This is a genomic window from Curtobacterium sp. ODYSSEY 48 V2 (assembly GCF_023712625.1).
Lineage (GTDB): Bacteria > Actinomycetota > Actinomycetes > Actinomycetales > Microbacteriaceae > Curtobacterium.
This window is the reverse complement of sequence record NZ_JAMAXX010000012.1, coordinates 1-56,516: the sequence shown is the minus strand read 5'-3', so window position 1 is coordinate 56,516 and position 56,516 is coordinate 1. Positions and strand designations below refer to the sequence as shown.

The window sequence follows — 56,516 nt, the reverse complement described above, 5'->3', positions numbered from 1 at the left end:
CTGGCCGAGGATCGACACGAACTCGTCGATCTCGGCGTCGGACACGATGAGCGGCGGCGCGATGCGCAGGCTCGACTCGTTCGGGGCGTTGATGATGAGGCCGCGCTCGAGGGCGGCGGCGTTGACGGCGGGGCCGACGGGCGCGGTCAGGCCGACGCCGACGAGCAGGCCCGTGCCCCGGACCTCCTGCACCAGCGGCGAACCGAGGGCCGCGATGCCGGCACGGATGCGCTCGCCCTTGGTGACCGCGCCGGCCACCAGGTCGGCGCGCTCGATCTCCTCGAGCACCGCGTTCGCGACGCGGGTGCCGAGCGGGTTGCCGCCGAAGGTCGAGCCGTGCTGGCCGGCCGAGAACAGCTCGGACGCCCAGCCGAAGGTCACGAGGGCGCCGATCGGGAACCCACCGGCGATGCCCTTCGCGATCGTGACGGCGTCCGGCGTGAACCCGTGGCCCTGGAAGGTGAACCAGTTGCCGGTGCGGCCGACCCCGGTCTGGATCTCGTCGAGGATGAACAGCGCGCCGTGCTCCTCGGTCAGGCGACGCGCGGCCTGCAGGAAGCCCTCGGGCAGGTCGACCACGCCGGCCTCGCCCTTGATCGGCTCGAGGATGAGCGCGGCGACGGTGTCGTCGACGGCCGCCTCGAGCGCCTCGACCGTCGAGTCGATGTGCTCGACGCCGGCGATCATCGGCAGGAAGTCCTCCTGCAGCGCGGGCTTGCCGGTGAGCGCGAGCGCACCCATCGTCCGGCCGTGGAAGCCCTGCTTCAGCGCGAGGATCCGGGTCTTGCGACCGTCCGCACCCTTGTTCAGCCGTGCGAGCTTGAACGCGGCCTCGTTCGCCTCGGCACCGGAGTTGCCGAAGTACACGCGGCCGGCGTCCCCCGCACCGGTGATGCGCTTGAGGCGCTCGGCGAGCTCGAGCTGCGGCGGCGTCGCGAAGTAGTTCGAGACGTGCACGAGCTTCGCCGCCTGGTCGGCGACGGCCTCGAGGAGGGCCGGGTGGGCGTGGCCGAGGGAGTTCACCGCGATGCCGGCCAGGAAGTCGAGGTACTCGTTGCCGTCGACGTCCCACACGCGGCAGCCCTGACCGTGGTCGAGCATGATCTTCGGCGGGGTCAGGGATCGCATGAGCGACGCCCCGAACCGGTCGTTCCAGGTCTGGGTGTGCGTCTCGGTGCTCACTGCTCGTTCCCCTTCTGCGTCGTGGCGGTGTCGGTGACGGTGGTGTCGGTGACGGCGGCGTCGGTCGCCGCGTGTCGGCCCGGGTCCGCTGCGGACTCGGGCACCCGTCGGCCGACTTCGGCGTGGGTGTTCTGGTTCTCGGTGCGACGGCTCGGGTCCGGGATCACCTCGGTGCCCGCACCGCGCAGGGTGAAGACCTCGAGCAGGATCGAGTGCGGGATCCGCCCGTCGATGATCGTCGCGCCGCCGACCCCGCCGACCACGGCGTCGAGGCACGCGGTCATCTTCGGGATCATCCCCGACTCGAGGCTCGGCAGCAGCGCCCGGAGCTCGTCGACCGCGATCAGGTCGATGATCGAGTCGCGGTCCGGCCAGTTGCGGTAGAGGCCGGGGACGTCCGTCAGCATCATGAGCTTGGCGGCACCGAGCGCGATGGCCAGCGCACCGGCCGCGGCATCGGCGTTGACGTTCAGCGCCTGGTCCGGGTGGGCGTCGTCGATCGCGATGCTCGACACGATCGGGATGCGTCCGGCCTCGATCGCCGCGAGGACGCCGGACGGGTCGACGTGCGTGATGTCGCCGACGTGGCCGAGGTCGAAGTACTCGCCGTCGACGACGACGCCCTTCTTCTCACCGGTGAACAGCGAGCCGCCGTCGCCGGAGACGCCGACGGCCAGACCGTCACCGTGCTCGTTGACGAGGTCGACGATCTCGCGGTTGACCTCGCCGGCGAGCACGTCGCGGACGACCGTGATCGCCTCGGTCGTCGTCACGCGGTAGCCACCGCGGAACTCGGACGCGATGCCCTGTTCCTTCAGCGCCGCCGAGATCTGCGGCCCACCGCCGTGCACCACGACCGGGTGGAGTCCCGCGTAGCGCAGGTAGACCATGTCCTCGGCGAACGCCCGCTTGAGGTCGTCGTTCACCATGGCGTTGCCGCCGAACTTCACGACGACGGTCTTGCCCGAGAACCGCTTCAGCCACGGCAGGGACTCGATTAGCGTCGCGGCCTTGACGGCGGCGAGCTCGTGCTCTTCTTCCTTGGTCAGGTCGTCGCTCATCAGCTGGAGTACGCGCTGTTCTCGTGGACGTAGTCGTGCGTCAGGTCGTTCGTCAGGATCGTCGCCGCGTGCACGCCGACCCCGAGCTCGATCAGGACGTGGGTGTCGCGCGGCGTCAGGTCGACCTCGTCGATCGGCCGGTCCGGGGCGCCGGCGTGGCAGACGCGGACGCCGTTCATGCTGACGTCGACCGCGTACGGGTCGAACTCGGCGTCGGTGGTCCCGATCGCCGCCAGCACGCGGCCCCAGTTCGGGTCGTTGCCGAAGACCGCGGCCTTGAACAGGTTGTTCCGGGCGACACTGCGCCCCACCGTGACGGCCTCGTCCTCGGACACCGCGCCGGTGACCTCGATCGTGATGTCGTGGCTCGCGCCCTCGGCGTCCTGCTGGAGCTGCCGGGCGAGGTCCGCGCACACCGCGGTCAGTGCCTCCTGGAAGTCGCCGACCTCGGGGGTCACCCCGCTCGCACCGGAGGACAGCAGCACGACGGTGTCGTTGGTCGACATGCAGCCGTCCGAGTCGACGCGGTCGAAGGTCACGCGGGTCGCCGCGCGGAGCGCCTGGTCGAGCTGCTCCGCGGTCTGCACGGCGTCGGTCGTGATGACGACGAGCATCGTCGCGAGCCCGGGGGCCAGCATGCCGGCGCCCTTGGCCATGCCGCCGACCGTCCAGCCGTCCTCGGTCACGACGGACTGCTTCGGCGTCGTGTCCGTGGTCATGATCGCGACCGCAGCGTCGGGGCCGCCGTCGGCCGCCAGCGCGGCGCTGGCCAGGTCGACACCGCGCAGCACGCCGTCACGGAACGTCTGGTCACCGCGGCCGATCAGGCCCGTCGAGCAGACGACGACGTCGCCGGCGCCGATGCCGAGGGCGGCACCCACCGCCTCCGCCGTCATGTGCGTGGTCTGGAAGCCGAAGGGTCCGGTGAAGCAGTTCGCGCCGCCGGAGTTGAGCACCACGGCCCGGGCGACACCGTCGCCGACGACCTGGCGCGACCAGATCACCGGGTGCGCCTGGGCGCGGTTGCTGGTGAACACGGCGGCCGCGGTCGCGTCGGGGCCGTCGTTCACCACGAGGGCGACGTCGGGCTTCCCGCTCGTCTTGAGTCCGGCGGTGACGCCGGCCGCGCGGAAGCCCGCAGCGGCGGTCACGCCCTGGAGGCCCGTGTCGGGCTGGTCCGTCGAGGTCTCGTCGGTCACGGTGCGACTCCGTCCACGCTGAGGCCGAGGGTCTCGGGGAAGCCCAGGGCGATGTTGGCCGACTGCACGGCCGCGCCGGCGGTGCCCTTGGCCAGGTTGTCGAGGGCGCTCACGGCGACCACCCGGCCCGCGGCCTCGTCCACGGCGATGCCGACGAGCGCGGTGTTCGCGCCGACGGTGTCCGCGGTGCGGGGGAACTCGCCCTCCGGGAGCAGGTGCACGAAGGGCTCGTCGGCGTAGGCCTGTTCCCAGGCGATCCGGACGTCGCGCGCGCTGACTCCGGGCGAGAGCCTGGCGGTCGTGGTCGCGAGGATGCCGCGCGACATCGGCACGAGCACGGGCGTGAACGAGATCCGGACGTCACCGGCCCCCGCTGTCACGAGGTTCTGCTGGATCTCCGGGATGTGCCGGTGGGTGCCGCCGACCGCGTAGGCGCTCGCGGAGCCCATGATCTCCGAGGCGAGGTAGGCCGTCGCGAGCTTCTTGCCGGCACCGCTCGGCCCGACGCTCAGCACCGCGACGAGGTCGTCCGTCTCGACGAGCCCGGCCTGGACACCGGGCTGGATGCCGAGCGTCACCGCCGTCACGTTGCAGCCCGGCACGGCGATCCGCTTCGTCGTCGCGAGCTCGGTGCGCTGCCGCCCGAGGCCCTCGATGTCGTCGACGTCCCGCCACTCCTCCGCCGTCCCGGGCGCCGGCGCGGCGTGCAGCAGCTCCGGCAGGCCGTAGGTCCACGCGCCGTGGTGCTCGCCGCCGTAGAACGCCTCCCACGCAGCCGGGTCCGTGAGCCGGTGGTCCGCGCCGCAGTCGACGACGAGGGTGTCGTCGTCGAGCTCGGCGGTGATCGCCCCGGACTGCCCGTGCGGCAGCGCGAGGAACACCACGTCGTGTCCGCGCAGGGTCGCCGCCGTCGTCTCGACCAGCGTCAGGTGTGCCAGCGACCGCAGGTGCGGCTGCGTCGCGATGAGCGGCTGCCCCGCGTTCGAGAAGGCCGTCACCGTCCTGACGTCGAACTCTGGGTGGGCGGCGAGCACGCGCAGGAGCTCTCCGCCCGCGTAGCCGGAGGCTCCCGCCACGGCGACGGATACGGACATGGGTTCCACCTTTGGTCGGACTGGTCGTCGAGAGAGTCGGAGGCGGCGGCCCCGGGCGGTGCTGATCCGGTGGATCAGTCGCGCAGGGTCGCCCCGAATCGCTCGCCGGCACGTCGGACGGCGCCGTCACGGGCCTCGGAGGCCTCGGCAGCGGTCAGCGTGCGGTCCGTGGCGCGGAAGCGCAGCGCGAACGTCAGGGACTTCTGTCCCTCGTCCACGCCCGTGCCCCGGTAGTCGTCCACGAGCCGAGCATACTCCAGCAGCTCTCCGGCGCCAGAGCGGACGACGTCCAGCACGTCACCCGCCGGGACGTCGACCGCGACCACGAGGGAGAGGTCCTGCGTCGCCGCCGGGTAGGACACGATCGGCGCCACCGACACGAGCTCCGGTGCCGCGGCGACCAGGGCGTCGAGGTCGAGCTCGACGACGGCGACGACGCGCGGCAGCACCGCGGCCTCGGTGAGGACGGGCAGCAGCTCACCGGCGACACCGACGACGGTGTCACCGACGAGCAGCGCGGCCGCACGCCCCGGGTGCAGGGACGGGTGGCTCGTCTGTGCGACCCGGAGCTCCACACCGACCGCCCAGGCGACGGCCCGGGCGACGTCGAGCGCGTCCGCGATGCCGTAGGGCTCCGGCTGCACGCCGGGCTGCTTCACGACGCGGTTGCCGGTCAGCAACGCCGAGACGTGGAACGGCTGCGGCGGGAGCGACGCGTCGAGCACACCGAGGGTGTCGGGGTCGGGCCGCTCGGCGCCGGCGGGCACGGCGTCGGTGCCGAGCTGCACGTCCGTCGTCGGCAGGAACACGCGCGAGGTCTCGTACAGGGCGACGTCGACGAGGCCGCGGGACACGTTGCGGCGGGCGGCGTCGACGAGCGCGGGGAGCCCGCTGCGACGGAGCAGCGACTGCTCGCTGTCCAGCGCGTTCGCGAGCACGACGCTCGGACCACCGTCGCCGTCGATGCCCGGGTAGGCGTCCTGCGTGGTCTGCGAGACGAACGGAGCGGTGACGACCTCGACGAGGCCGTCCGCTGCGAGGGCGGCGGACACGCGCCGACGGGCCTGCTGGTGCCGGGTCAGACCGCGTCCGGGCGGGGCGATCGGCAGCACGCTCGGGATGCGGTCGTAGCCGACGATGCGGGCCACTTCCTCGACCAGGGTGGTGTCGTCGGTCAGGTCCGGTCGCCAGGACGGCGGCGTGACGACGAGCACCTCGCCGTCGACGTCCACCGTCGCACCGATGGCGCGCAGCGTGTCGATGACCTCGGCGTCGGTGTACTCGACACCGACGAGGTCGGCCGGCCGCGACGCCCGCATCGTGATCGTCGGGCGGGGCTCGGCGTCGACGAGCGTGGAGCCGAGGGTGTCCGCCGTGCCGCCCGCGAGCTCGACGAGGAGCTCGACGGCACGGTTCGCAGCGGCCTCGGCCACGAGCGGGTCGACCCCGCGTTCGAAGCGCTTCGAGGCCTCGCTCGGCAGCTTGTGCCGGCGGGCCGTCCGGGCGATCGAGACCTGGTCGAAGCCGGCGGCCTCGATCAGCACGTCGGTCGTCGTGTCCGAGATCTCGGTGCGTGCACCGCCCATCACGCCGGCGAGACCGACGGGGCCGTCGTCGTCGGTGATGACGAGGTCCTCGGCGTCGAGCGTGCGGGTCGTGTCGTCGAGGGTGACGAGGGTCTCCCCCACCGCCGCGCGACGCACGCCGAGGCCACCGCGGACCTTCGCCAGGTCGTAGCCGTGCAGGGGCTGGCCGAGCTCGAACATGACGTAGTTCGTGATGTCGACGGGCAGCGAGATCGAGCGGACGCCGGCCAGCGCCAGGCGGGAGACCATCCACGCCGGGGTCGCCCGGGTCGGGTCGATGCCACGGACGACGCGGGTGACGAAGGTGTGCGCGCCGACACGGCCGCGGACCGGGGCCTGGTCGTCGATCGTGACGCGGAACCCCTCGCCCGAGCGGGGCGTCACACGCGCCGCCGGGTCGCGGAAGCCGGCACCGGTGGCGTGCGCGTACTCGCGGGCGACGCCGCGCATGCTCATCACGTACCCGCGGTCCGGCGTCACGTTGATCTCGACCGCGGCGTCGTCGAGGCCGAGCAGCGCGATCGCGTCGGCCCCGACCTCGGGGTCCATGCCGAGGTCGGCGAAGCGCAGGATGCCGTCGTGCTCGTCGCCGAGGCCGAGCTCACGGGCCGAGGCGATCATGCCGTCGGACACGTGGCCGTACGTCTTGCGCGCGGCGATCGGGAACGGCCCGGGCAGCACGGCGCCGGGCAGCGTCACGACGACGAGGTCGCCCACGTCGAAGTTGTGCGCACCGCAGACGATGCCGCGGGGCTCGGACTCGCCCACGTCGACCTGGCACCAGTTGATCGTCTTGCCGTTCTTCTGCGGCTCGGGCTCGCGCTCGAGCACGCGGCCGACGACGATCGGGCCGGTGAGGTCGTACGTGTGGACGTCCTCTTCCTCGAAGCCCACCGACACGAGGGCCGCGTGGACGTGCTCGAGGGAGACGTCGTCGGGCAGGTCGACGGACTCGCCGAGCCAACGGAGTGGGACGCGCATCAGACCACCGTTCCGAACTGCTGCGAGAAGCGGATGTCGCCCTCGAGGAAGTCACGCATGTCGTTCAGGCCGTTGCGGAACTGCAGGGTCCGCTCGATGCCCATCCCGAACGCGAAGCCCTGGTACTCGTCCGGGTCGATGCCGGCCGCACGCAGGACGTTGGGGTTCACCATGCCGCAGCCGCCCCACTCGACCCACCGCGCGCCGCCCTTGGCGTTCGGCTGCCAGACGTCCATCTCGGCGCTGGGCTCGGTGAACGGGAAGTAGTTCGGACGCAGGCGGATCTGCGCCCCGGCGCCGAAGACCTGGCGCGCGAAGTGCTCGAGCGTGCCGCGGAGGTGCGCCATCGTCAGGCCCTTGTCGATCGCGATGCCCTCGACCTGGGTGAACACCGGCAGGTGCGTGGCGTCGAGCTCGTCCGCGCGGTACACGCGCCCCGGGGCGATCACGTAGAGCGGCAGCTCCCGGGACAGCAGGGAGCGCACCTGCACCGGGGAGGTGTGCGTGCGCATGACCAGGTGCCGGTCGACCGGCTCGACGAAGATCGTGTCGGCCATCGCCCGTGCGGGGTGGTCCGGGTCGAAGTTCAGCGCGTCGAAGTTGAACCACTCGTGCTCGAGCTCGGGGCCCTCCGCCACCTCCCACCCCATGCCGACGAAGATGTCGGCGACGGTCTCGTTGAGGACCGAGAGCGGGTGGCGGGAGCCCGGCGTGCGACGGACCGGCAGTGCGGTGACGTCGACGCGCTCGGCCTCGAGCCGTGCGCGTTCCTCGGCCTCGGCGAGGACGGACTCCTGCTCGGCGACCGCCGCGTTGACCCGGCCGCGTGCCTGGCCGACGAGCTTGCCGGCCTCGGCCTTCTGCTCCTTCGGCACGCTGCGCATCGACGCGTTCATCCGCGCGAGCGTCGACTGCTCGCCGGTGTGCTCCGCCCTGGCCTGCTTCAGCTCGGCCACGGTCGTCGTCGCGCGGACCGCGGCGAGGGCCCGGTCGACCGCGTCGGCGACGGCCGCTTCGCTGATCTCGAGGTGTTCTGACACGAGGCCCAAGCCTACCGGCCCCCGGGATACCGCCGTCCTGCACTGGACGGACGGTGGAGGAGCAGGACGGGTCAGCGCGCTGTGGAGGAGGACGCCACCCGCTGCGCGAACGCCGACTCGTACAGGCAGACCGACGCGGCCGTCGCCAGGTTCATCGACTCGGCCCGACCGTAGATCGGGACCTTCACGGCCCGGTCGACGAGCGCCAGGTCCTCCGCCGTGAGCCCCCGGGCCTCGTTGCCGAAGACCCACGCGGTCGGCCCGTCGAGCATGCCGTCGGCGCGGACGTCCGGCAGGTCGTCGCCGGAGACGTCGGCCGCGAGGACCGTGTACCCGAGGGCCTTCGCGCGTGTGACGGCGTCGGCGAGCGTCACGCCCACCGAGACCGGCACGTGGAACAGCGAGCCCGTGGTGGACCGCACCACCTTCGGGTTGTAGGGGTCGACCGAACGACCGGTCAGCACGACCGCGTCAGCGCCCGCCGCGTCGGCGGCGCGGATGATCGTGCCGGCGTTCCCCGGGTCCCGGACCTGCTCGAGGATCGCGACCAGCCCGGGCAGCGTGCCGTCCGTGGCGGACGCGCCCTGCGCCTCCAGGCCGGGTCCGGCGTCCGGGAAGACGTCCTTCACCGACGTCGGGAACTGCTGGCACACCGCGACGACCCCCTGCGGCGTGACGGTGTCCGCCATCGTGTCGAGCACCTGCTCGGTGACGAACCACGTGTCGACCGGTGCGTCGTCGAGCCCGTACCGTGCGGCGGCGGTCGGCGTCACGTAGAGCTCGCGGAGCAGCTCCGGGCGGTACTCGATCGCCTCGCGCACGGCCTGCGGGCCCTCGAGCAGGAAGAGTCCGGTGTCGGCACGGACGTCCTTCTTGGCGAGTGCCGCGACGGCCTTGACGCGTCCGGACTTCGGGTTCTCGAGGAGATCGCTCACGCGTCAAGTGTCGCAGCATGCACGAAGCCCCCGCTCCGTGGACGGAACGGGGGCTTCGGGAGCTGGCGTGACTACGCGGCCTTGGGGGCCGAGGTGTCGGCCGGCAGGGCCTTCTTGGCGGTCTCGACGAGCGCCGCGAACGTCTCGGGGTTGTTCACCGCGAGGTCCGCGAGGATGCGACGGTCGACCTCGACGCCGGCCAGGGAGAGGCCCTGGATGAGGCGGTTGTAGGTCAGGCCGTTCGCGCGCGACGCGGCGTTGATGCGCTGGATCCACAGGCGACGGAACTCGCCCTTCTTCGCGTGACGGTCACGGTACGCGTAGACGAGGGAGTGGGTGACCTGCTCCTTCGCCTTGCGGTACAGGCGCGAACGCTGGCCGCGGTAGCCCTCGGCGCGCTCGAGGATGACGCGACGCTTCTTGGCGGCGTTGACCGCTCTCTTGACACGTGCCATTGATCTGTTCCTTTACGTTCCGCCGGCTCAGTGGCCGAGAAGCTTCTTGACGTTCTTGGCGTCGGCCTTCGCGAGGACCTGGTCCTCGTTGAGGCGGGCCTTGCGCTTGGCGCTCTTGACCTCGAGGTTGTGACGCATACCGGCCTGCTGCTTCATGATCTTGCCGCTGCCGGTGACCTTGAAGCGCTTCTTCGACCCGGAGTGGGTCTTCTGCTTGGGCATCGTGGTGCCTTTCCGTGGGGTGGGTGGGGAGCCGCGTCGTCGCGGGGTGGTCCGGGGAGGACCTATTCGGCGGGAGCCTCGGCCGGCGCGGACTCGGTGGCCTCGTCGGCCTCCTTGCCCTTCGCCGCGTGCTCCGACGCACGACGCTCGGCCTTCTGCGCAGCACGCTTCGCGTTCTGCTCGCCCTTGACGTCGGACTTGTTCTTGAGGGGGGCGATGATCATCGTCATGTTGCGGCCGTCCTGGGTCGGACGCGACTCGACGACGCCGAACTCGGCGATCTCCTCGGCGAACTTCTGGAGGAGACGGACGCCCTGCTCCGGACGCGACTGCTCGCGCCCACGGAAGAGGATCATCGCCTTCACCTTGTCGCCGCCGAGGAGGAAGCCCTCGGCGCGCTTGCGCTTGGTCTCGTAGTCGTGCACGTCGATCTTCAGGCGGAACCGGACCTCCTTGAGGTCGGTGTTCACCTGGTTGCGGCGCGCTTCCTTGGCCTTCTGCGCTGCCTCGTACTTGAACTTGCCGTAGTCCATGATCTTGGCCACGGGCGGCTTCGAGTTCGGGGCGACCTCGACCAGATCCAGTTCGGCTTCCTGCGCGAGACGCAGAGCCATGGCGATCGGGACAACGCCGACCTGCTCACCCTGGGGGCCGACGAGTCGGACCTCGGGAACGCGGATTCGGTCGTTGGTGCGGGGATCGGTGATGCGGAGCTCCTTCAATCAAGTGGTGGCCGTCCGGCGCTGCTGCGCTGGACGACGGCACGAGAGAGGAGATCTGACGCACGGATCGGAACCCGTTCGGCAGCCGCCCGACACCGGCCCCGCGGGGCTGGCCTGCCGGGACGCGGTGCGGTCTGACGATCGCACTGCTGACCCGACGGAGCGGTTGGGACCCGGTAGCCTGTGGTGCACGGCCGCGGGTGGGAGAGACTCCTCTTCTACGACGCCGTCCGGGGCTCGGTCCGACTCCTGTGGAGACGATCTGGGCACACGGGCAGCATCTGCCGCCGATGAGTCTAGCAGAGGAGCACCGTGCCCGACACCCCCGAGAACGACACCCCGCAGGTCACGCAGGACGAGACCGCAGCCGGCGGCGAGGCCCGCGACATCGCCGAGGTGCCCGCGGTCGAGCTCATCAACACCGTCGCCGTGCACCTGCTCAGCGCAGCCGCCGTGAAGGTGGGGCTCGCCGACGACCCGCAGGAGCAGACCGACCTCGACGAGGCGCGGAAGCTCATCACGGCCCTCGCCGGGCTCGTGACGGCAGCGGCCACCGAGATCGGCGACCACCACGCCCGTCCGCTCCGCGACGGACTGCGCTCGGTCCAGCTCGCGTTCCGCGAGGCGTCGAGCATCCCGGACGCGCCGGGCAAGGGGCCGGGCGAGAAGTACACGGGCCCCGTCAACTGACGACGACGGTCGTCGTCACCACGTGACGGACGGGAGGCGCGGTGTCGGCCGGCACCGCGCCTCCCGTCCGTCAGCGGGTCACGCCGGGGGTCGGAGGATCAGGCCGCGCCGTCCGCCGCCAGCCGCGCGACCGCAGCCAGCGGGATGCCGGCCCAGTCGGGCCGGTTCCGCGTCTCGTAGACCACCTCGTACACGGCCTTGTCGAGCTCGAACGCGTCGAGCAGTGCGCGGTGGTCGGTCAGGTCGTCACCGGTCCCCCGGCGGTACCCGTCGAGGAACGCCTGCCGTGCCGCCTGCGCCCAGGCACCCGCGTCGACGAACTCGGCGTCGTGCGCGAGCGCGCCGGCGACGTAGTCGAAGGACCGGAGCATTCCGGCGACGTCACGGAGCGTCGAGTCGGGCAGCGACCGCTCGGCGAGCGGGCGGAGCGGCTCGCCCTCGAAGTCGAGGAACACCCACCCGCGGGGCGCGGGCGCGGCGAGCACCTGCCCGAGGTGCAGGTCGCCGTGGATGCGCTGCAGGTCCGGCCAGTGCGACGCGGCGGCACGGTCGTACACGGCACGGATCGCGTCGACGTGCGGCTCGACGGTCGGGGCCTCGCGCACGGCGGCGTCGAGCCGGCCGCGCATCGTCGCGATCGCAGCGTCCCGTCGTGCATCGTCGGCGGGCTCGGTCGACAGGGCGGTGGCGAGCGTGCGGTGCACCTCGGCGAGCGCCTCGCCGAGCGCGGCGGCCTGCTCGTCCCACGGGGTGCCGGTCCTGGCGTCGCGGAGGGCCACACGCCAGGCGTCCTCGAGGCCGGGCAGGAACTCCTGGGCGAACGCGAGGTGCCCGGTGGCCGTGCCGTCGGGGCGGCCGGGGTCGGGCCAGCTCGCCTGCTGGGCGCCGTACACGGTCGGCACGCGGGAGCTGCCCGCGGCAGAGAGTGCGAGCTGCGTGGTGACGTCGGGGTTGTCACCGTGGTGGAGCACCCGGAAGACCTTGGTGATGACCCGGTCGCCGGACGCGGTGTCGCAGATGACCGAGGTGTTCGACTGCTCGCCGGACAGCACCCGGGACGAGGTGACCTCGCCGATCGGCCGGAGGCTCGAGGGGTCGGCGTCGATGCGCGCCGCGAGCTGCTGCACCCAGACGGTGTCGGTGGTGGCGTCGACCGGGTCGACGGCTCCCCCGCCGGGGCCCGCGACGACCGGTACCTGGTAGAGGACGGGCCCGGTCGCGGCGTCGTCGAGGACCAACCGCGTGCCGTCGGTCTCGGCGATGGTGTGCAGCGCCGGGGTCCCACCCTTCGCGGCGTACCAGCGCTGGCGTGCGATCCAGCCCTCCAGCGTGCGGTCGTCGACGTGCTCGGGTGCCTCGGCGCTCATGCAGCGAACGGTACGCGCCGGTCCCGGGGCGCGCCCCGAGTCGTGGCGCACCGGTCGGCGCGCACCGGTTGGCGCGCGCCGCTTTACAACGATGTACGGAGCGGCCAGCATGGATGCATGACCTCGCTCGACGGCACCGTCGCCGCCCCATCGCACACGCTCCCTCGCGCCTCCGACCAGGACGGCTCGTACCCCCGACCGCAGATGCTTCGCGGCGCGTGGGCCGACCTCGACGGGACGTGGTCGTTCCGGAACACGGGCGACGACCCGACCTGGCGCTCCGGGTTCCCGGACGCCCGGGACATCACGGTGCCGTTCCCACCCGAGTCGCCGGCGTCGGGCATCGACGAGCCGGGGTTCCACCCCGTCGTCTGGTACGCCCGGACGATCACGCGCGCCGAGCTCGACGCCGCCGGGTACGGCGACGCGGCACCCCGGCTCCTGCTGCACTTCGGCGCCGTCGACCACCGCGCGCGGGTCTGGGTCGACGGGCAGTTCATCGGCGAGCACGAGGGCGGACACACCCCCTTCACGCTCGACGTGACCGAGGCGCTCGGCACCGAGCCGGACGCGACGCACACCCTGGTCGTCCGCGCCGAGGACGACCCCCACGACGTCACCCAGCCGCGCGGCAAGCAGGACTGGCACGAGCACCCGCACGCCATCTGGTACCGCCGCACGACCGGGATCTGGCAGACCGTCTGGCTCGAGGCCGTGCCGACCGCGTCGATCGGGGCCCTGCGCTGGACGAACGTCGACCACGCGACGGTGCGGCTGACCGTCCGGCTCGTCGGGGAGCGCCCCGCCGGCGCGCGGATCCGCGTCGCGGCGCACTGGTCCGAGGGCGACGAGGACCTGGCGACCGTCGAGACGGTCGTGCCCGTGGCCGCGCACGAGGTCGAGGTCGTCGTGCCCGTCGCCCGGCAGCAGAACGGTCAGGCCGAGGACGAGCTGGTGTGGTCCCCCGAGACCCCGCGCCTGGTCGACGCGGTCGTCACGCTGCTGCCGGCCGAGGGCAGCGTGCCCCTGGACGCCGTGTCGTCGTACTTCGGCGTCCGCACCGTGGGGATCGACGGCGGCGCCTTCCTGCTGAACGGCCGCGCCTACGACGTCCGCAGTGTCCTCAACCAGGGCTACTGGCCGGAGTCGCACCTCGCAGCACCGTCACGGCAGGCCCTGCGCCGCGAGGTCGAGCTCATCAAGGAGCTCGGCTTCACCGCCGCGCGGAACCACCAGAAGATCGAGGACCCGCGGTTCCTGTACTGGGCGGACCGGCTGGGGCTGCTCGTCTGGGGTGAGGCACCCGGCGCGTACGCGTTCTCCCCGCTCGCCGTGCAGCGGCTCGTGCGGGAGTGGATGGACGCCGTCGAACGCGACGCCTCGCACCCGTCGATCGTCACCTGGGTGCCGGCGAACGAGAGCTGGGGCGTGCAGCACATCGCGACGGACCCGGCGCAGCAGGCCTACGCCCGATCACTCGCCGACGTCACCCGGGCGCTCGACCCCACCCGGCCGGTGGTCTCGAACGACGGCTGGGAGCACACGAACTCCGACATCGTCACCGTGCACGACTACGAGGGCGACGGCCCCCGGCTCGCCGCGACCTACACCGACGACGCCGCACGGACGGCACTGCTCGGTGGGCGCGGGCCCGCTGATCGTCGGATCCTGGTGGGCGGCGCGACGGACCAGGGGCAGCCGGTCATGCTGACGGAGTTCGGCGGCGTGGACTTCCAGCCCGGGGCGAAGCGCGAGGACGGGTGGGGCTACACCTCGGCCGTCGACGGCGACGACTGGGTGGCGCGGATCACGGCGCTCTACGACGGCGTCCGGGCGAGTTCGTTCCTGGCCGGGTCGTGCTGGACGCAGCTGACGGACACGATGCAGGAGACGAACGGCCTGCTGAACGCCGACCGCACCCCGAAGGTCCCGATCGAGCGCATCCGCGCCGCGGTCACCGGGCGCTGAGGCCGCGCCCGGCACCGGCGACCCGCGAAACGCAACGTGGGCGGTCCTGCGCAGCGGTACACCGCTGCGAGGAACCGCCCACGTTGCGTCTTGCGGAGCGGGGAGGTCAGGACGCCAGGAAGCGCAGGACCGCCTCGTTCCACTCGTCCTTGTGCGAGGCGAGCACGCCGTGCGGGCCACCCTCGATGACGTGGGTCTGCGCGTTCGGGATGGCCGCCGCGGTGCGCTGACCGGACGCCTCGAACGGCACGATCCCGTCCGAGTCGCCGTGGATGACGAGCGTCGGGACGTCGACCTTCGTCAGGTCGTCGCGGAAGTCCGTCGTCGCGAACGCCGTGGTGCAGTCGAGCGTGCCCTTCGGCGAGGCGAGCTCGGCGATCGCCAGGTCGTAGGCACGCTGGTCCTCGCTGACGAGCGGCTTCTTGAGCAGACCCGGCTCGCCGCCCGGCGTGTAGAACATGTCGACGAACTGGTGCAGGAACGCCGGACGGTCGCCCGTGATGCCGTTCGCGAACCAGTCGGCGAGGTCCTGGTCGACCGCGCCGTCCGCGTTGTCGTCCGACTTCCACAGGTACGGCGGCACCGCGCTGGCGAAGACGAGCTTCTTGATCTTCGCGGTGCCGTAGGTCGAGACGTAGCGCGCGAGCTCGCCGCCGCCCATCGAGAACCCGATGAGGGTGACGTTCGTCAGGTCGAGCTCGGTGATGAGCTTGTCGAGGTCCGCGGCGAACGTGTCGTAGTCGTAGCCGCCCCACGGCTGCGACGACTGCCCGAACCCGCGGCGGTCGTAGGCGATGACCCGGTGACCGGCCTCGACGAGTGCCGGGACCTGGCCCTCCCACGAGCGGCCGGACAGCGGCCAGCCGTGGATCAGGACGACCGGGTCGCCCGCGCCGAGGTCGTCGTAGTGGAGCTCGATGTCGTGGCCGTTCTCGGCGCCGACGGTGACGAAGGGCATGCTTCCTCCTGTTGGTGGTTTCCAGGGAACGTGCCCGATACAACGCCCGTCGCCCGGACGGATCCTGGAGGTGCGATGACCGGACAGCGGGCGGCGGCTGCGGAGATGGGAGACTCGGGCGGTGACCGACCTGGCGGAGACGACCCGTGCCTCCCGGCCGGGGCTGCCGTCCCGCGTCCGTCGTCTGCTCACGGTCGGCCTGGAGGGACGGCACGGCGGGTGGACCGCTCCGCTCGTCGTGTGGCTGGCTTCCCGCGTGGTCAGCACCGTCCTGCTGCTCACGGTCTGGCTGCTCGCCACCGCGCACGGGTGGCGGTTCGCGTCGGTCCGACGCGAGGGAACGTTCACGGCGTTCCTCGGGTCGTGGGACGCGTCGTTCTACCGGACCATCGCCGAGCACGGCTACCCGACGACGCTGCCCACCGACGCGGCGGGTCACGTGCTGCCGAACCCGTGGGCCTTCCTGCCGGTGTTCCCGGCGCTCGCACGGTTCGTCCAGCCGCTCGTCGGCGGGTCCTTCTGGGCCGCAGGCGTGCTCGTCGCCACGCTCGCGGGCGCCGGCACGTGCATCGTGCTCTGGCGTCTCGTACGCGCGGTGACCGACGACCGGCGGGCGACCCGGGCGACGGTGCTCTTCGCGTTCGCACCGACGGGGTTCCTGCTGCAGGTGGCGTACGCCGAGAGCACGTTCCTGCTCCTGCTCTTCAGCGCACTGCTCGCCCTGGTGCGCCGGCGGTACTGGCTCGTGCTGCCGCTCGGGCTCGTCGCGGCGTTCACGAAGCCGGGGGTGCTCGCGCTCGCGGTGGCCCTCGCGGTGCACCTGGTCGTGCGGGTCGTCCGGGAGCGCCGGGCGCTGCCGGTGCGGGATGCCGTGGCGATCGTCCTCGCGGGGCTCGGGGTCGCGGCGGCGGGGCTGGCGTGGCCCGTCGTGGCGACGGCGGCGACCGGACGGCCGGACGCGTACCTCGCGACCGAGCTGTCGTGGTGGGTCGGGTTCGTCGGCCGGCAGCACTTCGCGCCGCTCACGCCGTGGTTCACGATGGCCTCCACGTGGCTCGGCCCGCTCGGCGTCGTGCTCGTGGTCGTGGTCCTCGCCGGGGCGGTGTGGTCCTGGACCCGACCGGGCGTGCGGGCGCTCGGCGTCGACGTCGTGTCGTTCACCGCGGCGTACGCGCTGTACCTGGTGGCCGTGTTCCTGCCGCAGCAGAGCCTGCCGCGCCTGCTGATGCCGACGGCACCGCTGCTCGGGGCCGACGTGTTCACGGGAACGCGGCGACGGACGACCGCGTGGCTGGTCGTCGGGGTGTGCCTGCAGCCCGTCGCGATCGTGCTGCTCTGGTTCCTCGGGTACCCCTGAGCGTCGGCGCGGCGGCCGGGGCGCGGCGGCAGCGGCCAGGGCGCCGCGTCACGTCGCGTCGCGTCGCGTCGGCCGGGCAGCCGGGGCGCGGCGTCGCGTTGCGGCGGCGCGTCGCGTCGCGGCGGCCTGTCGGAACGCGGTGTCGGATGCCGCCGCACAACGGCGAGCACCTCGCGCCACGTGATCACGTGGCGCGAGGTGCTCCCGGTTGTGCGCACGACCGGCGCCGGCGCGACGCGATCGGCCGGCATGACCGGCGCCGGCGCAACGCGATCGGCCCGCGGGACCGGCGCCGACCGGCGCCGACGGGGCGGCAGGGCGGGTGACCGCGCCGCGTCGCCGCTACGCGTCGAACGTGTGGAACCAGGCCGTGCCGCCGGGGTGCTGCACGGTGATCATCTCGTCCAGGTCGCGGTAGGGCCCGTCCTGGTTATGGCTCGCCGACTTGATGCGGATCGTGCCGTCGGGCTCCGTGAACACCTCGGACACGATCGTCACGTGGTCGGGCGATCGGTTGTCGTTCCAGTCGTAGAACACGATGTCGCCGACCTTGACCTTGCTGCGCTCGTCGAGGGAGCGTCGCGTCAACCCGAAGGTCGCCGCGTTCGCCGTCATCCACGGGTCCATCGCCGGGCAGTACGTCCACGTGGCGCTGTGCTGCGCGCCGCCGGACCGGCTGTACCAGTCGTCGCGCTGTTCCCACCCACGGGCGATCAGCGTCTGGCTGACGTAGTTCGCGCAGTCCCCGCCGATCGGGTTCATCGTGCCGTACTCGGCGAGGTTGTAGTCCGCCCAGTACCGCATCGCGTACTCGAGCTGCCGGTCGACGTCCGTCAGTGCCGCGTAGGCCACCGAGGCCGTCGCGACCGCGGTCGAGGCGTCCGGGACCGGCGCGGCCGTCGGGGTCGGCGTCGCGGTGGCCTGGTCCTGCGTGGCGCCGGCCTGCCCGTCGTTGGCGGCACTGCCGTTGCCGTCCGACGACCGGTTCGCCGACGGGCTCGGCTCGATCGCCGACGTGAAGAGCGCGACGTCAGCCGACCCCGCCGTGTACATCGCCTGGTGCGGCGCCGTGAAGGTCACGGTCGTCGCCGAGGCCTGCACGTCCCGCGCCGCGACCCCGCCGACCGTGACCCCCTGCACCGCGGCGAGGCCGGTCCCCGTGACCGTCACCGTGACACCACCGGCGAGCGGCACCTGCGCCGGCTCGACCGCGGTCGCCGCGGGGCGGGCGCTCGACGAGCCGGAGGGCGACGACCCGGGCGACGCGCCGCTCGGCCCGTCGCCGGCGCGGGTGGTCGCGCCCGACGACGCGTCGTCGGCGCGGGAGCAGGCCGCGACGGCGACCCCGATGCCGGCGACGCCGGCGAGCGACAGCAGGGAACGGCGCGTGAACGAGGCAGTCATGACCCGACCAGGGTAGGCGACGGTACGGCAGGATCGCTGGCAGCACACCATCCACCGGAAGGATCGACCCGCACATGCCCGAGAGCCACGACTTCTTCGTCGCCGCCGACCCCGAGTCCACCCGCACGATCGTCCGTGACGCCCTCGTCCGCGAGGGCTACACGATCACCGACGGCGACCAGGGCACGCTGCTGGGCACCCGCGGCAGCCTGGGCCTCACCCTGCTCGTCGGCGGTCTCCTGAACGACCGGACGTTCCACACGCGGCTCGACGTGCAGCTGATGGTCGCGCCCGACGGCCGGACCGTCGCACGACTGCTCCGCGGCTCGGGCCGGTCCGCGGTCAAGGGCGGCGCGCTCGGCGTGGCCCGCGGCAACCGGGCGTTCGAGCAGGCCGCGAACGCGATCCACGCGTCGCTCGCGCAGGCCGGCGTCCTGACGGACAGCGTGCCGGGCTGACGCGCTCGCGGAGGAACGACGAAGGGCCACCCGATCGGGTGGCCCTTCGCTGCTGCTTGGTGGAGCTAAGGGGATTCGAACCCCTGACCTTCTCATTGCGAACGAGACGCGCTACCAACTGCGCCATAGCCCCAAGTGCTCGACCACACTAGCACCACCGGGAGCGCGAACCGAAATCGGCCCGCCACGTCCGGGCGCGCCGCGCACGGACGGTGTCAGACCGCGCGGCGCCGACGCATGACGGCGTCGAGGTCGGTCTGCCGGTACGCCTCGTCGTCGATGACCCCCATGCCGGCCCAGCGGCTCGGCGTCGCCGACTGCTCGGGCTCGGCGGCGACGGCGGGCTCGGCGGTAGGCGATCCGGCGGCAGGCGATCCGGCGGGGCGGGACGGCGCCGCCTCCCCGGCCGGGGCACGGAGCCCGAGTCGCTCCGCCAGACGGCCCTGGTCGTGGGCGGAGAGCGACGCAGCGGCCTCCTCGACGTCGGACCGCATCCGGGACACCCGCGCGAGCGTCGGGTCGGTCTCCCCCGCCCGGATGGCAGCCGCCTCGGCCTCGGCCTCGGCCTTCGCCTCGGCCACGCGCTCGCGCAGCCGGGCAGCGAGCTCGGCGGACGACTCCGGCGACGGCGCGGGCGCCGCGGGGCGCTCGACGTACAGGGGCTTCGGCACGCTGGCCGGCGTCCAGCTCCGGTCGCGCGTCGGCTCGGCGGGCTGCTCGGTGGACAGCGGCGGTGCCGGGTCCGTCCACGCGGTCGACGGCCGGGAGGCACGGGTCACCGCCGCAGCGCCCGCCGCGGCACGCGCCTTCCGCGCCTGGGCGACCTGGTGCAGCTGCGCCAGGACCGCCGCGGACCCACCGGCGGCGACGAGCCCGGCGACACCGACGAGCCAGGCGCCCGGGGCCGCGACGAAGACGACCGCCGCGACGAGGACACCGAGCGCGCCGAAGAGGGTCGCACCGAGCCGGGAGCGGCGCATCCGCATGGCCGTGAGTGCGGGGACGGACGACACCCGCTCGAGCTGGGGCTGCTGCTCCGCGAGGCGCCGGGTGATCTCACGCTGCCGCGCGGCCTCGTGCGCTCGGACGATGGCGGCCCGCTTCGCTTCCTCCGACCGGGCGACGCGCTGCGCCTCGGCCAGGGACTTCGCGTTCATCTCGACCCGGACCTCGTCGGGGAGCTCGGCGGTCTGCGCGAGGATGCGCAGCGTCTGCTGCAGCCGGATCGCGTTCCGCTCGGTCGCGAGGTACTGCCGACGAGCCGCCCACGACGGCATGAGGTAGACGACCCAGAGCACGGCCGCGATGAGCAGGACGATGCCGCCGCCCCAGGAGCCGATACCTGCCATGGGGACACGGTAGGGGTGCGCGTTCCCCGGACCGCCCATTGCCGGACGCGTGTTGCGCGAGTCGCGACCGAATCCGTGGGACGCGGGTCGCGCCTCCAGGCCGACGTGACAGGACGACGGGACGACCGTCAGATGCGCGGTCGGGTGTCGAGCGGGGTCGCCGCCTCCTCACGGGCGGAGGCCGGGACGCTGCCCGCCCCGTGCGGGACGCGACCGGCGACCCAGCGGTCGAGGACTCCCTCGCGCACCTCTTCCGCGACGAGGGCGAAGCAGAAGTGGTCGCGCCAGTCGCCGTTGATGTGGATGTACCGGCGGCGCAGGCCCTCGAACCGGAAGCCGAGCTTCTCGACGACCCGCAGGCTCGGCGCGTTCTCCGGACGGATGCAGATCTCGATGCGGTGGATGCCGACGACCCGGAAGCAGTGGTCGACCGCCATCGCGACCGCGATCGGCGTGACGTTGTGCCCGGCCGCCCCCTCGACGACCCAGTAGCCGATGGACGCACTGGCGAGCGAGCCGTAGGTGATGCCGGACACGTTGAGCTGGCCGACGAAGCGACCGTCGAGCTCCATCGCGAACGGCAGACCGAGCCCGGCGCGGGCGTTGGCCTGCAGTGCCCGGATGCTGCCGCGGACGTCGGTGGAGACGTGTCCGGAGGGGTTGGTGGCCTCCCACGTCCGCAGCCACGAGCGGTTCGTGGCGAGGGCGACGTCGAGGTCACGGGTGTCGCGGAGCCGGAGGGGCCGGATCGTGACCCGCCCGTGGGACAGGGTCGGGATCGTCGTCATCGCTGTGGTTCCTCCGGTGCCCGGCGCTCGACCGGGTGGACGCACGAACGGGCCCGGGGCGGACCCCGGACCCGTTCGTGACGGGGTGGCTACTCTCCCGCGTTGAAGTCCTTCAGCCAGGCCTTGAGGTCGGGGCCGAGGTCGTCGCGGTCCGAGGCGAGCTGCACGATCGCCTTGATGTAGTCCAGCTTGTCACCGGTGTCGTACCGGCGTCCACGGAACACGACGCCGTACACGCCGCCGGTCCACTCCTCGGCGCCCGCCATCTTCATGAGCGCGTCGGTGAGCTGGATCTCGCCACCCTTGCCCGGCTCCTGCTTCTCGAGGACGTCGAAGACCTCGGGGCGGATGACGTAGCGACCGATGATGGCCAGGTTCGACGGGGCTTCGCCCTGCGGGGGCTTCTCGACCAGGCCGGTGATCTTCACGACGTCGTCGGTGTCGGTCTCCTCGACCGTGGCGATGCCGTACATGTGGGTCTGCGACTCGGGGACCTCGAGCAGGGCGACGACCGTGGCGTTCTTCTCGCCCTGGACCTCGATCATGCGCTTGAGCAGCGGGTCGCGGGCGTCGATGATGTCGTCGCCGAGCAGCACGGCGAACGGCTCACGGCCGACGTGCATCTTCGCGCGGAGCACGGCGTGGCCGAGGCCGAGCGGGTCGCCCTGGCGGACGTAGTGCATGTCGGCGAGGTCGGTCGACTGGTTGACCTTCTGCAGCTTCTCGTGGTCGCCCTTCTTCTTGAGGGTCTCCTCGAGCTCGGCCACGTGGTCGAAGTGGTTCTCGAGCGCGTTCTTGTTGCGCCCGGTGATCATGAGCACGTCGGTCAGCCCGGCGCCCACGGCCTCCTCGACCACGTACTGGATCGCCGGCTTGTCGACGACCGGGAGCATCTCCTTCGGCATCGCCTTGGTCGCGGGGAGGAAGCGCGTGCCCAGGCCTGCGGCCGGGATCACCGCCTTCGAAATCTGGAAGCCCATGTCAGCGAACGTACCGGACGCCCACTGGGTCCCGGCATGGGCACTTCGGGGGACACGGCATCCCGCGCCCCACGGCGGGAAGCCGCAAACCCGCGCTCGGTAGACTCCCCGCCATGACCGCCGACCTCGGGAACGAGAAGCGCGCCCTGCGAGCCGAGCTCCGGCAGCGGCGGCGCACCCGGACCACGACGGAGCGCGACACCGACACGACCGCCCTGACGTCGACGCTGCAGCGCTTCGTGGAGGAACGGCAGCTGCGCTCGCTCGCGCTCTACCTGTCGGCGCCCGACGAGCCGGACGTCCGACCCTTCCTGCGCTGGGCGCAGGAGCACGGCGTCCGGGTGCTGCTCCCGATCACCCGCGAGGACGGCCTGCTCGACTGGGCGGTCGACGACGGGGTCTCCGAACACGAGGGCCTGCACGGCATGCCCGAGGTCGTCGGCGAGGTGCTCTCCCCGCTCGCGCTCGGGGACGTCGACGCGATCCTCACCCCGGCGGCGGCGGTCGGGCACGACGGCTGCCGGATGGGCTGGGGCCGCGGCTACTACGACAAGACGCTCGGGTCGATGGCGAACCGGCCGCCCGTCTATGCTGTGATCTTCGACGCGGAGTACCTCGACGAGGTCCCGCGCGAGGCCCACGACGAACCCGTCGACGGCATCATCACGCCGTCGCGCATCATCACCTTCCGGAGCTAGGGTGCCCACCTACTCGTACCGCTGCACCGAGTGCGACAACGCCTTCGACGTCAAGCAGTCGTTCTCCGACGCCACCCTGACCGAGTGCCCCGTCTGCGGCGGTGCGCTGCGCAAGGTGTTCTCGCCGGTCGGCGTCACCTTCAACGGCGGCGGCTTCTACCGCACCGACTCGCGGTCGACGCCGAAGGCCGAGGGGTCGTCGGGGTCGTCCTCGTCGTCCTCGCCGTCGTCGAGCACGCCGGCGAAGGCGGAGCCGAAGAAGACCGAGTCGAAGCCGGCCGCGCCCAGCGCCTCCTGACGAGGGCTCGTCTCCGTCGGTACGGTGGGGTCTCCTCGACACGGAAGGAGGCTCACGTGAAGGGCTTCAAGGAGTTCCTGCTCCGCGGGAACGTCATCGACCTGGCCGTCGCGGTCGTCATCGGTGCGGCGTTCACCGCGATCGTCACCGCGATCGTGAACTCGCTCATCAACCCCCTGATCGGCGCGGTCTTCAACGCGTCGAGCCTGGACAAGGCACTCGTCGTGTCGATCCCCACCGTCTCCGGGGACTCGGCGGACATCCTGTTCGGCGCGATCATCGGCGCGGTCCTGAACTTCGTCATCGTCGCGGCGGTGGTGTACTTCGCCCTGGTCGTCCCGGTCAACCGGCTCAAGAAGCTCGCCTTCGAGCGGGTGAAGAACGACGAGCAGCAAACGCCGCAGGACGTCCCGCCGACCGACGTCGAGGTGCTGCTCGAGATCCGCGACCTGCTCCGCACGCAGAACGGCGACGCGGTGGCGTCGGGCGGCGGTGCGCACGTCGCCCCGTCGACCGCTCCCGAGGGACCGGGGATCAGCGGCTCGACGAAGCTCTAGCCGCGGGCGTCCCGAACCACGGAACCGACGTCGAACCAGCCTCCGGGGTCGGTTCGACGTCGGTTTCCTGGTTCGAGGGGCCAGGAGGGCGCGGGGCGCACGCCCGCGCCGCGCGCGTCCGCGTCAGGCGGTGCGGGCCGTCGCGCGGTGCTTCGCGGCGAGGGCCCGGGCGTACTGCACACCGGCGACGACGTGGCCGATCGTGCCCGCCCAGACGAAGACGAGCGCGAGCACCCGGATCCAGTCGTGCTGCGATGCCCACGACGTCGACGAGAACAGCAGCAGTGGCAGACCGACGAAGAGCAGCGCGGATCGGACCTTGCCGGTCCACGTGACGTCGAGGTCCGGGTCGCCGCGGAACCACAGGCCGGACAGCAGCGCGAGCACCGCGTCCACGAGGACGATGATCGCGACGCTCGGCCACGGCAGCAGGCCGACGAGCACGAGCGACAGCACGATGGCGATGATCGCCAGGCGGTCGGCGATCGGGTCGAGCGCCTTCCCGAGCTTCGAGCCCTGGTCGAACCGACGCGCGATGAAGCCGTCCGCCCAGTCGCTGACACCGAGGACGACGAGCGTGACGAGCGCCCAGCCGGGGTGTCCGGCCACGACGAAGCCGATGAACACCGGGATGAGCAGGAAGCGCACCAGCGTGATCAGGTTCGGCCACGTCTGCCAGTCGGGTCGCCGTCGCGCGGTGTCAGTCATCGACCCCAGGCTACCCGTCACCAGTGTGGGGGCACGTCGCGCAGCAGCTGGGCGTCGTTCTCCCCGTCGCGGTGGCGGGCCGGTTCCGGCGGCGCGGCCGGGTCGTAGCCCGGCACCGGCGCGGTGGTGACGCGCCTGGTGCGGCGGGGCGTGCCTCCCGGCCGGTCGGTCGTGTCGGTGCCGGTTCCGCCACCGTCATCTGCGGAACGAACGGGAGGCTCGACCTCCGGCACGTCGTCGGCCCGCGTCCACGAGCCCACCAGCTGGTCCGTCCCCGCCGTCACCGGACCGGCCGCGCGGGACGCGCGCCGGGACCCGCTCACCGGCGAGCGGGGCCCGGAGCGGGCACGCGGGGATGCGTCTCCGACCGGGTCATCGGCGTGCGGGGATCGGAGGGATCGAGATCTCCTGGGTCGCTCCGCGGTCGACGCCGAGCACCGACGCCACGGTGTCCGCGACGCGGTCCGGGTCGGAGAACAGCTGGAACGCGTGCACCCGCACGTAGTGCCACCCGAGTCGGCGCAGCACCTCTGGACGGAGCCGCAGCGACTCGCGGAGCGAACCCCTGACGAGCGACGCGTCGGTCTCGATCGTGACGCAGACGCCGCCGTGCGCCGCCACCAGGCCGAGCTTGCCCCGGTGGCCGAGTGCGACGGGGATGCCGCGCATCTCGAGTCGTCGGGCGAGGTCGACGAGCAGCGGGTCGGAGTCGTCGGGCACGTACTCGGCGGCGGTGCGCGCGCGGACCTCGGCGAGGATCTCGGCCAGCGCGACGGTGCCGTGGCCCATCCGCTCGGCCTCGATGTCCGACGGCTGGAAGCACGTGACGATGACCATCGACCGGCGCGCGCGGGTCATCGCGACGGCGAGCAGACGCTCCCCGCCGGGCTTGCCGAGCGGACCGAAGTCGCGCAGCACGCGGCCGTGCGGGGTCCGGCCGTACCCGATCGAGAACACGACACGGTCGCGGCTCTGCGCCACGGACTGCTCGAGCGTCGCGACGATGAACGGCTCGGCGCGGTCGCCGATGACGAACTCGGTGAGGTCCTTGTGGCCCTGCGCCGCGGTCAGGACGGCCTGCTCGACGCGCACCGCGTGCTTCGCCGACGCCGTGATCACCATGAGCGACTCGGTCGGGCGGGTGCGGGCGTGCTCGGTGACGAGCCGGACCACGCGGTCCACCTCGGCGTCGACGCTCTCGACCGCCCCGGACTCGGGGTCCGGCACGGCCTTGCCGTCGCTGACGTAGTCGATCGCGATCGAGCCGTGGCCGAGGAACGAACCGGCCCACGGCAGCGACTCGATGCGGCCGCCGTAGAAGCGGCGGTTGACGAGCTCGGCGAGGTCCTCGCCGCCGGCGCGGTACGACCGCGTGAGCGACAGGGTCGGCAGGAGCGTCGACAGCTTCGCGAGCGCGGAGTCGGCGTGCAGGGCGTCGAGCGTGCCCTCGTCCACCTGCAGCGCCCGGTGGTCGGGGTCGACCGCGATCCGGAACGGCGACGGGGTCTGCGTCACCGGGTCGCCGAACACGACGGTCTGGCGAGCGCGACGGACGGCGCCGACGGTCTCGGCGATGGTGACGGCACCGGCGTCGACGAGGATCACCGTGTCGAACGGCATCGTGTCGGCGATCTCGGGGACCTCGTACGGCGAGGCGAGCCAGACCGGCGCGATCGACCGGGACAGGTGCGGCGCGGAGTCCTGCAGCAGGCGCGAGGTGATCGCGCCCTCCTTGAGCTGCGTCTTCAGCGACGTCGCCTCGTCCGGCCAGTCGACCAGTCCGACCTTCCAGTTCTCGGCGAGCTGCCACGCCAGGCCCTGGGAGACCCCGGCCGCGTGGGCGTCGTCGACGAGCCGGAAGTCGGCCTCGACCCGGTCGAGCATGTCGGTGTTGCCGCCGAGCAGCGCCCGGTCGGACTCGAGCATCGTCTCGAGCGCGGACTGCCACCAGGCGAGCTCGAGCTCGGCCGGCACCTGGGTGTCCGGCACGTGGCGGTGTGCCAGGTCGGTGATGAGCGGCTCGAGCTGCAGGTCGCGCAGGGTCTGCATGAGCTCGGTGCGCTCCTGCAGGTTGTGCAGGACGTCGGACTCCTCGGCCAGGCGGGCGACCGTCGGGACGAGCTCGTCGATCGGCAGGTTCGCGAGCTGGCGGTCCCGCTCGGTCCGGCCGAGGGGCTCGTCGAGTCGGGCGAGGTCCTGCACGACGTTCGAGAAGAGCACCTGCACGTCCCCGATGCCCGTGGGCACCTCGGGGTTCACGCCGGCCGCGACGTAGCGCTGCCAGAGCACGCGCTGCTGCTGCACGCGGGTCAGCGCCTCGTGCAGGTCGGACACGTGCACGCCCGGTCGGACGTACTCACGCGCGAGCTTCTTCAGCCGACGACGGTTCGTCGACGACATCGGGGCGCCCTCGCCACGAGGGGCCGTCGCGGCGACGAGCTCCGAGACCGACCGGTCGAAGACGACGGGCAGGAAGCGGTCGAGGGTGTCCCGGATCTCGGTGAGCAGGCGGAGGTAGATGCCGAGCTCGTTGATCGTCGTGAACTGCCGCATGTGGGTCGACGCCACGAGGTCGTGCGCACGGCGCAGCAGCGTCGGCAGGCCGTCGGCGTCGAGGTCCTTCGCGGTCTTGTGCGCCCGCTGCGCGCCGTCGCTCGAGCCGAACTTGGCGCCGTACCAGGGCGAGTCGTCCGGGCCGTAGCGGAACTCGCCGAGGTTGGCCGCGCTGACCATGGTCTCGGCGACGCGCGAGCGCCCCTCGACCATGCTCGTCACGGACCGCTTCGACAGTCGGGCGGTCGTCGACGGCGGCACCGGCAGGAGCGACAGCCGGGACAGCTCGACCAGGCAGTCGAGCACCGAGACGCCGAAGTCCGGGTCGACGCGGGTCAGCGAGCCGCGGTAGTCGGTGAGGACCTTGCGGAGCCGGACCAGGGCGTCGTCGACCTCGCGGAGGTTCGGACGCGCGGCCTTCTCGTTGCGCGCGATGCCCCGGACGACGTCACGGCGCAGGGTGCCCGGCGTGACGGCGACGCCCGGCAGCTGGACCTCGGCGAAGCGTGCGGCGATGCCCCGCAGGGTCGCCCGCCGCGGGCTCACGACGAGGACGCGCTTGTTCGCCGCGACGAGGCCGCCGAGCGCGTTGACGATCGTCTGCGTCCCGCCGGTGCCGGGCAGGGTCTTCACGACGATCGAGTTGCCCGCCGTGATCTGCGCGATCACGTTCTCCTGCTCGTCGTCGGCGTCGAGCAGCAGCGTGTCGGTCTCCGGGCTGCGCTCGTCCGACGGGGTCTGCTCGACCGGGTGGTAGGACTGCTCGACCTGCCACTTCGCGCTCGGGTTGCCGGCGAGCGCGTCGAGCACCGGGTGGGACAGGTCGCCGGTGTCCTCGACCATGCCGCTGGCGACCTCGGCGAAGGTCGAGACGACCAGGCGCGCGTGCACCGAGAAGCCGGGGATGTGCGCGGTCAGCCCGCGGAGCCGGTCGATGACGGGGTTCGGGGTGAACGAACCGTCCTGCTGCGCGAGCGCGACGAAGGACTGGGCGTCGAGGATGACGCCGTACTGCTCGTGCAGCGCGTCGGCCAGCCCGGGGTTGAGCACCGGCTCGCCGAGCAGGCGCACCTCGAAGTCACGGCCGTGCCGACGGATCGCGAGCGGGCGGAGCAGCACCGGGCCGCGGAAGTGCTCGTCGCCGTGCTGCCAGTCGGCCATGCCGATGCCGAGCTTCACGGCGTCGATCCCGCGCACGGTCGCGAGCTCGGTTCCCTTCGCCTCGACCTGGGCGGCCGCGACACGCGCGGCGCGCAGCGCAACCTCGTCGCGGATCAGGCTCGAGAGCAGCGTCGTCTTGCCGGTGATGAACTGCGCGAGTCCGCCGGGGTGCGTGGTGGACAGCTCGATCCGGGCACGCGGGTGGTCGCTGAAGTGCGTGAGGGGGCTCGTCCCGCCGACACCGGTCAGCTGCGTCCGCCAGGCGTCCCACGTGGGCTCGGCGGCGTTGCCGGCCTGGAGGCGCGGGTCGCCCAGGCTGATCGCCTGCGGGCTCGTGAGCTGCAGTTCCGGCCGCAGGGTGCGGTCCGGCTCGTCGCTCCGGTCGCCCTCCCGCTGCTCGCGCCCGTCCTCGGGCGCGTCGGCGCCCTGGACGGGGACGTCGTCATCCGCGTCGTCCGCGCCGTCGGTCACCCTGTCTCGCCACACATCCGACACTGTAGGCGGAAGCGGGCGGCCTCCCTGGCAATGACCCGACGTTTCCGGCTTTCCGTGCGGGCCCGGTACGGGGTCCGACGGGCCGGTGTGGTAGCAACGTGGCATGGCCATCGACGACCGCACCGCCCCGTCCGCCCCCGCACCCTCGTCGGCCCGGCCGGACCGGCGTCGGTCGGTCCCCGCCGAGATCTCCCGGTCGTGGCTCCTCGTGCCCGGCACCGCCGCCGACCGGTTCGAGCGGGCACAGCGGTCGCGCGCCGACCAGATCATCCTCGACGTCGAGGACGCCGTCGACCCCGCCGCGAAGCCGGGTGCCCGCACGACCGTGGCCTCGTGGCTCGCGGGCGGCGGTGAGGCCTGGGTCCGGATCAACGACGTCACGACGGACTTCTGGGCGGACGACGTCGAGGAGCTCCGTGGCCTCCCGGGCCTGCAGGGCGTGATGCTCGCGAAGACCGAGTCGCCCGCGCAGGTCACCGACACGTGGCACCGGCTCGGCGGCCACACCCCGGTGATCGCCCTGGTCGAGTCGGCGCTCGGCATCGAGGAGGCGACGTCGATCGCGAAGGCACAGGGCGCCTTCCGTCTGGCCTTCGGCTCGGGTGACTACCGCCGCGACACCGGCACCTCGGCCGACACGCTCGCCATGGCCTACCCGCGCTCCCGGCTCGTCGTCGCCTCGCGCGTGGGCGACCTGCCGGGTCCGATCGACGGCCCGACGGTCGGCTCGGCGCACGCGATCCTCCGCGAGCAGTCCCAGGTGGCGGTGTCGCTCGGCCTGACCGGCAAGCTCTGCCTGGACACCGAGCAGCTGCCGGTCATCAACGAGGTCATCTCCCCCACGCCGACCGACGTCGCCTGGGCGCAGGACTTCCTCGACGACTTCGACGCCCGCGGGCAGGTCATCCGCGACGGCTCCGACCTGCCGCGACTCGGCCGCGCGCAGAAGATCCAGCGGCTCGCCCGGGCGTTCGGCGTCGAGGCACGGTAGACCGGTCGCATGACCTGGTCGCACCCGTCCGGCGGTCCGCCGCAGTCCTCACCCTCGGGTCCGTCCCAGTCCGGCCCGGGCAGCACCGAACGCGCCGCGTGGGCGCGTGGCGGCACGACGCTGTTCCCCGCGGGCCGGGTCGCCGACCGGGTGTCGACCGTCCTCCTGCTCGCAGCCGGTGCCCTCCTGACGCTCCTCACCCTGGTGGTCGGGATCATCGCGGTCGTCTCGGCCACCGCGAGCTGCGACGCGGCCACGGGGTGCTCGCCGGGCCGCTTCCTCGGCGGCGCCGCGATCGCGGTCGGCGGGTCCTTCGTCATCGGGGTCGCGACGGTCGTGCTCGCGGTCGGCGCCTGGGTGCGTCGTCGTTCGTCGTGGTGGATCGCCGCGCTCGGGTTCGTCCTGGCGATCGTGGTCGTCACCTGGGGCGGGGTCGTGTTCGCGCAGGCGACCGACCCGGCGACGGGGGCCGGCCAGGTGACCGCACTGCAGCTCCCCTAGCGCGGCGTCCGCCGGACGGGAGGCGCGTGGCGGGGCCGCCACGGGCCTCCCGTCCGGCGGCCCCGTCGGCCTGTCCCGTCCGCGCACGCTGGGCGTCGCCCCGGTCGACCGGCGCAAGCTGGGCGCATGAAGCAACGAGTCATCGGAGACGTGTCGGTCAGCGCGATCGGACTGGGCGGGATGCCCATGTCGATCGAGGGGCGGCCCGACGAGCGACAGGCGATCGCGACCATCCACGCCGCCCTCGAGGCGGGCGTCACCCTCATCGACACCGCGGACGCCTACCACCAGGCGGCCAAGGACGAGGTCGGGCACAACGAGGAGCTCATCGCGAAGGCGATCCGCGAGTTCCACGGCGACACCGACGCGGTGCTCGTCGCCACGAAGGGCGGCCACCTGCGGCCGGAACCGGGCGCGTGGGCGCAGGACGGCCGACCGGAGTACCTCAAGGAGGCCGCGAAGGCCTCGGCGAAGCGCCTCGGTGTCGACGCCGTCGGCCTGTACCAGTTCCACCGGCCGGACCCGTCGGTGCCCTACGCGGACTCGATCGGGGCACTCGCGGAGCTCCTCGACGAGGGCGTCATCCGCATGGCAGGCATCTCGAACGCCGACCCCGACCAGATCCGTGAGGCGAACGAGGTCCTGGGCGGCCGCCTCGTCTCGGTGCAGAACCAGTTCTCACCGGCGTTCCGGTCGAGCGAGCCGGAGCTCGAGCTGTGCGACGAGCTCGGCATCGCGTTCCTGCCGTGGAGCCCCCTCGGCGGCATCGCGAAGGCCGCCGACCTGGGGACCGCGTACGAGGACTTCGCCGTCATCGCCCGCGAGCGCGACGTGTCGCCGCAGGTCGTGGCGCTGGCGTGGGAGCTGCAGAAGAGCGACGTGGTGATCCCGATCCCGGGTGCGTCGCGGCCGCAGTCGATCCTGGACTCGGTCGTCGCGGCGACGGTGAAGCTCCGCGACGAGGACGTCGCTCGCTTGGACGCTGCTCGACCGGCGGCCTGACGGGCCGGAGCACCCGCACGACGACGCCCCGTCCACCGATCGGTGGACGGGGCGTCGTCGTGCTGCGGCGGTCAGGACGTGCAGGCCTGCTGGAACTCGGTCCCCGCGTCCTGGACCTTCTGCGTGGTGTCCGAGAACGCCGACAGGTCCGCCGACTGCGGGTCCGCCGTGATCGCCTTGATCTGCGTCAGCATGTCGGTGTACGCCGACCGGAACGCCTCGGCCTTCGGCTTGACGTCGGCGTTCTGCACCGCGTCGACGCCGTCGGACAGCGACTGGTCGAACTCCTCGAGCTTCGCGACGGCTGCCTGCGGGTCCGACTGCAGCTCGGTGACCTGCGACTGCAGGCCCTTCGCGGCGTCCTCGACCTTCGACTGGAACGCGTTGCACGCCTCGGCCTTGCTCTGGGACGCGGCCTGCGGCGCCGCGGAGCTCGGGGCCGAGGAGGCTGCCGAGGTCGACGAACCGGAGCCCTCGGCGCCGCCGTTCCCCGAGCCCCCGTTCGAGCAGCCGGCGAGCAGTGCGACGGCGAGTGCCGCGGTCGCCACGGCGATGGTCTTCCTGGACATGGACGTCCCCCCTGGTCGTGCCCGCGCGACGGAACGGCGCGGATCGGCACCGACGGTACACGGCGTCCGTCGGGCCTGCCGTGCCACGAGCCGTGCCGGTCTGCCCTGCCACGGGGCGTACGGTCGAGGGCATGCAGGCGATCACGGCACACGACGGCGGACTCCGACTCGACGAGCACCCGGACCCGGTCGCCGGGCCGGGCGAGGTCCTCGTCGAGGTGGCAGCGGCCGGGGTCAACAACGCCGACCTGCAGCAGGTCGCGGGCAACTACCCGCCGCCGCCCGGCGCGTCCGATGTGCTGGGCCTCGAGGTCTCCGGGACGGTCCGCGCGCTCGGCGACGGCGTGGACGGGTTCGCGGTCGGTGACCGGGTGTGCGCGCTGCTGTCGGGTGGCGGCTACGCGACCCTCGTGGCCGTGCCCGCGGCCCAGGTGCTGCCGGTGCCCGACGGCGTGGACCTGGTCGAGGCCGCGGGACTGCCCGAGGCCGCGTGCACGGTGTACTCGAACGTGGGGATGATCGCGGGGCTCCGGCCCGGGCAGACCCTGCTGGTGCACGGCGGCACGGGCGGCATGGGATCGCACGCGGTCGTGTGGGCGAAGGCGCTCGGTGCCCGGGTGATCGCGACGAGCGGCGGGGAGCGGAAGGTGCGTGCTTCGAGGGAGCTCGGCGCCGATCTCGTGGTGGACCACCGCACCGAGGACTTCGTCGAGCGCGCCCGCGACTTCACCGACGGCCGCGGGGTCGACGTCGTGCTGGACGTCGTCGGGGCGGACTACCTCGCGAAGCACCTCGACGTGCTCGCCCCGAACGGGCACATCGCCGTGATCGCGGCGGGCAGCGGGCAGAAGGGCGAGCTCGACTTCGGCGCGATGATGCGGAAGCGTGCGACCATCAGCGCGACGACGCTCCGTGCTCGGCCGCTCGACGAGAAGGCCGCGATCGTGGCCGCCGTCCGCGAGCACGTCTGGCCGCTCGTCGCCGACGGCAGCGTCCGACCGATCGTCGACTCGGTGGTCCCGCTCGCCGAGGCCGCCGAGGCGCACCGCCGGGTCCGCGAGGGCGAGGTCATCGGCAAGGTGCTGCTCGCCGTGTGACCCGGGTCAGGCGTGGACGCGGGGTCAGGCGTGGACGCGGGACAGGAACTCGACGAGCGCCGGGTGCTGCGGCCGGTCGAGCACGTCGGCCGGCGCACCCTGCTCGACCACCTCGCCCTGGTGCAGGAACACGATGCGGTCGGCGACGTTCCGGGCGAACGACATCTCGTGCGTGGTCATCAGGATCGTAGCGCCCTGCTCCTTGAGCTCGCGGACGAGGTCGAGCACCTCGCCGACGAGCTGCGGGTCGAGGGCACTCGTCACCTCGTCGAGCAGGAGCAGCTCCGGCGACGTCGCGATCGCCCGCACCACGGCGACACGCTGCTGCTGCCCGCCCGAGAGCCGGTCCGGGTACGCCCCGGCGAAGTCGCCCAGGCCGATCCGGTCGAGCAGTCGGCGGGCGGTCGCCTCCGCCTCGGCCCGGGCGATGCCGTGCACCCGACGGGACGCGAGCGTGACGTTGTCGAGCACCCGCATGTGCGGGAACAGGTTGAACTGCTGGAAGACCACGCCGATCCGGGCGCGGGTGGCGTCGACGTCGGTGCGGGGGTCGGCGATGTCCGTCCCCTGGAGCAGGATCTCGCCGTCGTCGATGCCCTCGAGCAGGTTCACCGTCTTCAGCAGTGTCGACTTGCCGGAGCCGGACGCCCCGATGACGCAGATGACCTCGTGGCGGTGCACGGTCAGGTCGATCCCCCGCAGGACCTCGTGCTCGCCGAACGTCTTGCGCAGTCCGCGCAGTTCCAGGACCACCGACTCGCTCACACCGTCCCCCCGATCTGCTCGCGACGCTGCTGCCGTCGAGCGATGGCATCCGTCACCCGGATGAGCGGGAGGCTGATCACGACGAACAGCAGCCCCGCGACGAGGTACGGCGTGAAGTTGTAGGTCTCGGCCTGTGCGATCTGGGCGCTCCGCACCGCGTCGACGGCGCCGAGGATCGACACCAGGCCGACGTCCTTCTGCATCGAGACGAAGTCGTTCATGAGCGCCGGGGTGACCTTGCGGATCGCCTGGGGCAGCACGACCAGCCGCAGCGTCCCGGCGTGGGACAGGCCGAGCGACCGGGCTGCGAGGCGCTGGGACGGGTGCACGGCCTCCATGCCGGCGCGGAGCACCTCGGCGACGTAGGACGAGTACGTGAGCACGATCGCGATGGTGCCCCAGACCTCCGGGGGTTGCCGCGGGAAGATGCCGAGCCCCGGGATGCCGAAGCCGACCAGGTAGAGCACGATGATGAGCGGCAGACCCCGGAACAGGTCGGTGTACGCGGTGGCGAGCATCCGCAGTGGGAAGAACACCGGGTTCCGCAGCCCCCGCACGACGGCGAGCAGGGTGCCGAGCACGGCGACGCCGATCGCGCTGAAGAACAGGATCCGGATGTTCAGCCACAGCCCGAGCAGGACGGCCGGGAAGGTGTCGATCGCCGTCTGCGGGTCGAAGAACGACTGCTGCACCGCGGCCCAGCCGGGCGTGTTCACGACGCCGAGCCAGACGACCGCGATCACGACGAGCGTCGAGACGACCGAGACGACGACCGAGCGGCGGCCGCGCTGCCGACGGTAGAGCCGTCGTTCGAGCTCGACCTGGCTCGGCGCTGGAGCGGTCACCGGGGTGCCGGCACCTGCTGGGGCGGTCACCGGACTACTTCAGGACGGGGGTGTTCGTCTCCGAGGAGAGCCACTTCGTCTGCAGGTCGGCGAGCGTGCCGTCGCTCTCCAGGGCCTCGAGGGCCTTGTCGACCTTGCTCGTCAGCGCGGAGCCCTTCGGCAGCACGAAGCCGAACTGGTCGCCGGAGCCGTCCTCGGGGAACTGCGCCGAGACCGTGCCGTCGTCGAGCTGTGCGGCGGCCATGTAGAACGCCGTCGGCAGGTCGGTCACGATCGCGTCGATCTGCCCCGACTGCAGCGCCAGCACGGCGTCGTCGTTCGAGTTGAACACCTGCGGGGTGACGCCGAGCACGTCCTTCACGGAGCTGATGCTCGTGGAGCCCGAGGCGACACCGATCGTGTCGCCCTTCAGTGCGGCGACGGTGGTGTCCTTCGCAGCCTTCGACCCCGACGTCGTCACGACGGCCTGCGTGGTCGTGTAGTACGGCGTGGACATGTCGACGGCCTTCTTGCGCTTCGCGTCGATCGAGAACTGCTGGACGTTGAGGTCCCAGTCCTTCGGGCCGGGGGCGATGGCGCTGTCGAAGGTGCTGCGCTTCCAGACGACGTCGCCCTTCGCGTAGCCCATCTCCTTCGCGACCGCGTAGGCCACGGCGGACTCGAAGCCCTTGCCGGACTGCGGGTCGTCGTCCTCCACCCAGGGCGAGTAGGCCGGCTGGCCGGTCGCGATCGTGAGCTTGCCGTCCGTGACGGTGCCGTCGCTCCCGGCGCTGCTCCCACCGGCGGAGCAGGCGGCGAGCGCGAGGGCGGCGACCGTGGCGGTGGCGACGGCGAGGGACAGACGGCGGGTGCGGGTCACGGGAGGGCCTTCGTCAGCGGGACAGAGCGGGGTGGAGCGGGCAGGAGGCAGTGTACCGGCGCGTGGGATACCACCGCGACGCGGATGACCGTCGACTACGCGGTCGCGGCGTCGCCGTCGGTGTCGCCCGCCATCGTGAAGTCGTCGAACGAGAACCCGGGCGACACCATGCAGCTGAGGAGCACCTCGCCGTCGCCGGGCAGGGTGCGCTGCCAGACCCCACCGCGCACGAAGGCCTGGGCGTCGTGCAGCCGGTGCCGGCCAGCGTCCGGGCCGAGGGTGATCCGGTCCCCGGGCTCGGGCCGGTCGCCGGAGCCGCCGAGCTCGAGCACGACGGTGTCCGGCCCGTGCCACATCCAGATCTCGTCGCTCGTGACACGGTGCCAGGCGGAGGCCTCGCCCGGGGGCAGCAGGAAGTGGATGAGGGTCGCGGCGGGACGCTCGCCGGCGGGGGTCTCGACGGTCGAGGGCGAGGTCCACGTGCGCACGTACCAACCGCCCTCCGGGTGCGGCTCCATGCCGAGGGCGGCCGCGCGCTGCGGGACGTCGAGCCACTCGATCAGCTCGCCGCCGACGGTGCGGCGGGCGACCATGCCGGGGCGGGGTGCGGTGTCGGTCATCGTTCCTCCTGGGGACGGACGTGGTGGGGGACGGGGTCCCGGGTGTCCCCGGAACCGGGGCCCCGGGTGGGGGCTGTCTCGGGGTCGAGCGGGTGCACGGTGCCGTCGGTGGCCCGCACGACGCCGCGGACGATCGTCGCGACGGCGCGGCCGGCACCGTCCTCGACGAGTTCGGCGAGCGCGTCGGGCACGGTCCGGGCGTCGACGTCGAACACGGCGAGGTCGGCTCGTGCCCCGACGGCGAGGTGTCCGACGCGGTCCGGCCCGACCGCCGTCCCCATCGCGTGCGCGCCACCGAGCGTCGCCGCCGCCAGCAGCCGCTCGTGCAGGTCGCGGTGCGCGTACCCCTGGGCGCGGGCGATGCGGTGCAGTGCGGTGACGTCGGCCATCGGGTCGAGGGACGGCGACGACGACAGGGAGTCGGTGCCGATCGCGATCGGGCTGCCCTCGCGCAGGTAGTCCGCGACGTGCGGCGGGTCGAGGCCGATGACGGCGTTCGACCGGGGGCAGAGCGCGACCGTGGTCCCGCGTGCCCGCAGGAGGGCTCGGTCGGACGCGGTCACGTACACGCCGTGCGCGATGTGGCAGTCGGGGCCCAGCACGCCCAGCCGGTCGACGAACGCGGTGGCACTGGCGCCGAAGCCGAGCGCCCGCATGGCCCGGAAGGACGGCACGTTCGCCAGGTGCCAGTCCGCGGTGTGCCCGACGCCGTCGACGCCCTCGAGCCCCGGGACCGGCCCGAGCGAGACCCGCTCCCCCTCGAACGCCGCCTCGCCCAGGTGCAGGTGCAGCCGGAGCCCCCGCTGGCGCACGATGTCCGGCAGTTCGAGCAGCGGTGCCACGTCGAGGGAGTACGGCGCGTGCGGCGACAGCCCCGCCCCGGGCGTGGTCGGGATCCGTGCGAGCTCGTCGAGCACCTGGTCGCGCCCGTGGGACTCCCACGCCGCGTTCTCCCAGTCCATGACCTCCCAGTAGGCGATCCCGCCGAGGCCGTGCTGCTCCAGGACGTCCGCCGCCTCGATGTCGGTCACCACGTCCGCGATGCTCGTGACGCCCGCCGCGATCGATGCGACGGCGCCCGCGGACGCCTCCGCCCGCCAGTCGTGCGGGAGCGCGTAGTCAAGGTTGAACGCAGCCGCCCAGTCCTCGAAACCCGCGTACTGCCGTTGACCGACACCGGACATGCCGGTGTACTGCAGGTGCGTGTGCGCGTTGACGAGACCCGGCAGGAGCGCGCCCCGCCAGCGCCGCTCCGTGCACGTGCGCCCGGCGGCGTCGAGCTGGTCGACCACCCACGACCGGTCGCCGACGTGCAGGATCCGTCCGTCCTGCACCGCGACCGCCCCGTCGGCGATCGGCGGTGCCGTCATCGGCACGACGACGCGCGCCGAGTGCACCACGACCGGCGACGCGGTCACCGGGGTCTCCCGAACCGGTGCGTCCGCACGTCCGGCTCGCGGTCGGCGGGCTGCTCGGCGATCCGGACGGGAGGAGCGACCCGGCTCCCCCACGCGGCGAGCGCGACGCGGGCGGTCGCCTCGTCCACCGCGGGGTCGACCGGCACGACGGCGCGCGGGAGTTCGTCGCCGCGCTCGAGCAGCATCCGCAGGGCGCCGAGCTGCACCGCGAAGGACAGGTCCATGATCTCGACGGGGTTGCCCTCGGCGGCGCTCGTGTTCACCCCGTTGCCCCCGGCGAGGACGAGCACCTGGTGGCCGTCCGGCCAGGTCAGGCGCTCCACGTGCTGCGCCACGGCCGTCCGGACCGCACCGGCGGCGGCCGCCGCGGACAGGGCGACCTCGTCGTCGACGCCCCCCGCGACGGACACGACCGCACCGACCGCGCACGCGCGCAGGACCGTGTGGTCCACGGTGTCCGCCACCCCGGAGGCACTCACCACGAGGTCGGCGTCGCGCACCGCGTCGACGAACGGTGCGACCGCGTGCCCGGCGAAGCGCGCCTGCAGGGCGCGGACCGGGTCGACCTCGGCGACCGTGACCCGGAAGCCGAGCGCGACGAGGACCTGGGCGACCCCCTCGCCGACGGGACCGAAGCCGGCGACGACCGCCGTGCCTCCCGGCCGGACCCGGTGCACGGCGGACGGGAGCGGGTCGACCAGGTCGAGCGTCGCGAACACCGTGGACTGGCCGGTGCCGAAGCGGTTGTCGAAGCAGGTCTTGGCGCGGGCGTCGTTGACGGCGACCACGGGGATGCCGAGCTCGCCGCGCTCGGCCATGACGCGGAGGGGTCGGAGGCCGCTCGTCGTCTCCTCCGCGGCGCCGAGCATGGTCGGCAGCAGCTCGGGCCGCTCCTGGTGCGCGAGGCGGATCAGGTGCGAGCCGTCGTCGAGGAGCACGTGCGGACGCGTGTCGAGCATCGCCAGGGCGAGACGGTGCTGCTCGGCGAGCGAGGCCGTGCTGTCCGCGTGGACCGGCATCTCGGCGCGGCGGAGCACGTCGGCGACCGCGTCGTCCGTCTCGTCGGCGTGCGCGTACACGACGACCTCGGCGCCCGCGTCGCGCAGGAGCAGGCTGAGCACGGCGGTCTTCGGCTCGAGCACCATCGCGACGCCGACCCGGGTACCGCGGAGCAGCCCGCCGTCACGGAGCTCCGCGGCGACCGCACGGGCGACCGGCATCGACCTGCGCGCCCAGCGGATGCGGTCCTCGGCGGCAGGGTCGTCCTCGGGCTCCCGACCGGTGGAGACGAGGAACACGTCGTCGGAGAACGTCGGGACGGCGAGCACCCCGGGGCGGGCCGGGGCGACCGGGCCGAAGGCGTCCTCGTCGACCGCGGGGACGTACCGGCCGGCGTCCACCACCACGAGGGTCGCACCGCGGGGCCGGTCGGTCTCGCGCTCGACGGCAGCGGTCGACTCGTCCGGGTCACCGAGGCACCAGAGCTGGTCGATCGGCTCGTCGTCGACCGGCTCGTGGTCCGCAGGGGCGGTGTCCACCGCGGTGCGTGCACCGAGCCCGGTGAGCAGTGCGACGAGCGCCGCGGCGTCACGCGGGTCGCCGCCGAGCACACGGACGGTGCGGCCGGCGACGAGGAGGTTGGTCGCCGCGGCGAAGCGTCGGACGGCTGCCGCGGCCCATGCGGCCCGCTCGGGGTCGGGTCGCTGCGGCATGGGGCCATCGTAGGGCGTGCGGGTCGGCGCGGAGTCGCGCGGGCTGACGGTCATGCGGTCACGCGTCGTCGGGGCGTGGGCGGCGACGCGGGAATGTCCCGCGGCCGTCGGACGTACTGTGAGGACATGACTGATGCGACGTTCGACAAGGTGACGATGTTCGGCGCGGACTGGTGCCGCGACTGCCGACGCTCGAAGGCGCTCCTCGACCGCCTCGGGGTCGACTACGACTACGTGGACGTCGAGGCGGACCTGTCCGCCGCCGACCGGGCCGAGGCCATCAGCGGCCGCAAGAACATCCCCGTCGTGGTGCTGCCGAACGGCAAGCACTTCGTGGAGCCCTCGGACACCGAGCTGCAGGCGGAGCTGGAGTCGTCCGGGGCGGTGTGACCCTCGCCTGCTCCTGCGCCTCCACGCATGCTGTGAACACGCTGGGGAAGAGCGGTGTTCAATCGGGGCCGAACCAGATCGTGGACACCCCCGGACCGCGGCACGGTCCATTCCAAGGAGGACATCATGGGCGTCATCGGCACCATCATCGGGCTCATCATCGTCGGCCTCATCGCCGGAGCACTGGCACGACTCATCATCCCCGGCAAGCAGCACATGTCGATCCTCATGACGATCGTGCTCGGCATCATCGGCTCGTTCGTCGGCGGCTTCCTCGGGTTCCTGATCTTCCGGCACAACGTGGAGGACGGCTTCTTCCAGCCGGCCGGCATCATCGGCTCGATCATCGGTGCCGTCATCGTGCTGTTCCTCTACACGCGCTTCGCGGGTCGCGGCGCGCGTCGCTGACCACCGGCAAGCGCCACTGACCGACGTGGGGGTGTCGGAGCGGCACCACGAAGGACCCCGGACCGTGACGGTCCGGGGTCCTTCGTCGTCCCGTGCGACCGGTCGACCCCGAGCAGGGGGGACAGGGTGCTGACGGCCGTACATCGGCCGGGGCGTAGCGTCCCCGCCATGACCGACGAGAACGAACGCCCCCGTCCCGAGGACGACGCCGCACGGCTCGGACTCGTCGTCGTCGGCGAGGCCGCCGCACTGCACGCCGGGGACGACGCCTCGCTCGACGCCAGCGAGGCGAACATCCGCGAGACCGTGGACAGCATGGTCGACGAACCCCTCACGCCCCGGCAGGAGGAGGTCATGGAACGCCTCGCTGCCGCTGGCGGCACCCTCACCGCGGGCCTGAGCGGCGCACTCGCAGCGAAGACCGGCGGGCAGGTCGAGGACGTGCTCGAGGGCGCCGCACGCAGCGTCGTCTGGCAGCAGCGTCTGGCCGCCGAGCGGGACGCGCTGCAGGGACAGCCGCAGGAGTCGACCGACGGCGACCTGGCCACCGACGGCGACCCGGCCACCGACAGCGACCCGGTTGAGGACCAGCGCGAGGACGCCGGCGGCCAGCAGCGACACCGGGACGACGACGGGCGCGACCGGGGCTGACCCGACCGCGCCCGTGCGCACGACCGTGCCCGTCAGTCGACCGGCGCGGCGTCCTGTTCACGCGCGACCGCCCGGGCAGCGGCCTGGCCGGTCGTCGTGCTCTTCACGATGTCGCTCAGCGTGAAGCCGGCCGTGGTGCCGAGCAGCGCGTCGACCTCGCTGAACTGGCTCACGACGCTCTTCGACAGGGCGCCTGCGCCGTCCGAGGACACGACCGTCAGCTTGTCGATGTTGCCCATCGGCGCCGCGAGCTCGCGGGCGATGCTCGGCAGCGTCTCGAGCGCCTTCACCCGGAGCACGGCCTCGGAGTGCTGTGCGAGCGCGTCGGCCTGGGCCTTCGTCGCGTCGGCCTCGGCCTGACCCTTCGCACGGATGGCGTCGGCCGCGGCCTCACCCTCCGCACGTGAGGCGTCGGCGGCGAGCTTGCGGGCGGCAGCCTCGGCCTGGGCCTCGGCGGCGACCGCCTCGGCCGAGATGCGTCGGGCCTCGGCCTGCGCACGGGCCGTCTCGACCTGGGCAGCCGCAGCAGCCTCGGCCTCCACCCGGGTCTTGCGCGCGTTCGCCTCGGCGACCGCGCTCACCTCGGACTCGAGCTCGGCACGACGGAGCTCGGCGCGCTTCTGCGCCGTGATCTGCTCCTGTTCGACGACGCCCTGCGACGCGCGAGCCTGCGCGAGCGGACCAGCCGCTGCGGCCTCGGCCGAAGCCCGGTCGGCGTCGAGCTGCAGCGCCGCACGACGGATGGCGAGGGTGTTCTCGGCCTCGGCGATCGCCTGGTCGGCGGTGGCCCGGGCCTCGCGTGCCTCGCGGTCGGCCTGGGCCTCGGCGTTCTCCGCCTCGAGCCGGACGCGGGCGCGCTCGGCACGACCGAGGTCGCTGATGTAGTCGTTGCGGTCCGAGATGCCCTTGATCTCGAACGAGTCGACGTCGAGACCCTGGCTGTGCAGGGCGTCCTTGGCGACGTCGAGGACCGCCACCGTGAGCTGGTCGCGGTTGCGGATGATCGTCGACACGTCGGTCGCGCCGATCGACGCGCGGAGCGAACCGGACAGGACCTCGCGCGCGAAGTCGTCGATCTTCTTCTCCTGGCCGAGGAAGCGCTGCGCAGCAGCACGGATCGACGCATCGGCCTCGCCCACCTTGACGAGCGCCACGGCCTCGACGTCGATCGTGACGCCGCGGGAGTCCTGCGCGTTCACGTTGATGTCGATGGCACGCGAGGACAGCGAGATCTTCGCCACCCGCTCGAAGAACGGTCGGACGAGCACACCCGCACCGAGGACGACCTTGATGCCGGACTCGACGGTCTCGGTGCCGTCGGGGTTCTTGACCTTCCGCGACCGCTTCCCGGTGATGATGATCGCCTCGTCCGCACCGGCGTTGCGGTAGACGAGCTTGGCGTACACGAGCGCGATCACGGCGAGGACGATGATCCCCACGATGACGAGCGGGACGGCGCCGAGTGCGAGCAGGACTTCCATGATTCCCCCCAGCGGCTCCGGCACGGTCGGTCGTGACCGGGATTCCGCATCTGTTGTTCCGTTGCGCCCATCCTAGGAGCGCGGGGACCGCAGCGGCAGGACGGCGACCGGAGCTGTGGAGAACCGGACGGCCACCAGGACCGACCGGCCACGCGACACGGTCGCACGCACGACGGGAGGCGCGGTGCAGGTCGGGACCTGCACCGCGCCTCCCGTCCGGTCCAGCGCTGTGGCGCTACGCGCCCTGCTGCCACCAGCTGTCGAAGGGCGTCGCGGGCACGCGACGCTTGTGCTCGGTCGCTCGGTAGCGCGACTCGATCGCCTCGGCGACCTCGTCGGGGACGTCGTGCCCCTGCAGGTACGCGTCGATCTCGACGTAGGTCAGGCCGAGGTTGGCCTCGTCGGTCTGCCCGGGCAGGTCGTCGAGCAGGTCCGCGGTCGGCGCCTTCTCGTACAGGCGAGCCGGCGCCCCCAGGTGCTCGAGGAGCTGCCGCCCCTGGCTCTTCGTCAGCCCGGTCAGCGGGGTGAGGTCGACGCCGCCGTCGCCGTACTTCGTGAAGAAGCCCGTCACGGCCTCGGCCGCGTGGTCCGTGCCGACGACCAGCAGTCCGCGCTGCCCGGCCACGGCGTACTGGGCGACCATGCGCATGCGCGCCTTGACGTTGCCCTTCACGAAGTCGCTGAGCGCGACGCCGGACGCCGCGGTGTCCTGCACCACGCCGTCGACGCCGTGCTCGATGTTCACCACGATGCCGGGGTCGGCGGCGATGAACTGCAGCGCGAGCTGCGCGTCGTCCTCGTCGGCCTGCACCCGGTACGGCATGCGGACGGTGACGAACTCGGCCTCGCGTCCCTCGGCGCGGAGGGACTCGACGGCGAGCTGGGTGAGCCGTCCCGCGAGCGTGGAGTCCTGCCCGCCGCTGACGGCGAGGACGAACCCCTTCGCGCCGGTCGTGGTCAGGTAGTCACGCAGGAACGCGACACGGCGGGCGACCTCCTGCTCGGGGTCGATGGTCGGCTGGACGTCGAGGTCCGCAGCGATGGTGGCTTGGAGTTCACGCACCCGACCAGTATCCCGCCGCACCGTCGCGCGCGACCGGATTCACCGGAGGCACGCGGCTGGTGTTCACCCGTTCGACTCAGGCGACCGTCGGGGCGGCGGGGTGCCGGATGGTGTTGTCGTGGTCGGCACCGATCGCGCACGTGCAGACCACACGGAGCATCTCGTCGGTCCGGGTGAGCCGGAAGCGTTCGACGTGCGGCGGGCCGACGTGACGGTCGAACGGATGGGTGTCGTGGTCGTGCACGTCGGGTCCTCCCTGATCCGGGTCCCGCTGGTGAGACGGGACGGGCCACACGGCCCCTGCCGAGGATCATCCGCGCGCAGGCAGGACGGCGCGAGCCCCCGTCCGGGGGCCGCGTCAGACCTGCTCGCCGAGGAAGTCCGCGTACGAGGGTTCGTCGTGCTCGGGACCGGCGGGCACGGAGGCATCCGAGGTGCCACCGACGCGGTCGGCGATCAGCTCGGCGACCTCCTCGGGCGAGCGCATGCCGTGACGGTGCCAGTCCTCGACGGGGCGGGGCGTCACGAGAGCACCTGCAGGGTCGTGGCGGCGAAGGTGGAGACGGGGGTGCGGGTGTGCCCCGCCGGGAAGTCGAGGTGCGTGCAGCACGGGTACGTGGCGGTCATGAGGACCAGCCCTTCATCGAGGTGTTGCTCACCCCGGATCCGACCGGGCCGTCCCGCTGTGCCAGACCCCGCGGACCGCGAGGGCATCGTGACGACGGGACCCTGTGAGTGAACCCGGTGGCCCCAGCGTAGAAGCGGGACAGGAGCGCGTCCAGGTCGATGCGCTTAGCGGCGTCCCCGGACGTCCCCGGCCGCGGGTCGGCTGCGTCGGGACCGCGGGTCGGCTGCGTCGGGACCGCGGGTCGGCTGCGTCGGGACCGCGGGTCGGCTGCGTCGGTAGCGTGGGAGGCTCCGCACCACCACCGAGGAGCCTCATGCCCCTGTTCGGCAACCACCCCACCACGTCCGACGCGACACCGGGACCACTCGCCCGCAAGTGGACCGACGGGTTCGGCAGTCTCGCGACCCGGTGCCTGCAGGTGATCGTCGTGCTCGTGATCGCGATCGGCATCGTGTACGCCGCCGCGACCCTGAGCGTCGTGACGATCCCGGTGCTCCTCGCCCTGATCATCGCGTCCGCCATGCACCCGGTCGTGTCCTGGCTCCGACGGCACAAGGTGCCCTCGGTGCTCGCGACCCTCGCGGTCCTGCTCGGCGTCCTCGTCGTGCTCGGCCTCGTCGGTTGGCTGATCGTCGTCGCGGTCATCTCGCAGTGGCCCGACCTGCAGAAGTCGGCGATCAGCGGTTTCCAGCAGCTGCAGGACACCGTCGCGCACCTGCCGTTCTCGATCTCCGACCAGCAGGTCGACCAGGTGGTGAACGGCGTCCAGGACTTCCTGACCAGCTCGCAGTTCGGGTCGGGCGCCCTGGCCGGGGCGTCGGCCACCGCGAACTTCCTGACCGGCCTGGTGCTGATGATCGTCGTGCTGTTCTTCTTCCTCAAGGACGGGCCGGCGATCTGGGAGTTCCTGCTCCGTCCGTTCACCGGCGCCCGGTACGAGCGTGCACGCCGCGTCGGTGACCGCGTCGTGCAGACCCTCGGCGGCTACGTCCGCGGCACGGCGAGCGTCGCGGCGGTCGACGCGATCGGCATCGGCGTCGGGCTGGCGATCGTCGGGGTGCCGCTCGCGCTCCCCCTCGCCGTCGTCGTGTTCATCACCGCGTTCATCCCGATCGTCGGCGCCACCGCCGCGGGCATCCTCGCCGCGCTCGTCGCCCTCGTCGCGAACGGCCCCGTGGCCGCGCTGATCGTCGTGGGCATCGTGGTGCTCGTCAACCAGCTCGAGGGCAACCTGCTGCAGCCGGTGCTGATGGGCAAGACGCTCAAGCTGCACGGCCTGGTGATCCTGATCGGCCTGACCGCGGGCACCGTGCTCGCGGGCATCACCGGCGCGATCATCTCGGTGCCGCTCCTCGCGGCGGCCTGGGGCGCCGTGCAGGTGTGGGGCGGTCCGGACCGGCCGGCGGAGCCGTGGCGCCAGAAGCGGCCGGAGACCGCCGAGCGGCGGTAGCGGGCCCCACGGGACGGACGGGAGGCGCGGTGCCGGTCGGTACCGCGCCTCCCGTCCGTCGTGTGGGCGCGTCGGCGGCTGGTCGCGGCAGCGCGGCGCTGTCGTACGACGCGGCCGCTGTCGCACGACGACGGTGATGTCGCACGAACCGACCTCGCTCGTGCCGGATCGGCCGAAACGACACCGCCGCTGTCGCACGACGACGGTGATGTCGCACGGCCCGACCCCCACTCCCGACGCGAGGGACGTCCCGCGCCGAAGCACCTGTCGATCGACCCGCGCGATGTCGGCCGATGCACCCGCGACCGATGCAGGCGCACAGGACGACACCGCGCACGTCGTTCGACGCGCGCAACGTCGAAGTACGCGTGTGCACGCGGCTCGGAAGAGCCACACGCCCTCTCCCGACGCACGCCACGGACGACGAACGGGAGCCCCTGCGCGCGGCAGGGGCTCCCGTTCGTGTCGGTGCGGTGTGTGTCAGTCGGTACCGGAGTCGAAGGCGGCGCCCTCGGACGCGGCGTCCGTCGCGCGACCGAGTGCCTCGTCCTCGCTGGACACGACGGCTCCGCCGAGGATCTCCTCGGCCTCGCCCGACTGCAGCTCGCCGACGAGTTCGCCCGTCGCGCCGCCGATCAGCCCGGCCGCCGCGTACTGCTCGAGGCGCGAGCGCGAGTCCGCGATGTCGAGGTTGCGCATCGTGAGCTGCCCGATGCGGTCGTCCGGACCGAACGCTGCGTCGCCGACACGCTCCATCGAGAGCTTGTCCGGGTGGTACGACAGCGCCGGACCCGTGGTGTCGAGGATCGTGTAGTCGTCACCACGCCGCAGGCGCAGCGTGACCTCACCGGTGACGGCGGAGGCGACCCAGCGCTGCAGCGACTCGCGCAGCATGAGGGACTGCGGGTCGAGCCACCGGCCCTCGTACATCAGACGTCCGAGACGACGACCCTCGTTGTGGTACGCCGCGACGGTGTCCTCGTTGTGGATCGCGTTGAGCAGACGCTCGTAGGCGATGTGCAGCAGGGCCATGCCCGGCGCCTCGTAGATGCCGCGGCTCTTGGCCTCGATGATGCGGTTCTCGATCTGGTCGCTCGCGCCGAGGCCGTGGCGACCACCGATGGCGTTCGCCTCGTACACGAGCGCGACGGCGTCGGCGTACTCGACGCCGTTGATGGCGACCGGGCGGCCGGCCTCGAAGCGGACCGAGACCTCTTCGGTGGCTACCTCGACGTCGTCACGCCAGGCGGCGACGCCCATGATCGGCTCGACGATGTCCAGACCGCTCGAGAGCTCCTCGAGGCTCTTCGCCTCGTGCGTTGCTCCCCAGATGTTCGCGTCGGTCGAGTAGGCCTTCTCGGTGGAGTCGCGGTACGGGAACCCACGGGCGACGAGCCACTCGCTCATCTCCTTGCGACCGCCGAGCTCCTCGACGAACTCGGTGTCGAGCCACGGCTTGTAGACGCGCAGCCGCGGGTTGGCCATCAGGCCGTAGCGGTAGAACCGCTCGATGTCGTTGCCCTTGTAGGTGGAGCCGTCGCCCCAGATGTCGACCCCGTCCTCCTTCATGGCGCGGACGAGCATCGTGCCCGTCACCGCGCGGCCGAGCGGCGTCGTGTTGAAGTAGGTCTTGCCGCCGGAGCGGATGTGGAAGGCACCGGTCTGCAGGGCGACGAGGCCCTCTTCGACCAGGGCGCTCTTCGCGTCGACGATGCGGGCGATCTCGGCGCCGTACTCCTTCGCGCGACCCGGGACGGCGTCGATGTCCGGCTCGTCGTACTGGCCGATGTCGGCCGTGTACGTGCAGGGCACCGCTCCCTTCTCGCGCATCCAGGCGACCGCGCAGGAGGTGTCGAGACCTCCGGAGAACGCGATGCCGACTCGTTCGCCGACGGGGAGACTGCTCAGGACCTTGGACACGGGGTCAATCGTACGGGGCGCTGGGCCCGGGCTACCGTCCAGGGCGACGGTTGTGGAGAACCCGTTCCGGCCCAGACGACGGCTGGTGCCCCTGGACGAGCACTGCAGGGACACGAACCCCGACTCGACGTGGTGCCCCTGGAGGGACTCGAACCCCCAACCGTTTCCTTAGGACGGAACTGCTCTTCCATTGAGCTACAGAGGCTGGCCCGTCCACTCTAGCGGCGGTACGGCTCCAGGAACGCGCAGACCTCGTCCACGAACAGCTCCGGCACCTCGAACGGCGCGAAGTGCCCGCCCCGGTCGAGTTCGTGGTGGTGCACGAGGTTCGTCGTGCGCTCGAGCCACTCCCGCGGAGCCCGCACGATGTCGCCCGGGAACACCGAGAACCCCGACGGCACCTCCACCCGTCGACGCAGTTGCGCAGCGGGGATCGCCGCGTTCGCGTGGTACATCCGCATGGAGGACCCGATCGTCGCCGTCGCCCAGTACTCGGTCAGCAGCGCCAGGACCTCGTCCCGCGTGTACACCGACCACAGGTCGCCGCCGCGGTCGCTCCACGACCGGAGCTTCTCGACGATCCACGCAGCGAGGCCCGCGGGTGAGTCGGTCAGCCCGACGGCGGCGGTCTGCGGCTTCGTGCGGTGCATCATCGCGTAGGCGCCCTCGGCGGTCCGCCACCGCTCGGTCTCCTGCACGAAGGCCCGCTCCGCCGGGGACAGCTCCGTGGTGTCGATCCCGGGCCACGCCAGCCCGCCGTCGATCCGGTGCACGGCGACCACACGGTCGGGGTGGTCGAGTGCGAGGTACCGGACGACGTGCGTCCCGATGTCCCCGCCGGAGGCCGCGAACCGGTCGTACCCGAGGTCGGTCATCAGTGTCGCCCACATGCCGGCCACCTCGCGGGCATCGAGCACGCGCGGTGGCGCGTCCGAGAACCCGTACCCGGGCATGTCCGGCACGACGACGTCGAACCCGGCCTCGACGAGCATCGGCAGGACCTTGCGGTACCGCCACCCGGAGTCCGGCCACCCGTGGGCGAGCAGCAGCGGGAGGGCGTCGGGACGGCCGGATCGCGCGTGGAGCACGTGCACCCGGACGCCGTCGACGACGTGCCGCTCGGACGGCAGCGCGGCGAGCTGCTCCCGGTGCGCGTCGAAGTCGAACCCGTCGGCCCAGTACTCGACCAGCGACCGGAGCTCGTCCACGTCGACGCCCAGCGACCACCCGGTGCCGGCGAGTGCGTCCGGCCAGCGGGTCGCGCGGAGCCGGGCGCGGAGGTCTCCGATCGTGGCGTCGTCGATCACGGGCGTCTCGCTCATGGCTCGCACGCTACGCGCCGCCGCTGCCCCAGTGCGACGGGCGGACGACGTCAACCGGGAGCCGCGTGCGCTCGTCGCCCTGCGCCGCGTTGACCTGCATCTGGGTCAGGAAGAGGGAGCCCGAGAGGTCCGCCCCGTGCACACGCGCACCACGCAGGTCCGCGCCGAGCAGGTCGACTCCGTCGAGGTCGGCCCCCGAGAGGTCAGCGCCGATCAGGTACGCGCCGCGGAGGTCCGCCCCGCACAGGCTGACGCCGTGGAAGCGCCGACCCATCAGGTCGGCCCCGGGCGACAGGACCGCGGGCAGGACCGTCGCGTACCCGCCCCGCACCTCGGCGCTCACCTCGACCAGGACCGCGCGGACCTCCTCGTGCAGCCCGACCAGGTCGAGCCCGAGGACCACGGTCGGCCCCTGCCCGATCGCGTCCTCGATCCGCTCCACCAACGCTGCCGACGCCTCGGGCTGGAGCCTGCGGACCGCGCCCTCGGCCAGGTACCAGAGGAGGTCGTGGAGCTGTCGGACGACACGGAAGACGGCGAACATCTCGACCCGCACGTCCTGGCGCTGGTGCCGGTCCACGCCACCGTAGAGCTGTCCGGTGACGCGCTGTCCGGCACCGGCGCAGTCGAAGACGGTGCAGCCGCGGTACCCGCGTGGCCGGAGTGACTCGTGGACGGTGCACGAGAAGTCGTCGGCGAGGTTCCGGCACGGGTCGCCCGGCGCCTTGTCGACGGGGAAGTCAGCGGACCGCGTGAAGCCGAACGCGGCGCAGCAGAGGGCCGCGCAGGACCCGCAGTCGGCGCGCAGGTCGGCGCGGTCGGGTCCGGGGAACGAGGAAGAGGTCATCGGTGGTCGTCCAGTGTGTCGAGGTGGAGGTGGCGACGGCGGGGACTCCCGAGGAGTCCACCCGCAGGGCACACGCGACCACCGCCTCCTGGACGAGGCGACGAAGCAGCTGGGTCACAGCGATGAGCGGATCACTGCGGCCAGACCACGCGACGGACGGGAGGCACGGGGCGGCCCCGCCACGCGCCTCCCGTCCGTCGCGACGCCGAGCCGGCGCTACGCGGCCACCAGGTACTCGTCCCACTCCGACTGCGGGCGCTCGATCCCCCGCACCACCCAGGACGCACCGTGCGGCGCCTTCGGCCGGAAGCGCAGCCGCCACCCCATCTCCTGCGGGGTGCGGTCGCCCTTCGTGTTGTTGCAGGCCAGGCAGCAGGCGACGAGGTTCTCCCACGAGTCCTGGCCGCCGCGCGACCGGGGCTGCACGTGGTCGATCGTGGTGGCGTGCCGGTCGCAGTAGGCACAGCGGTTGGCGTCACGCCGCAGCACCCCGCGGCGCGAGACCGGCACGAGTCTCGCGTGCGGGATCCGCACGTAGCGGGTCAGGATGATGACGGACGGACGATCGAAGCTCGCGGAGGACCCCGAGACCGGGTGGTCGAGGTCGGCGGCGATGACGGCGGCCTTCTGGTTCATGACCAGCACGAGGGCCCGTCGGTCCGAGATCACCGCGAGGGGCTCGTAACCGGCGTTGAGGACGAGAGTGCGCATGGGTTCCCTTCCGACGGTGCCTGGACGGCTTCCAGGCGCTGCGGGTGCGTCGGGTCGATCGACGTCGACAGGGGACCGCGACCTGTGACCACGCCCTGAACCACGAAGAGCACCACCCGGATGGGCAGTGCTCTCGTCAGACAGGGGCGTGATGGTGCACGCAGGGGGCGGTCGACCGTATGTCCACGAGCGCGCGCCGACCCGTGGTGCGGGTCGTGCGGAGCGCTGACATGAGGTCTCCCGTGTTCGGGCCGGATCGGACCGGTGCAGCACCAGGGTACGTCGGAAACCGGCCCGACACGAGGGTGTGCGGACCGGTTTCCGGGAGTGTTCACGGGAACGACACCAGGGTCGTCACCGTCGTGCGGGTGCTCGGGTCAGATGCCGAAGCGCACGATGTGGTAGCTGCTCGTCCAGATCGGGCGGATCGAGACGGAGCCACCGGGCTTCGGCGCGTCCATGATCATGCCGTTGCCCATGTAGAAGCCGTCGTGCGAACCGTCGTTGAAGATGACGACGTCGCCCGGCTGCGCCTGGGACTCGGGGATCGTGGTGCCCGCGGCGTCCTGCAGCGGGACCGAGTGCGGCAGGCTGATGCCGTACTGCGCGTAGACGTACATGATGTAGCCCGAGCAGTCGAAGCCGGACGGGTCCGCGCCGCCGAAGACGTACGGGGTGCCGATGTACTGCTTCGCGGTGGCGACGACGGCCGGCAGCGAGAACGGAGTGTTCGCGGCGGCCGCCGTGGTGGCGATCTCGTTCGCGGACGGGCCGCTGTACGACGAGTACTGCTTCGCGGTCTGCGCGCGCGCCGCCTGGGTCGCTGCGGCCTGGGCCTGCGCAGCCGCGGCCTGCTCGGCGGCGGCCTTCTGCGCGGCCTCGGCGTCGAGGGTGGACTGCGCGGTCGCGCCGTAGCCGTCACGCGACGTCCCGGCGAGGGCCACGGCGTCGGACACCGAGAACTGCTGTGCCTGGGTCGTGCGGACCTGGCGCTGCGCGTCGGCGGCGGTCGAACCGGTCTGCTGCGTCGCGGCGAAGGCCGGGGCGACGGCCACGGTGCCGAACATGCCGGCGGCGACCGTCAGCACGACGGGGGCGAGGAACCGGCGCTTGCGGGCCGAGCTGCTCGCCTTGGCGGTCTCGGCGGCGCGGGCGGCCTGCGCAGCGCGACGGCCGCCGGGGAGCGGGGCGTCGCGGACGGGGGTGATGCGACGGGCGGGGGCTTCGGTCTGGCGCGCGGCCCGCCGGGTGAGCGGGGCGTCGTTCGCGGTGTTCGTCGGGTTGGCGGGCGTCTGGTCGTCCGCGGCGGAACCGGTCTGCGTCAAGGGTGGTGTCTCCGGCGTCTCGTCACCGTCTCCGCCTGGGTCAGGGCGGAGGGGCGGACCCCATCCGTTCGTCATCGTTTCCGATCGAGGCAGGAGACGGGTTCGAGACGTCCTGCCACGGGTCCTGGGCCTCGTGGGCGGCCCGGGGACTCGACGAGTGTACGTGGGGGCCGTTACCTTGTCGAGATGAAACGACGGTTCGGTAACGGAACGATCACGAACCCCTGATCAGCAGCGACTGAGCCTCGTGACCTTGTGCCGATTCTCAGGCTCGGACGGAGCCCCGACGGTCAGTCCCGCTCGATGTAGACGTGCTGCGCGACCTCGGTCGGCAGCTCGATGCCGGCGTCCTCGCCGTCCACCCGGACCGCGACGTACGCACCGGCGCGCTGCACCCGGGCGACACGGCCGGGCATGACGCCGGCGGTGCGCAGCTGGTGCAGCAGCTCGGGCTCGAACTGCACCGGTTCACCCAGGCGACGCACGACGCCGACCGCGACGGCGTCCGTGCCGTCGGTCGCCGCGACGATGTTCTGCACACCGTCGAGGAACTGTCCCGCCGTCGGTCCACCGATCTCGGCGAGCCCGGGGATCGGGTTGCCGTAGGGCGACTCCGTGGGGTTGCCGAGCATCTCGAGCAGTCGGACCTCGACCTGCTCGCTCATCACGTGCTCCCAGCGGCAGGCCTCGTCGTGCACGAAGGCCCAGTCGAGTCCGATCACGTCGGCGAGGAGCCGTTCGGCCAGCCGGTGCTTGCGCATCACGTGCGTCGCCCGCGAGCGCCCCTCACCCGTGAGCTCGAGGTGGCGGTCACCGGAGACGACGACCAGACCGTCGCGCTCCATCCGCGCGATCGTCTGGGAGACGGTGGGACCGGAGTGTCCGAGACGCTCGGAGATGCGCGCGCGCAGCGGCACGATCCCCTCTTCCTCGAGGTCGAGGATCGTCCGCAGGTACATCTCCGTGGTGTCGACGAGATCGGTCACGGTCCGCCTCTCATGTCTGGGCCCAGCCCGATCCACCCTACTTGAGCAGTGCGACAAGACCGCACCGACGAGCGCGCTCCACGGCCTGGAGGCGCGGGTCGGGTCCGCCCCGTCCGGCCGGTCCAGGGTCGGTGACGGTGGGATACCGCTCGCTAGGATCGGCGCATGGCAGACATCGTCATCCCCGCCGAACTCCTCCCGACCGACGGACGCTTCGGCTGCGGCCCGTCCAAGATCCGCGGCGCGCAGCTCGAGTCGCTCGTGACCCGCGGGGCGACGATCCTCGGGACGTCCCACCGCCAGAAGCCCGTGAAGGACCTCGTCGGCAGCGTCCGCCGCGGCCTCGCCGACCTCTTCCAGCTCCCGGACGGCTACGAGGTCGTCCTCGGCAACGGCGGCTCGACCGCGTTCTGGGACGCCGCCGCCTTCGGGCTGGTCGAACGTCGTGCCGAGAACCTGTCCTTCGGCGAGTTCGGCTCGAAGTTCGCCAAGGCCACGGACACCCCGTGGCTCGAGGCCCCGCACGTCGTCGAGGCGCCCGGCGGCTCGCTCGCCGCGCTCGAGCCCGTCGAGGGCGTCGACGTCTACGCCTACCCGCACAACGAGACCTCGACCGGCGTCATGGCGCCGGTCGTCCGCGCTGCGGGTGACGACGGCGCGCTGACCCTCGTCGACGCCACGAGCGCCGCCGGTGGTGCCGCGTTCGACGTCACCGCGACCGACGTCTACTACTTCGCGCCCCAGAAGAACTTCGCCTCGGACGGAGGGCTGTGGCTCGCCCTGTTCTCCCCAGCCGCGATCGAGCGCGTCGAGCGCATCGCCGCCTCGGACCGCTACATCCCGGAGTTCCTCTCCCTGCAGAACGCCGTGGACAACTCGCGGCTCGACCAGACGCTGAACACCCCGGCGCTCGCGACCCTGCTGCTGCTCGACGACCAGGTCGACTGGATCAACCAGTCCGGTGGTCTGGCGTGGGCCGACACCCGCACGAAGACGTCGTCGTCGACGATCTACGACTGGGCCGAGGCCTCCGACCACGCCACCCCGTTCGTCACCGACCCCGCCCACCGGTCGCAGGTCGTGGCGACGATCGACCTCGACGAGTCGATCGACGCGAAGGCCGTCGCCGCGACGCTCCGCGCGAACGGCATCGTCGACACCGAGCCGTACCGGAAGCTCGGCCGCAACCAGCTCCGTGTCGCCACGTTCACCGCGATCGACCCGGACGACGTGGCGAAGCTCGTGCGGGCGATCGACTTCGTCATCGGCGAGCTGCGCGGCTGAGGCGCCAGCACGGACGGACGGGTCGAGCCGGTCGAGCTCGAGGTCCTGGTCGGGGTCGGTCGGCCGGACGCGGGAAGCCCGACGACGCGAGCCGCGGGAGCGCACCGGAGCGGGGTCCTCGGCGACGTCGTCCGCCGCGTCGTCATCGGAGTCGTCGTCCGCCGCGTCGACGTCGACGCCGTCGAGCTCGTCGTCGTCCGACTCCGCGAGGTCGTCCTCGTCGTCCTCGAACTCGTCGTCGTCGTCGTCCGAGGCGTCGTCGTCTGCCTCGTCGTCGTCCGGGTCGTCGTAGTCGGACTCCTCGGCGTCGTCGAGGTCGTCGTCCTCGTCCGACTCGTCGTCGTCCTCGTCGTCCGACTCGTCGTCGTCGTCCTCGTCCGCCTGGCCGGCGCGGTACTCCGCCATCCGGTCCGCCCACGGCACCCAGTCCGGAGCGACCAGCGAGCCGTCGCCCGGCATCAGCTCGACCTCGAGCACGGTGGGCTCGTCGCCCTCGACCTGCGCGATCGAGACCGTCCAGCGCCACCCGGGGTAGCCGGGCATCCGGTTCGAGAACAGGACCGAGACGACGCCGTCGCCCTCGTCCACGGTGCCGACCGGCTGGCCGACCGTCGACTCCGGCGTGACCTCGAGCAGCGCCTTCCGCGCGAGCTCCGTGTGGTCGATCATCAGGCGTCCAACTGGTCTGCGACGTGGCGCAGGATCGCGGCGAGGCGTTCGCCGTTCTTCGGGTAGCGCCCGTGGCGCAGGTCGCCGCTGACCCGGTCGAGCTCCTTCACCAGGTCCTCGACGATCACCGCCATGTCATCGGCGGAGCGGCGGGACATCTTCGCGAGCGAGGGCGCCGGCTCGAGCAGCCGCACGGACAGCGCCTGCGAGCCCTTCTTGCCCTGCACGACGCCGTACTCGAGGCGGGTGCCGGCCTTGACCGAGGTGACGCCGTCCGGCAGCGAGGACGCGTGCAGGAAGACCGGCTCACCGTCGTCGCCGGTGATGAACCCGAACCCCTTCTGGTCGTCGTAGAACTTGACCTTGCCGGTGGGCATGCGTGGACTCCTCGTGGTCGTGGAACGGCCGTGGTGCGTCGGATATCCTGGGCCGATGGCCAAGCCGACCCGATCCACCGGGAACACGCGCGAACCCGCGGACACCCCGGTGACGTTCAATCGTACCGAACGCGTCCTCGGGTTCATGATCGGCGGCATCTTCATCGCCGGTCTCCTCTGCATCATCGCGATGGTCGTGATGTGGCTGACCGTCCCGAGCGCCAACGGATCGATGCCCTGGCCGGTGATCATGGCGGTCCCGCTGATCGGTCTGCCCATCGGCATGGTGCTGGTCCTCGTCCTGCTCGGACTGACCTGGACCAAGCGCGCCCGCGAGAACCGGTCGGACCGCTGAGGACCCGCGCGGACCGGAGCGGCGGACGATGACGACCACCGCCGACCTCGCCGCCCGGCTGCGGGGGATGTCCGACGACGAGCTGGAACGGCTCGTGGTCGCCCGCCGTCTGCCCGCGGCCGTCCTCGCCGAGTCCGGCCCGCAGCACGCGGCCGACTTCTTCGACCTCGCCGAGGCGCTGCGCACCGACGACGCCGTCGACGCCGCGCTCGAGCACCTGCCCCGGGCGACCCTCCTCGCCCTCCGCGACGGGTCGGCTGACGCCGACGCGCTCGCCCCGGCGGTCGCGCTGGGCCTCGCCGACGACGCGGGCTCGGTGGACGACGCCGTCGCCGGACGACTGGCTGCCCACGCCGAGGTCGCCGACCTCCGGCCGGGAGGCACGGCGCCGGTCCGCCCCGCCGCGCCCGACGAGCAGGTGGCCGACCAGGAGCGCGCCCGCGCGACCGGCGCGGAGCGTGCGTTCACGACGATGACGGTGCTCGCCGAGCTGCTCCGCGCGGTCGACGCCGGCGAGGTCCGCGAACTCGTCAAGGGCGGCATCGGCACGCCGCTCGCCCGGACCCTCGGCGAGCGCGTCGGCACCGACCCGGACGTCGTGCCGGACCGGCTCACGCTGCTGGACCGCACCGGCCTCGCGCACCCCGGCGAGGGGCGCTGGGCCGTGTCGTCCGAGGGGCGCACCTGGCTCGTCGCGGCCTGGCCGGACCGCTGGGTGGACCTGGCCGGACGGTGGTGGCGCTCGCTCGACCCGGCCGTGCACGACGTGCTCCGGGCGGCCGACGACGACCTGCACGACCTGGTCGCCGTCGGACGCTGGGCCTTCCCGGCGGGCGCCCGGTGGCTCGACGCCGTCCTGCTCGACGTCGCCGGCACCGCCGAGGTCCTCGGGCTCGCGGTCGACGGCACGGTGACGGCGACGGGCCGAGCGGTCCTCGACGGCGATGCCGACGCCGCAGCCGACGACCTGCCGCCGACCGTCGACGGCGTCTACCTGCAGCACGACCTGACGGTCATCGCCCCGGGGCCGCTCACTCCCGCCGACGACGACGCACTCCGGAGCGTCGCCGACCTCGAGGCACCGGGGTTGGCCGCCCGGTACCGCGTCTCCGAGGACTCCGTGCGGCGGGCGGTCCGGGCCGGCAGCACGCGTGAGGACCTGCTCGCGCTGCTGGACCGACTCTCGGCGACCGACGTGCCGCAGCCCCTCACCTACCTCGTCGACCAGGTGGCGTCGCGGGACGGCGGCCTCGTGGTCGACGTCGCGCCGGACGGTCGCGGGGCGGTCGTGCACGGGACGCCGGACCAGCTCGACCTGGTCGGGGTCGACGCCGAGCTGCGCCAGCTCACCTGGGAACGCGCCGACCTGACGACGCTCACCGCCCCGCACCCGCCGCACGTGGTCCACGCGGCGCTCGAGGAGCAGCGGTACCCGGCCGTGCTGACGGCCGCCGCCCGTCCCGTGGCCTCGGACGCGCCTCCCGGCCGTCGGCGTGGTGGCGCCGGTCGGACGCCGGAACAGGCCGCCCACGCGCTCGTGGAACGCCTGCGCCTGACGACGGAGCGCGGCGACGCGGAGCCGGAGCAGGAGTGGCTCGGGCGGCAGATCGACCTGGCGGTGCGCGGGAAGACGCCGATCCGGCTGACCGTCCGCATGCCGGACGGGTCGGAGCGACCGATCTCGATCGTGCCGACGTCGGTCGCCGCCGGGCGGGTCCGCGGCCGTGACACCGCGGTCGACGTGGAGCGGACGCTGCCGCTGTCGCTCGTCGTCGCGGTCGAGAGCGAGGCCTGAGCCGCGCGTCCCTGCACAGCCGCGCCCCGCGAGCCGGTTCTCCACCGTTGCGCACCGGGGGCGGCGGCTCGCAGCCGCGCCGCCTAGGGCGTGTTGATCAAGAAGGTGCGGGGTGGCCAGCCGCCGCGAGTTGCGCGGGAGAATGGGCGTATGAAGATCCAGGTGCTGCATATCGAGGATTGCCCGAATTGGCAGGAGGCGGGCGATCG

At 72.5% G+C, this 56,516-nt stretch carries 53 protein-coding genes, 2 tRNA genes and 2 pseudogenes (1 of these 57 running past the window's edge); 18 read left to right on the top strand and 39 right to left on the bottom strand.

Annotated features, from left to right (window positions below; genetic code table 11):
- The 10 genes and pseudogenes from M3666_RS15930 to infC all read right to left on the bottom strand — a co-directional run.
- Positions 1–1,182: the 5' portion of an acetylornithine transaminase gene (locus tag M3666_RS15930; protein WP_308301861.1), read on the bottom strand. Its footprint begins 42 nt before the window's first position; the window shows 1,182 of its 1,224 coding nt (coding positions 1–1,182); its start codon is at positions 1,180–1,182; its stop codon lies beyond the left edge, outside the window.
- A gap of 158 nt (positions 1,183–1,340) precedes the next feature.
- Positions 1,341–2,243, bottom strand: a pseudogene (gene argB / locus M3666_RS15925) (acetylglutamate kinase); the annotation flags it as partial.
- Positions 2,243–3,442, bottom strand: a complete 1,200-nt coding sequence (gene argJ, locus M3666_RS15920; protein WP_251155764.1) for a bifunctional glutamate N-acetyltransferase/amino-acid acetyltransferase ArgJ — start codon at positions 3,440–3,442, stop codon at positions 2,243–2,245. The pseudogene argB and the gene argJ, both read right to left, overlap by 1 nt.
- A complete protein-coding gene (locus tag M3666_RS15915) occupies positions 3,439–4,536 on the bottom strand; it encodes an N-acetyl-gamma-glutamyl-phosphate reductase (protein ID WP_251155763.1) in 1,098 nt (365 codons plus the stop codon). Before M3666_RS15915 ends, argJ begins: the two co-directional genes overlap by 4 nt.
- 74 nt (positions 4,537–4,610) lie before the next feature.
- Positions 4,611–7,103: a phenylalanine--tRNA ligase subunit beta gene (gene pheT, locus M3666_RS15910; RefSeq protein WP_251155762.1), complete on the bottom strand. Its 2,493-nt coding sequence runs from the start codon at positions 7,101–7,103 to the stop codon at positions 4,611–4,613.
- Positions 7,103–8,143 carry a phenylalanine--tRNA ligase subunit alpha gene (pheS, locus tag M3666_RS15905; protein WP_251155761.1) on the bottom strand — a complete coding sequence of 347 codons (1,041 nt, stop codon included), beginning with the start codon at positions 8,141–8,143 and terminating at the stop codon, positions 7,103–7,105. The genes pheT and pheS overlap by 1 nt, the downstream gene beginning before the upstream one ends.
- Positions 8,144–8,214: 71 nt before the next feature.
- Positions 8,215–9,078 carry an RNA methyltransferase gene (locus M3666_RS15900; protein ID WP_251155760.1) on the bottom strand — a complete coding sequence of 288 codons (864 nt, stop codon included), beginning with the start codon at positions 9,076–9,078 and terminating at the stop codon, positions 8,215–8,217.
- A 71-nt stretch (positions 9,079–9,149) separates the two neighbouring features.
- Entirely contained in the window at positions 9,150–9,533 is a 384-nt protein-coding gene (gene rplT, locus M3666_RS15895) for a 50S ribosomal protein L20 (protein WP_066656427.1), read from the bottom strand.
- Between the two features lie 27 nt (positions 9,534–9,560).
- Positions 9,561–9,755 carry a 50S ribosomal protein L35 gene (gene rpmI, locus M3666_RS15890; RefSeq protein ID WP_022903519.1) on the bottom strand — a complete coding sequence of 65 codons (195 nt, stop codon included), beginning with the start codon at positions 9,753–9,755 and terminating at the stop codon, positions 9,561–9,563.
- A gap of 62 nt (positions 9,756–9,817) precedes the next feature.
- Complete coding sequence (infC, locus tag M3666_RS15885; RefSeq protein WP_081985092.1) at positions 9,818–10,477, bottom strand: translation initiation factor IF-3; 660 nt, start codon at positions 10,475–10,477, stop codon at positions 9,818–9,820.
- Positions 10,478–10,864: 387 nt separating this feature from the next.
- Between infC and M3666_RS15880 the strand changes: the two genes are divergently transcribed.
- Positions 10,865–11,167, top strand: a complete 303-nt coding sequence (locus tag M3666_RS15880) for a DUF1844 domain-containing protein (RefSeq protein ID WP_066658711.1) — start codon at positions 10,865–10,867, stop codon at positions 11,165–11,167.
- Positions 11,168–11,265: 98 nt separating this feature from the next.
- Here the strand turns inward: M3666_RS15880 and M3666_RS15875 are convergent, their stop codons facing one another.
- Positions 11,266–12,534, bottom strand: coding sequence for a phosphotransferase (locus M3666_RS15875; protein WP_251155759.1), 1,269 nt, complete (start codon positions 12,532–12,534; stop codon positions 11,266–11,268).
- A gap of 117 nt (positions 12,535–12,651) precedes the next feature.
- On the opposite strand from M3666_RS15875, the gene M3666_RS15870 reads away from it, so the two are divergent.
- Positions 12,652–14,502 (top strand): glycoside hydrolase family 2 protein, encoded by a 1,851-nt coding sequence (locus M3666_RS15870; protein WP_251155758.1) that lies wholly within the window; start codon positions 12,652–12,654, stop codon positions 14,500–14,502.
- 106 nt (positions 14,503–14,608) lie between these two features.
- Here the strand turns inward: M3666_RS15870 and M3666_RS15865 are convergent, their stop codons facing one another.
- Complete coding sequence (locus M3666_RS15865) at positions 14,609–15,460, bottom strand: alpha/beta fold hydrolase (RefSeq protein WP_251155757.1); 852 nt, start codon at positions 15,458–15,460, stop codon at positions 14,609–14,611.
- Between the two features lie 121 nt (positions 15,461–15,581).
- Between M3666_RS15865 and M3666_RS15860 the strand changes: the two genes are divergently transcribed.
- On the top strand, positions 15,582–16,817 hold the full coding sequence (locus tag M3666_RS15860) for a mannosyltransferase family protein (protein ID WP_251155756.1): 1,236 nt from the start codon (positions 15,582–15,584) through the stop codon (positions 16,815–16,817).
- A gap of 342 nt (positions 16,818–17,159) precedes the next feature.
- Here the strand turns inward: M3666_RS15860 and M3666_RS15855 are convergent, their stop codons facing one another.
- Positions 17,160–18,221: an amidase domain-containing protein gene (locus M3666_RS15855; protein WP_251155755.1), complete on the bottom strand. Its 1,062-nt coding sequence runs from the start codon at positions 18,219–18,221 to the stop codon at positions 17,160–17,162.
- Between the two features lie 74 nt (positions 18,222–18,295).
- On the opposite strand from M3666_RS15855, the gene M3666_RS15850 reads away from it, so the two are divergent.
- On the top strand, positions 18,296–18,679 hold the full coding sequence (locus M3666_RS15850) for a hypothetical protein (RefSeq protein WP_251155754.1): 384 nt from the start codon (positions 18,296–18,298) through the stop codon (positions 18,677–18,679).
- 57 nt (positions 18,680–18,736) lie between these two features.
- Here the strand turns inward: M3666_RS15850 and M3666_RS15845 are convergent.
- The 4 genes from M3666_RS15845 to galU all read right to left on the bottom strand — a co-directional run bounded on the left by M3666_RS15845 (position 18,737) and on the right by galU (position 21,796).
- Positions 18,737–18,812: transfer RNA gene (locus M3666_RS15845), tRNA-Ala, on the bottom strand.
- Between the two features lie 82 nt (positions 18,813–18,894).
- Complete coding sequence (locus M3666_RS15840) at positions 18,895–20,028, bottom strand: hypothetical protein (protein WP_144411380.1); 1,134 nt, start codon at positions 20,026–20,028, stop codon at positions 18,895–18,897.
- Between the two features lie 128 nt (positions 20,029–20,156).
- Entirely contained in the window at positions 20,157–20,816 is a 660-nt protein-coding gene (locus tag M3666_RS15835) for a GNAT family N-acetyltransferase (RefSeq protein ID WP_066656446.1), read from the bottom strand.
- Between the two features lie 89 nt (positions 20,817–20,905).
- The gene (gene galU / locus M3666_RS15830) at positions 20,906–21,796 is read right to left on the bottom strand and encodes a UTP--glucose-1-phosphate uridylyltransferase GalU (protein WP_066656448.1); all 891 of its coding nucleotides are present in this window, start codon (positions 21,794–21,796) and stop codon (positions 20,906–20,908) included.
- Positions 21,797–21,909: 113 nt separating this feature from the next.
- Between galU and M3666_RS15825 the strand changes: the two genes are divergently transcribed.
- From M3666_RS15825 to mscL, 3 genes are read left to right on the top strand one after another with little or no spacing between them, the layout of a single operon-like run.
- The gene (locus M3666_RS15825) at positions 21,910–22,494 is read left to right on the top strand and encodes a 5-formyltetrahydrofolate cyclo-ligase (protein WP_066656450.1); all 585 of its coding nucleotides are present in this window, start codon (positions 21,910–21,912) and stop codon (positions 22,492–22,494) included.
- Position 22,495: 1 nt separating this feature from the next.
- Positions 22,496–22,792: an FmdB family zinc ribbon protein gene (locus M3666_RS15820; protein ID WP_251155753.1), complete on the top strand. Its 297-nt coding sequence runs from the start codon at positions 22,496–22,498 to the stop codon at positions 22,790–22,792.
- Between the two features lie 56 nt (positions 22,793–22,848).
- Positions 22,849–23,349, top strand: a complete 501-nt coding sequence (gene mscL, locus M3666_RS15815) for a large conductance mechanosensitive channel protein MscL (RefSeq protein ID WP_066656454.1) — start codon at positions 22,849–22,851, stop codon at positions 23,347–23,349.
- A 123-nt stretch (positions 23,350–23,472) separates the two neighbouring features.
- Here mscL and M3666_RS15810 read toward each other — a convergent pair whose 3' ends face one another.
- Positions 23,473–24,057 carry a CDP-alcohol phosphatidyltransferase family protein gene (locus M3666_RS15810; RefSeq protein WP_251155752.1) on the bottom strand — a complete coding sequence of 195 codons (585 nt, stop codon included), beginning with the start codon at positions 24,055–24,057 and terminating at the stop codon, positions 23,473–23,475.
- Positions 24,058–24,429: 372 nt separating this feature from the next.
- A complete protein-coding gene (locus M3666_RS15805) occupies positions 24,430–28,257 on the bottom strand; it encodes an ATP-binding protein (RefSeq protein ID WP_081985099.1) in 3,828 nt (1,275 codons plus the stop codon).
- A 112-nt stretch (positions 28,258–28,369) separates the two neighbouring features.
- Between M3666_RS15805 and M3666_RS15800 the strand changes: the two genes are divergently transcribed.
- The 3 genes from M3666_RS15800 to M3666_RS15790 all read left to right on the top strand — a co-directional run bounded on the left by M3666_RS15800 (position 28,370) and on the right by M3666_RS15790 (position 30,760).
- Complete coding sequence (locus tag M3666_RS15800; RefSeq protein WP_200884115.1) at positions 28,370–29,257, top strand: CoA ester lyase; 888 nt, start codon at positions 28,370–28,372, stop codon at positions 29,255–29,257.
- A 9-nt stretch (positions 29,258–29,266) separates the two neighbouring features.
- On the top strand, positions 29,267–29,758 hold the full coding sequence (locus tag M3666_RS15795; RefSeq protein WP_251155751.1) for a DUF6264 family protein: 492 nt from the start codon (positions 29,267–29,269) through the stop codon (positions 29,756–29,758).
- A gap of 126 nt (positions 29,759–29,884) precedes the next feature.
- A complete protein-coding gene (locus M3666_RS15790) occupies positions 29,885–30,760 on the top strand; it encodes an aldo/keto reductase (protein WP_066656468.1) in 876 nt (291 codons plus the stop codon).
- Between the two features lie 71 nt (positions 30,761–30,831).
- Here M3666_RS15790 and M3666_RS15785 read toward each other — a convergent pair whose 3' ends face one another.
- Positions 30,832–31,329: a hypothetical protein gene (locus tag M3666_RS15785; protein ID WP_251155750.1), complete on the bottom strand. Its 498-nt coding sequence runs from the start codon at positions 31,327–31,329 to the stop codon at positions 30,832–30,834.
- A 131-nt stretch (positions 31,330–31,460) separates the two neighbouring features.
- On the opposite strand from M3666_RS15785, the gene M3666_RS15780 reads away from it, so the two are divergent.
- On the top strand, positions 31,461–32,426 hold the full coding sequence (locus M3666_RS15780) for an NAD(P)H-quinone oxidoreductase (protein WP_251155749.1): 966 nt from the start codon (positions 31,461–31,463) through the stop codon (positions 32,424–32,426).
- 24 nt (positions 32,427–32,450) lie between these two features.
- Here the strand turns inward: M3666_RS15780 and M3666_RS15775 are convergent, their stop codons facing one another.
- The 6 genes from M3666_RS15775 to M3666_RS15750 form a co-directional block, all read right to left on the bottom strand.
- Positions 32,451–33,191, bottom strand: a complete 741-nt coding sequence (locus tag M3666_RS15775; protein WP_066656477.1) for an amino acid ABC transporter ATP-binding protein — start codon at positions 33,189–33,191, stop codon at positions 32,451–32,453.
- Complete coding sequence (locus tag M3666_RS15770) at positions 33,188–34,066, bottom strand: amino acid ABC transporter permease (protein ID WP_066656480.1); 879 nt, start codon at positions 34,064–34,066, stop codon at positions 33,188–33,190. The genes M3666_RS15775 and M3666_RS15770 overlap by 4 nt, the downstream gene beginning before the upstream one ends.
- 4 nt (positions 34,067–34,070) lie before the next feature.
- Positions 34,071–34,895, bottom strand: coding sequence for an ABC transporter substrate-binding protein (locus M3666_RS15765; protein ID WP_209685464.1), 825 nt, complete (start codon positions 34,893–34,895; stop codon positions 34,071–34,073).
- A gap of 95 nt (positions 34,896–34,990) precedes the next feature.
- A complete protein-coding gene (locus M3666_RS15760; RefSeq protein WP_235426380.1) occupies positions 34,991–35,515 on the bottom strand; it encodes a cupin domain-containing protein in 525 nt (174 codons plus the stop codon).
- Positions 35,512–36,933, bottom strand: a complete 1,422-nt coding sequence (locus tag M3666_RS15755) for an amidohydrolase family protein (protein ID WP_308301860.1) — start codon at positions 36,931–36,933, stop codon at positions 35,512–35,514. The genes M3666_RS15760 and M3666_RS15755 overlap by 4 nt, the downstream gene beginning before the upstream one ends.
- Entirely contained in the window at positions 36,930–38,645 is a 1,716-nt protein-coding gene (locus M3666_RS15750; protein WP_251155748.1) for an adenosylhomocysteinase, read from the bottom strand. Before M3666_RS15750 ends, M3666_RS15755 begins: the two co-directional genes overlap by 4 nt.
- 126 nt (positions 38,646–38,771) lie before the next feature.
- Between M3666_RS15750 and M3666_RS15745 the strand changes: the two genes are divergently transcribed.
- The 3 genes from M3666_RS15745 (at position 38,772) to M3666_RS15735 (ending at position 40,094) form a co-directional block, all read left to right on the top strand.
- On the top strand, positions 38,772–39,035 hold the full coding sequence (locus M3666_RS15745; protein WP_066656489.1) for a glutaredoxin family protein: 264 nt from the start codon (positions 38,772–38,774) through the stop codon (positions 39,033–39,035).
- A 126-nt stretch (positions 39,036–39,161) separates the two neighbouring features.
- Entirely contained in the window at positions 39,162–39,443 is a 282-nt protein-coding gene (locus M3666_RS15740) for a GlsB/YeaQ/YmgE family stress response membrane protein (protein ID WP_251155747.1), read from the top strand.
- 168 nt (positions 39,444–39,611) lie between these two features.
- A complete protein-coding gene (locus M3666_RS15735) occupies positions 39,612–40,094 on the top strand; it encodes a hypothetical protein (RefSeq protein ID WP_251155746.1) in 483 nt (160 codons plus the stop codon).
- Between the two features lie 32 nt (positions 40,095–40,126).
- On the opposite strand, the gene M3666_RS15730 is transcribed toward M3666_RS15735, so the two are convergent.
- The 4 genes from M3666_RS15730 to M3666_RS16925 all read right to left on the bottom strand — a co-directional run bounded on the left by M3666_RS15730 (position 40,127) and on the right by M3666_RS16925 (position 43,125).
- Positions 40,127–41,575, bottom strand: coding sequence for a flotillin family protein (locus M3666_RS15730; protein WP_066656505.1), 1,449 nt, complete (start codon positions 41,573–41,575; stop codon positions 40,127–40,129).
- Positions 41,576–41,810: 235 nt separating this feature from the next.
- On the bottom strand, positions 41,811–42,638 hold the full coding sequence (nadE, locus tag M3666_RS15725; RefSeq protein ID WP_066656508.1) for an ammonia-dependent NAD(+) synthetase: 828 nt from the start codon (positions 42,636–42,638) through the stop codon (positions 41,811–41,813).
- Between the two features lie 76 nt (positions 42,639–42,714).
- Positions 42,715–42,882 (bottom strand): hypothetical protein, encoded by a 168-nt coding sequence (locus M3666_RS15720; RefSeq protein ID WP_158407773.1) that lies wholly within the window; start codon positions 42,880–42,882, stop codon positions 42,715–42,717.
- Positions 42,883–42,996: 114 nt separating this feature from the next.
- Complete coding sequence (locus tag M3666_RS16925) at positions 42,997–43,125, bottom strand: hypothetical protein (RefSeq protein WP_268746754.1); 129 nt, start codon at positions 43,123–43,125, stop codon at positions 42,997–42,999.
- Positions 43,126–43,579: 454 nt separating this feature from the next.
- On the opposite strand from M3666_RS16925, the gene M3666_RS15715 reads away from it, so the two are divergent.
- Positions 43,580–44,716, top strand: a complete 1,137-nt coding sequence (locus M3666_RS15715) for an AI-2E family transporter (protein WP_209685455.1) — start codon at positions 43,580–43,582, stop codon at positions 44,714–44,716.
- Positions 44,717–45,196: 480 nt separating this feature from the next.
- Here M3666_RS15715 and argG read toward each other — a convergent pair whose 3' ends face one another.
- The 7 genes from argG to M3666_RS15680 all read right to left on the bottom strand — a co-directional run bounded on the left by argG (position 45,197) and on the right by M3666_RS15680 (position 51,827).
- Positions 45,197–46,636, bottom strand: coding sequence for an argininosuccinate synthase (gene argG / locus M3666_RS15710; RefSeq protein ID WP_209685453.1), 1,440 nt, complete (start codon positions 46,634–46,636; stop codon positions 45,197–45,199).
- 130 nt (positions 46,637–46,766) lie between these two features.
- Positions 46,767–46,841 (bottom strand) — tRNA-Arg (locus tag M3666_RS15705).
- 13 nt (positions 46,842–46,854) lie between these two features.
- Positions 46,855–47,958 carry an epoxide hydrolase family protein gene (locus M3666_RS15700; RefSeq protein ID WP_251155745.1) on the bottom strand — a complete coding sequence of 368 codons (1,104 nt, stop codon included), beginning with the start codon at positions 47,956–47,958 and terminating at the stop codon, positions 46,855–46,857.
- Between the two features lie 10 nt (positions 47,959–47,968).
- Positions 47,969–48,805, bottom strand: a complete 837-nt coding sequence (locus tag M3666_RS15695) for a pentapeptide repeat-containing protein (protein ID WP_209685450.1) — start codon at positions 48,803–48,805, stop codon at positions 47,969–47,971.
- Between the two features lie 216 nt (positions 48,806–49,021).
- Positions 49,022–49,516 (bottom strand): HNH endonuclease, encoded by a 495-nt coding sequence (locus M3666_RS15690; RefSeq protein ID WP_066656516.1) that lies wholly within the window; start codon positions 49,514–49,516, stop codon positions 49,022–49,024.
- Positions 49,517–49,893: 377 nt separating this feature from the next.
- A complete protein-coding gene (locus M3666_RS15685; RefSeq protein WP_066656519.1) occupies positions 49,894–50,841 on the bottom strand; it encodes a C40 family peptidase in 948 nt (315 codons plus the stop codon).
- Positions 50,842–51,131: 290 nt separating this feature from the next.
- On the bottom strand, positions 51,132–51,827 hold the full coding sequence (locus tag M3666_RS15680; protein WP_066656523.1) for a metal-dependent transcriptional regulator: 696 nt from the start codon (positions 51,825–51,827) through the stop codon (positions 51,132–51,134).
- Between the two features lie 165 nt (positions 51,828–51,992).
- On the opposite strand from M3666_RS15680, the gene serC reads away from it, so the two are divergent.
- Positions 51,993–53,111, top strand: a complete 1,119-nt coding sequence (serC, locus tag M3666_RS15675; RefSeq protein ID WP_251155744.1) for a phosphoserine transaminase — start codon at positions 51,993–51,995, stop codon at positions 53,109–53,111.
- Positions 53,112–53,444: 333 nt separating this feature from the next.
- On the opposite strand, the pseudogene M3666_RS17265 reads toward serC, so the two are convergent.
- Both M3666_RS17265 and M3666_RS15670 read right to left on the bottom strand, forming a co-directional pair.
- A pseudogene (locus M3666_RS17265) lies at positions 53,445–53,780 on the bottom strand (DUF3027 domain-containing protein); the annotation flags it as partial.
- Positions 53,780–54,157, bottom strand: coding sequence for a cold-shock protein (locus tag M3666_RS15670; protein WP_066656529.1), 378 nt, complete (start codon positions 54,155–54,157; stop codon positions 53,780–53,782). The pseudogene M3666_RS17265 and the gene M3666_RS15670, both read right to left, overlap by 1 nt.
- A 55-nt stretch (positions 54,158–54,212) precedes the next feature.
- On the opposite strand from M3666_RS15670, the gene M3666_RS15665 reads away from it, so the two are divergent.
- Together M3666_RS15665 and M3666_RS15660 are read left to right on the top strand one after the other, a co-directional pair.
- The gene (locus tag M3666_RS15665) at positions 54,213–54,512 is read left to right on the top strand and encodes a hypothetical protein (protein ID WP_066656531.1); all 300 of its coding nucleotides are present in this window, start codon (positions 54,213–54,215) and stop codon (positions 54,510–54,512) included.
- Between the two features lie 28 nt (positions 54,513–54,540).
- On the top strand, positions 54,541–56,307 hold the full coding sequence (locus M3666_RS15660; RefSeq protein ID WP_251155743.1) for a helicase-associated domain-containing protein: 1,767 nt from the start codon (positions 54,541–54,543) through the stop codon (positions 56,305–56,307).
- The last annotated feature ends 209 nt before the right edge of the window (positions 56,308–56,516 follow it).

Bases quoted from the DNA above. Each gene is read 5' to 3' on its own strand.
- rplT (WP_066656427.1), bottom strand. From the start codon at position 9,533: ATGGCACGTGTCAAGAGAGCGGTCAACGCCGCCAAGAAGCGTCGCGTC.
- M3666_RS15780 (WP_251155749.1), top strand. From the start codon at position 31,461: ATGCAGGCGATCACGGCACACGACGGCGGACTCCGACTCGACGAGCAC.
- M3666_RS15870 (WP_251155758.1), top strand. From the start codon at position 12,652: ATGACCTCGCTCGACGGCACCGTCGCCGCCCCATCGCACACGCTCCCT.
- M3666_RS15730 (WP_066656505.1), bottom strand. From the start codon at position 41,575: ATGGAAGTCCTGCTCGCACTCGGCGCCGTCCCGCTCGTCATCGTGGGG.
- M3666_RS15865 (WP_251155757.1), bottom strand. From the start codon at position 15,460: ATGCCCTTCGTCACCGTCGGCGCCGAGAACGGCCACGACATCGAGCTC.
- M3666_RS15760 (WP_235426380.1), bottom strand. From the start codon at position 35,515: ATGACCGACACCGCACCCCGCCCCGGCATGGTCGCCCGCCGCACCGTC.
- M3666_RS15875 (WP_251155759.1), bottom strand. From the start codon at position 12,534: ATGAGCGCCGAGGCACCCGAGCACGTCGACGACCGCACGCTGGAGGGC.
- M3666_RS15850 (WP_251155754.1), top strand. From the start codon at position 18,296: ATGCCCGAGAGCCACGACTTCTTCGTCGCCGCCGACCCCGAGTCCACC.
- serC (WP_251155744.1), top strand. From the start codon at position 51,993: ATGGCAGACATCGTCATCCCCGCCGAACTCCTCCCGACCGACGGACGC.
- M3666_RS15715 (WP_209685455.1), top strand. From the start codon at position 43,580: ATGCCCCTGTTCGGCAACCACCCCACCACGTCCGACGCGACACCGGGA.
- M3666_RS15750 (WP_251155748.1), bottom strand. From the start codon at position 38,645: ATGCCGCAGCGACCCGACCCCGAGCGGGCCGCATGGGCCGCGGCAGCC.
- M3666_RS15700 (WP_251155745.1), bottom strand. From the start codon at position 47,958: ATGAGCGAGACGCCCGTGATCGACGACGCCACGATCGGAGACCTCCGC.
- M3666_RS15825 (WP_066656450.1), top strand. From the start codon at position 21,910: ATGACCGCCGACCTCGGGAACGAGAAGCGCGCCCTGCGAGCCGAGCTC.
- M3666_RS15855 (WP_251155755.1), bottom strand. From the start codon at position 18,221: ATGACTGCCTCGTTCACGCGCCGTTCCCTGCTGTCGCTCGCCGGCGTC.
- M3666_RS15665 (WP_066656531.1), top strand. From the start codon at position 54,213: ATGGCCAAGCCGACCCGATCCACCGGGAACACGCGCGAACCCGCGGAC.
- galU (WP_066656448.1), bottom strand. From the start codon at position 21,796: ATGGGCTTCCAGATTTCGAAGGCGGTGATCCCGGCCGCAGGCCTGGGC.
- M3666_RS15690 (WP_066656516.1), bottom strand. From the start codon at position 49,516: ATGCGCACTCTCGTCCTCAACGCCGGTTACGAGCCCCTCGCGGTGATC.
- M3666_RS15915 (WP_251155763.1), bottom strand. From the start codon at position 4,536: ATGTCCGTATCCGTCGCCGTGGCGGGAGCCTCCGGCTACGCGGGCGGA.
- M3666_RS15745 (WP_066656489.1), top strand. From the start codon at position 38,772: ATGACTGATGCGACGTTCGACAAGGTGACGATGTTCGGCGCGGACTGG.
- M3666_RS15735 (WP_251155746.1), top strand. From the start codon at position 39,612: ATGACCGACGAGAACGAACGCCCCCGTCCCGAGGACGACGCCGCACGG.
- M3666_RS15670 (WP_066656529.1), bottom strand. From the start codon at position 54,157: ATGCCCACCGGCAAGGTCAAGTTCTACGACGACCAGAAGGGGTTCGGG.
- M3666_RS15785 (WP_251155750.1), bottom strand. From the start codon at position 31,329: ATGTCCAGGAAGACCATCGCCGTGGCGACCGCGGCACTCGCCGTCGCA.
- M3666_RS15840 (WP_144411380.1), bottom strand. From the start codon at position 20,028: ATGGCAGGTATCGGCTCCTGGGGCGGCGGCATCGTCCTGCTCATCGCG.
- rpmI (WP_022903519.1), bottom strand. From the start codon at position 9,755: ATGCCCAAGCAGAAGACCCACTCCGGGTCGAAGAAGCGCTTCAAGGTC.
- M3666_RS15790 (WP_066656468.1), top strand. From the start codon at position 29,885: ATGAAGCAACGAGTCATCGGAGACGTGTCGGTCAGCGCGATCGGACTG.
- M3666_RS15795 (WP_251155751.1), top strand. From the start codon at position 29,267: ATGACCTGGTCGCACCCGTCCGGCGGTCCGCCGCAGTCCTCACCCTCG.
- M3666_RS15740 (WP_251155747.1), top strand. From the start codon at position 39,162: ATGGGCGTCATCGGCACCATCATCGGGCTCATCATCGTCGGCCTCATC.
- M3666_RS15810 (WP_251155752.1), bottom strand. From the start codon at position 24,057: ATGACTGACACCGCGCGACGGCGACCCGACTGGCAGACGTGGCCGAAC.
- M3666_RS15800 (WP_200884115.1), top strand. From the start codon at position 28,370: ATGGCCATCGACGACCGCACCGCCCCGTCCGCCCCCGCACCCTCGTCG.
- M3666_RS15835 (WP_066656446.1), bottom strand. From the start codon at position 20,816: ATGACGACGATCCCGACCCTGTCCCACGGGCGGGTCACGATCCGGCCC.
- M3666_RS15660 (WP_251155743.1), top strand. From the start codon at position 54,541: ATGACGACCACCGCCGACCTCGCCGCCCGGCTGCGGGGGATGTCCGAC.
- M3666_RS16925 (WP_268746754.1), bottom strand. From the start codon at position 43,125: ATGCGCTCGCCCGAGGAGGTCGCCGAGCTGATCGCCGACCGCGTCGGT.
- M3666_RS15695 (WP_209685450.1), bottom strand. From the start codon at position 48,805: ATGACCTCTTCCTCGTTCCCCGGACCCGACCGCGCCGACCTGCGCGCC.
- pheT (WP_251155762.1), bottom strand. From the start codon at position 7,103: ATGCGCGTCCCACTCCGTTGGCTCGGCGAGTCCGTCGACCTGCCCGAC.